Raw genomic sequence first — 55,761 nt, forward strand, 5'->3', positions numbered from 1 at the left:
AGCCCCGGGGTACGCCACGGCGCGCCGACCGCGGTCAACGCGACCAGTCCGAACCCGAGCAGGGCGGCGGTGACCGCCAGCCCGGCCCGCCGGGTCGCGTCGTCGCTCCAGGATCGACCGGTGCGCCGCGCGCCGCTGGCGATCACCTCGACCACGTCGTCGTACGCCAGCTCGGGCCACTCGTCGCGGCCGGGCGTGAGGTGCAGCAGCTCGCCGTCGCGGACGCCCTGCACGGCGAGGTTGCGGGTGGCCTCCAACAGGGTGCCGGTGGCCCGGCGCAACACCCACCCGCCCTGCTGTTCGCCGGCGTCGCCGAGGCCCTCCCCGGCGTGCCGGAGCAGGTGCGGCAGGAGTTCCCCGACGAGCATGCCGTTGGGCAACGCCACGTCCATCCGCCGCTGGGGAGCGGCGATGGTCACCCTGGCCAGACTGAGACCGCCCGGGGCCGTCACGCTGGTCACCTCCCCGTGTGCCACGCGTTCGCGCGGCGTCTGCTGGGCCCGCCGCGGCGGTCAAGGTAGCACGGTCGCACCGCCCGCCGGGTGGCCGTCCGAGCGCGGACGGCGGTCCCTGCCAGGGGCGACCGGTCGATAGAGTGGGCCGCCGGAGACCTAGGTGGTGGGAGGTACGGGGGAGATGTCGTCGTTGGTGGTCGTCAAGCGTCCACCCCGCCGGCCGGCGCCCCCGCTGCCGACCGGTGAGGTGCTCCTCGACCCGCCGCCCGAGGTGCCGGCTGCCGGTGGCCGGGGCTGGACCCGGATGTTGATGATCCTGCCGATGGCGGCGGGTGCCGCGGCGATGGGCCTGATGATGGGCATGCAGCGCGGCGGCGTGATGACCTATGTGGTCGGTGGCATGTACGGGATCTCCATCCTCGGCATGATCGCCGTAATGGCGGTCAACCAGACCGGGCCCGGCAAACGCGAGATGATCGAGGCCCGCCGGCAGTACATGCGCCGTCTCGCCCAGCTACGCGCCCAGGTCCGCGCGACCGTACGCCAGCAGCGGGAGGCCATCCACTACCGGCACCCCGACCCGGACTCGCTCTGGTCCACGGTGACCAGTGGCCGGCTGTGGGAACGTCGCCGGGGTGACGCCGACTTCAGCGTGGTCCGCATCGGGCTCGGCCCGCAGGAGGTCGCCACCCCGCTGATCCCACCGCAGACCCGCCCGGTGGACGAGTTGGAGCCGCTGTGCGCGGTGGCGCTGCGCCGGTTCGTCGCCACCTACTCGGTGGTGCCCGACCTGCCGGTGGCGATCGCCCTGCGCGACTTCTCCCACGTCTACCTGCGCGGTGCCGACGACGCCGTACGGGGGCTGGTCCGCGCGGTGGTGGCCCAGCTGACCACCTTCCACGCCCCCGACGACCTGCTGGTCGCGCTCTGCGTCGACCCGGACCGGCGGGCCGGCTGGGAGTGGGCGAAGTGGCTGCCGCACGCCCAGCATCCGACCAAGCTGGACGCGGTGGGCCCGATCCGGCTGTTCGCCCCGACCGTGGTGGCGCTGGAGGCGATGCTCGTCGACGTGCTGGCCAACCGGCCCCGCTTCGACCCGACGGCGACGGCGGCGGTCACGCCGTACGTGCTGGTGGTGGTCGACGGTGGGCAGGTCGCCGGCTCCGACCACCTGCTGACCGAGGGCGGCGTCGCCGGGGTGACCCTGCTCGACCTCACCGGCCGGCCGCCGCGCCTGCTCGACGAGACCTCGGTGGTGCTCGACGTCGCCGACGACGGCACCATCTCGGGCACCACGATGGACGGTGCCACCCGGGTCGGTCGGGCCGACACGCTCGACCCGGCGCGGGCCGAGGTGCTGGCCCGGGAGCTGTCGCCGCTGCGGCTCTCCGCCGCCTCGTACGCCGACCAGCCGGCCGTCGCCACCGACCTGGGCCTGGCCGACCTGCTCGGCCTCGGCGACCCGTACGAACTGGACCTGGCCGACGCCTGGGGCAGCCGGCCCAACCGCAGCCGGCTGCGGGTGCCGATCGGGGTCAACGAGAACGGCCGGCCGATCGAGCTGGATCTCAAGGAGTCAGCGCAGGAGGGGATGGGCCCGCACGGGCTGCTCGTCGGCGCGACCGGCTCCGGCAAGAGCGAGCTGCTGCGGACGCTGGTGCTGGCGCTGACCGTCACGCACAGCCCGGAGATCCTCAACCTGGTGCTCGTCGACTTCAAGGGCGGCGCGACGTTCGCCGCGCTGGACCGGCTGCCGCACACCAGCGCGGTGATCACCAACCTGGCCGACGAGCTGTTCCTGGTCGACCGGATGCTCGGCGCGATCCAGGGTGAGATCACCCGCCGGCAGGAGTTGCTGCGCCGGGCCGGCAACTACGCCTCGCAGCGCGACTACGAGCGGGCCCGCGCGGCCGGGGTGCCGCTCGCCCCGCTGCCCAGCCTGCTGATCGTGGTGGACGAGTTCAGCGAGCTGCTCAGCGCCCGACCGGACTTCATCGACATGTTCGTGCAGATCGGCCGGGTGGGCCGGTCGCTGGGCATGCACCTGCTGCTGGCCTCGCAGCGGCTGGAGGAGGGGCGGCTGCGCGGCCTGGAGACGCACCTGTCGTACCGGCTCGGGTTGCGCACGTTCTCCTCGATGGAGTCCCGGGCGGTGCTCGGGGTGGCCGACGCCTACGAGCTGCCCCGCTCACCGGGGCACGGCTACCTCAAGGCCGGCACCGAGGGGCTGGTCCGGTTCAAGGCCGCGTACGTCTCGGGGGCGGTCCGGCAGCACGGCGGGGTGCCCACCGTCGGCGGCCGGCTGATCGACCCGGTCCGCGACTACACCACCGACTACGTCCCGCTGGCCACCGACGACGCGCCCGACGAGCCGACGCAGGCCCCGGTCGACGAGCACGTCGGGGAGAGCCTGCTCGACGTGCTGGTGGCCCGGATGCAGGGGCGCGGGCCGGCCGCCCACCAGGTCTGGTTGCCGCCGCTGGAGGAGCCGCCGACCCTCGACGCGCTGCTGCCACCGGTGCAGGTGTCCCCGGTGCGCGGCCTGACCATCGCCGCCGAGGACCGGCACGGCGCGCTGCACGGCGTGGCCGGCATCGTCGACAAGCCGTTGGAGCAGCGCCGCGACCCGCTCTGGTTGGACCTGGCCGGGGCGGCCGGCAACGTGATGGTGGTGGGTGCGCCGCAGACCGGCAAGAGCAACCTGCTGCGTACCCTGGTCACCAGCCTGGCCCTGGGCAACACCCCGCGCGAGGCGCAGTTCTACTGCCTCGACTTCGGCGGCGGCACCCTGGCCGCGCTGGCCGGCCTGCCGCACGTCGGCGGGGTGGCCAGCCGGCGCGAGGTGGACAAGGTCCGCCGCACCATCGCCGAGCTGCACGGGCTGATGCAGGCCCGGGACGCGTTGTTCACCGCGCACGCGGTGGAGGGTGCGGCGGCCTACCGGCGGGCCCGCCGCGAGGGCCGGTTCCCCGAGGACCCGTTCGGTGACGTGTTCCTGGTGGTGGACGGCTGGGCGGCGCTGCGGGCCGAGTTCGAGGACCTGGAGCCCCTGGTCACCGAGCTGGCGAACCGGGGTCTCGGCTACGGCATCCACCTCCTGGCCGCCACCAACAGGTGGATGGACGTCCGGCCCGCGGTGCGGGACATGTTCGGTGCGAAGGTGGAGCTGCGCCTCGGCGAGCCGGCCGACTCGGTGATCAACCGGCGGGCCGCGGTGAACGTGCCGGAACAGCACGGCCACGGGTTGACCCCTGACGGCCTGCACTTCCTCGCCGGCCTGCCCCGCCTCGACGGCCGGCCGGTGGTCGACGACCTGCCGGACGCGCTGGCCGACCTGGTCAAGCGGGTGCAGCAGCACTGGACGTCGGCGGGTGCCCCGGCCGTCCGGCTGCTCCCCGCCGAGCTGCCCTACGCGGCGCTGCCCGCCGCGCAGGGCGGCCTGATCCCGATCGGCATCGCCGAGACCGACCTCCAGCCGGTACGCCTCGACTTCACCGCCGAACCGCACCTGCTGCTCTTCGGGGACGTGGAGTGCGGCAAGAGCACGTTCCTGCGCGGGCTGGCCCGCGGCATCGTCGAGGGCAACGACCCGGCGGCGGCCCGGATCATCCTGGTCGACTTCCGGCGCAGCCTGCTCGGCGCGGTGGAGTCCGAGCACCTGATCGGTTACGGCACCTCCCCGCAGGTCACCGCCGACCTGGTCAAGCAGGTGGCCACGGTGATGGGGGAGCGGTTGCCGGGGCGGGACGTCACCGCCGAGCAGCTACGCGACCGGAGCTGGTGGAAGGGTCCGGAAGTCTACCTGCTGGTCGACGACTACGACCTGGTGGCCGGGGCGGCGGTCAACCCGCTCGCGCCGCTGCTGGAGTACCTGCCGCAGGCCCGCGACATCGGCCTGCACCTGGTGCTGACCCGACGGATCGGCGGTGCCGGGCGGGCCATGTTCGACCCGGTGATCGGGCGGATCAGGGAACTCGCCTCCCCGGGCATCATGATGTCCGGTCCGCGTGAGGAGGGCGCGCTGTTCGGCACCGTCAAGCCGCAGCGGCTGCCGCCCGGCCGGGGCTGGCTGTTCACCCGCCGGCACGGTGCCCAACTGGTCCAGCTCCCGCTGGTGCCCCCGACGTAGCGGGCCGTCGGTCCGACGGTCGGTTCTGCTCCCGAGGACCGGAACTGCCTGCTAGCCTGGATGGTGCAGGACGCCCGCCGGGCTCCCGCGCCCGCCTTGAGGCCCGCTGATGCGGGCCTCTCGTGCATTCGTCTCAGCTTTGCCTTCGCATCGGATCCCAGCACCACGAGTGGTTTGGGTGACGGGCGGGACCTGCCCACCCGAGGGTCCGCGTGTCGGGGCGACTCCGCGTGGGAATCAGGCGGGTTACGCTGCGCTGGTGAGCCGCCGTGACCAGTACCGGGCCGAGTTGCGGGCGGCCGGCCCGGCGCGCTGGCCGGCGTACCTGCGGGAGCGTTCGGGGTTGCCGGGGCCGCGCGCCAACCTCGAACTCGCCCAGGCCGTCGCCGACGAGGGCGGGCCCGACACGTTCGACAGCCTGCTCGCCACCGACGACGAGTACCTGGTCTTCTGCGGTGTGCTGGGCCTCGGTCGGCTGCTGGCCGCCGGCCCGCCGGCCCGCACTCGGACCCGGATCGAGGCGCGCCTGCACGAGCACGCGACCGACCCCCGCTGGCGGGTACGCGAGGCGGTGGCCCTGGCGTTGCAGCGGCTCGGCGACGCCGACCTGCCGCGCCTGCTCGACCTCGGCACGACCTGGGTCGGGGACCCGCACCCGCTGGTCCGGCGGGCGGCCGTCGCGGCCGTGTGTGAACCGCGCCTGCTCGCCACCCGGGAGGCCGCCGCCCGCGCCGTCGCCCTGTGCGAACGGGCGACGGCGGGCCTGGCCGCGCTGCCGGCCGACAAGCGTCGCGACGACGACGTCCGGGCCCTGCGTCAGGCGTTGGGCTACTGCTGGAGTGTCGCCGTGGCCGCCGATCCGGCCGGTGGCCTGCCGGCGTTCCGGGCGCTGGCCGCCGTCGACGACGGCGACGTGGCCTGGATCGTCCGCGAGAACGGCCGGAAGAAGCGCCTCGCGCGGCTGCTCGTCAGCGCCGCGGCACGCCCAGCAGGTGCTGCTCGACCGGGGTCTGACTGATCCACAGGTGCCGGTCCGCGCCGCCGCCGACCAGGGTGAGCATGTCGTCGGCCATCACCCGCAGGAACCGGCCGCTGTCCGGGGGCAGCCGCAGCGCCTGCTGCGCGGTCACGGACTCGTCGGCGGAGAGCCGTTGCAGCACGCAGAGGTCGCTGTCGCGCAGGGCGGGGGCGGTGCCGGCATCGAGCCGCCGCAGCACGGTCAGCTCGGCCTGCCACGGGCCCGGGATGGTCGATCCGGGCGCGTGCGGCGGTAGGTCGCGCACGATCAGGGTGGGCTGCCCGGCGGTGCCGGCGGCGGGCACCGGGCGGCCGTCGACGCGTACCTCGACCCGGTCGGCGGCCCGGCCGAGCGCCGCCGGGCCGAACCCGGTCCAGGTGGTCGGGTCGGCGGTGACCACGACGACCCGGGCACCGAGGGCCAGCGCCCGGAAGGCGACGAGCTGACCCGCCCACACCCCGCCGACCAGGACGACCCGGGTCGGTTCCGGGCGGAACAACCGGATCGTGACCGCCGCCCGACGGCGGTCCGCGCCGAGCACCAGACCGGCCGGGAGCGGGCTCGGGCTGAGCCGGGCGAGCGCCGCCGGGGAGACCGCGTGGGTGCCGATCCGCAGCCGGGGCAGCCGACCGGACGGCCCGCCCCGACCGGAGGCGTCGCCGACCCCGGGGAGGTGGGCCGGCGGTGGGCCGGGGGGAGCGGACGGATGGCTCTCCGGGGCGGCCAGCGGACTGGCCAGGGCCCGGGTCAGCGGGTCGGCGGTGGCCAGCGCGGTCACGGCGGCGACGCCTGTCGCGTCGGCGTCCGCGTCGACCCGGGTGCGGGACGTGCCCAGCACCGGCGCGTCCGTGCCGACAGGCGGCGCGGTGACCGGTGGTGCGGCCACCGGCGGCGGTACGGCGGCCGAGGCGACCGCCCCGCCCGGGTGCCCCCCGGCCACCGCCGGCCCCTGCGGGTACGGCCCACCCACCGGGTCGCGGTACGGTCCGGCCGGCTGGTCGGGGGAGGTGCCGAAGGTGGCCGGCACCGCCGTACGCCGTTCGTCACCAGGGCCGGTCATCCCGCGCCACCTCCCGTCGGTGCCGACGCGTACACCGCCGGGCCGTGTTCGCCGTCGAGCGGGAAGAGTTCCCCGCCGGCCTGTCGTACCCCGTCGACCGCCGGCCCGCACAGCTGCGGCAGCAGCTCCGCCGGCCCGGTCACCCGGACCAGGCCGCGCAGGTCGAGATCCTCACCCGGCCCGTTCGTGGCCACCGTCAACGACACCGTCACCAGCGACGCCGGCAGGGTCTCCAGCCAGCCGAGCATGGCCGCCGCCCGGTCGACGGGCGGCCAGCGGCGGATCCAGAACGAGCGGTGCGCGATCGGGCCGCAGTGCCACGCCGACCACTCCTCACGCACTCCGGCGGCACCGGCCGGGAGGCCGGGGGTGAAGCCGCAGGACCGGCCGACGGCGGCGAGCAGGCCGTGCGCGTCCAACAGCCGGTGTTCGACCCCGCTGCGGCGCAGCGACCTGCCGGTCTGGCGGGCCAGCGCGGCCACCACCGAGGGGGCGACGCCCAGGTCGACCGCGTAGTCGCCGACCGCCTCGGCGAGCGCGCGGGCGTCCAGCCGGACCGCCACCCAGGTCGCCCGCCCGGCCGGGACGGGGGTGCCGCCGAGGTCGGCCAGCAACTGCCGGTAGGACTCCCGGGCGGGGGCCGTCGGGTCGCCGGTCGGACCGCCGGCCGGCACGGTGCTGGTCACCACCTGGAGCACGGTGCCCGGCTGGCCGGACTCGGCCAGCGCGGTGGCCAGCACGTCCAGCGGCAGGCCGGCCGGCGCGTCGCCGGTCGGCCCGGAGCCGTCGACGGCGGCCACCGCGAACCAGCCGGCGTCGTCGCGGGCCACCCCGATCCGGGTGCCGTCGGCCATCGCCACGGTGCCCACCGACAGGCCGGGCGCGAGTCGTTGCAGGGCGTCCAATCCCGGGTCGGCGGCGACCGGGACCGGCGCGGCGGCCCGTCGCCGCTGCTGCCGGACCAGGGCCCGCCGCTCCAGCCACCAGCGGCCCCGCGAGCGCAGGAACACCACGGTCAGCAGGAGTACGCCGCACAGCGCGGCGACGACCAGCACCGGCATCCCGAACAGTCCACTGGCGAGGACGCCGAGCAGCACCGCCTCCAGCAGGAGCAGTTGCAGCACGTGCAGTTCGCCGATCCGGCCGGGCCGGCGGCGGGGTGCCAGGTGCACGCGGGCGGCGGGGTCGTCCGGCCGGAGTGTGGCGCGTGCCGGCCGTGGTGCTCCGGTCATCTCCGGCTGCCCCCCAGACGCATCGACCCGTGTTGGCCCGCCCACGGCAGGCCGCCCTCATCATAGGAACCCGCCGCAGCGCCCCGGGGCCCGTGGGTCGGCGGCCCGGGGTCAGCCGACCCGGAAGCCGGTCCGGGGGTCGGCCGCCGCGCCGGACCGGTACGCGGCGAGCGCCGGCCGGTCCGAGTCGATCACCCAGTCGCCGGAGCCCTTCTGGTTGAAGTAGACGAACCCGAGCAGGTCGGGGCGTTTGCGGATGGCGGTGAAGAGTTCGTCGACCGCCCGGCGACGCATCGCGCCCGGTTCGGACCCGGTCTCCACGATCAGCAGTGGCCGGGCGGTGAACTTCCGGACCTGGGTGATGGTGGGGCCGAACAGGTCGTCGAAGGTCTGCTCGCCGCGCCTGGTGAAGTAGCCGTCGATGCCGACCCAGTCCACGTACGCGTCACCGGGGTAGAGCGGGGCGAGCTTCACCGACGGGACCGGGTTGACCACGTTCGGGGTCCACGTCCAGATCACGTTCGTGGCGTCGGCGCGGGCGAAGACGGCGTGGATGTGCCGCCAGGCGGCGACGAACTCCTTGGCGGTGTTGTCGTGCGCGCCCCAGGAGTACCAGTGGCCGTTCATCTCGTGCGCGATGGTGAGCGCCACCGGCAGGTTGAGCCGGCGTACCGCGACGGCGAACTCCACCAGGTACGGGTCGTGCCGCCCGGCGGCGATGTCCTTCAGTTTCGCCTTGAACGGTTCCCAACGGACGATCGGCAGTGCGCCGTACCGGTGGACCCGGCGGACCTCGGCGGCGGCGAACTCGTCGTCGAAGCTCTCGTAGATGGTGATGATGTTGGGTTTGCTGCCGACCAGGTCGGCGAACCGGTCGACCCGGCTCATGTCCTGCGGTGCGCCGCTGAGCGCCACCCCCAGGTAGCGGCCCTGCGGCTGGACCAGCGGGCGGACGTCGTACGCCGGGGGCGGGCCGGTGGGGGAGGGCGACGCGCTGGGTTCGGTGGCGAACCGGGCCGGACGGCTGGCCGGGCTGGGTGCGAGCGCGGCGTAGCCGAACACCCCGATCACGAACATCGTGACGATGGTGAACAGTTGGCGGGAGGTCACCGGGAACGCTCCGGACGGATGTCCCGCGCCGGCTTCACCAGCAGCGCCTGCAACGCGACGGCCAGGTAGAACGCGCCACCGAGGAAGGCGGGCGCGAAGGTCCACAGGTCGTCGGTGATCATCCGGTGGGCGGCCAGGCCGGTCCACAGTGCTCCGCTGCCCGCCGTGCAGACGGCCATTCCCCACCACAGTCGACCCGTCCTGTTCTTGCGTCCCGTGCCGCCGGTGGGCTGCCAGCCCATGCTCTGCCCGCGCAGCAGGTCCCAGATGGCGAAGGCGTGCGACCAGCCGTAGATCATCTTCACGGTCCACGCCTCCACCCGGTAGGCGCACCGGTGCCACAGCGGGAAGACCACCAGGTTGTAGACCAGGCTGGGCACGATCCACAGGTAGTTGGCCGGGGCCACCGACTGCGGGAACCAGGCCAGCAGCACGATCGGCACCAGCGGCCCGACGAAGGTGAACAGCGCCGTGTGCAGGTAGTAGCAGAACCCGGAGAGGTACGACAGCCGGGTGCGCAGCCGCATCCGGGTGTTCCAGAACTTCGTCGACCCGAGCAGGCTCATCGAGCCGGCACACCAGCGGTACTGCTGGGTGAAGAACGAGCTGACGTCGGCCGGGCACAGCCCGGTGGCCAACGGTACCGGCAGGTAGCGCAGCCGCCAGCCGCGCCGCCGCATGTCGAACCCGGTGTGTACGTCCTCCGAGTGCTCGATCAGGGTGGAACCGCCGATCGCGTCGAGCGCCTCCCGGCGGTAGAGCGCACAACTGCCGACGCAGATCGCCGCCTCGTGGTGTTGCCGGGACACCTGCACCATCCGGTAGAACAGCTCCTGCACCGCCCCGGCCCCGCGCTCCAGCCAGCCCTGGCCGGCGTGCACCCGGAAGTACTGCGGGGACTGCACGATCCCGAGATCCGGCTCGGCGGCCAGGTAGGGCACCATCTCGTCGAGCATGTCGTGCCGGGGGGTGAAGTCGGCGTCCAGCACCAGGATGTGCTCGCCCAGCGTGCGCTGGTACGCGTACCGCATGTTGCCGGCCTTCTTGTACCAGCCCCGGTTGGGGCGGCGCTGGTAAACGAAGCCGAAGGCGAGCGCCATCGCCTCCCGCTCGTCGGTCGCCGAGTCGTCGAGCACGTAGACGTGCACCCGGCCCCGGTAGTGGTCGACCATCCGGCTGACGTGCTCCCAGGTGTTGCGCAGCACCTCGGTCGCCTCGCCGCAGACCGGTAGGAACACGTCCACCGACGGGTGCACGGGCGGGCGGAAGTCGCGGACCAGCCGGCGGTGCCGGTCCAGGTCGAACCCGGGCGTGCCGATGTTCACCGTCGCCGAGATCAGGTAGTAGAGGACGGTGAAGCCGAACAACGGCAGCAGCGCCAACAGCCAGGGCGCCATCCGGACGAAGAGCAACTGGCTGGTGAGCAGCCCGGTGAAACTGACGAACGAGGCGACCATCAGCACCGGCAGCCGACGGTGCCGGTAGGCGGCCTTCTCGTCGTCGTCAGGCGGCAGCGGCAGGGACGGGTCCACCGTCGCCGGTCGACCCAGCGCCGCCGGAGCCACCACCTCCCGCGCCGCCGGCCCCACCGGATTCGGTGCCGCGGCCGGCCCGCGCGGGGTCGGCACCGTCGCCGGGCCCCGGCGCGTCGGCACCGTCGCCGGGCCGCGGGAGGGCGGGGGCGCCGTCGGGGCGGGGCGGGGCGGCGGCACCTGACGGTGGAACTCCGTCGTCTCGTCGGTGCGGCCCGCGCCGGCCCGGGGGCTCACTTCCCCGCCTCCGACTTGCGCACCAGCAGCCCGATGCTGAAGCCCCGGACCCGCCAGGTGCGCTCGACGGCGTACGGCTTGAGCGCGGCCTCCTTCGCCGCGCCGATCCGCTGCACCGGGTCGTCGAACGCCCCCTTGCGGACGACCCACACCCGCTCCGGACGCCCCAGACACACCGGTACGTCGCGGTCGGCGCACTCCCGCGCGCCCAGGGTGCCCTGCCTACGGGCCGGTACGGTCATCAGCACGTCCCGGGGTCGCCAGCTCTCGTCGACGTACCGGTTCACCGCGTCCCGGCTGGTGCGCTGGTCACCGGCGTCGAACGGGCCGTACACCAGGGTGTCGCCGGGGCGCGCGTGCGCCCGCAGCACGGCGGCGATGTCCTTGGTGCCCTGGCTGTGGCCGGTGACGCCCCGGATCTCGACCTGCACCGGGATGCCGAGCAGCCCGACCGCCAGCATCGCGGCGGTGCCCCGCAGCAGTGAACTGCGCCGCAACGCCAGCGAGGCGACCAGCGCCCAGGCCGGCACCGTGAACAGCAGGTAGCGCGGCAACCAGAGCGGGGTGAGCTGGGCGGCGGCCAGCAGACCGGCGGTGGGCAACACCAGCCAGGCGGTGGCCACCGCCGACCGCTGGCGCATCGACATGCCGAGGAAGGCCAGGGCGAGCACCGCGCCGGCGAGCAGCGGTCCGCCGAACAGCGCCTCCGGCGTGTCGACCAGCCGGTCCAGGGTGACCGGCGGAATCCAGTTGATCTGCGTGGCGGTCTGCTGCCTACCGAACCAGAGCACAGGCAGGACCGGCAGCACACCGACCGCCGCCGCACCGAGCCAACCGAAGAAGCCGCGCCGGCGCTGCGCCCCCCGCCAGGCGACCAGCGCGTGCGCGGCGAGCAGCAGCAGGCCCACCAGGTGCATCAGCCCCAGCAACGCCACCACGGCCGAGTATCCCGCGTAGCGCAGGAACCGGGGCCGGTCCAGCAGCCGGACCAGCAGCAGGGTGGCCAGCGCCGCGGCGCACACCGCGAACGCGTACGGCCGGGCCTCCTGCGCGTACCGGGAGGTGGTCGGCAGCACCGCGAACAGCAGGCCGGCCACCAGCCCGACCCGCAGCCCGCCGATCCGCAGGCCGATCGCGGCGACCAGGCCGGCCGCCGCCGTCATGGCCAGCAGCGACGGCACCCGCAGCGCGACGTCGGAGCTGCCGGCCAGCGCCACCCAGCCGCGCATCAGCAGGTAGTACGGGCCGATGGAGGCGTCGACGTTGCGCAGCACCGCCACGAAGTCGTCGAACCCGACGGTGACCATGCCCCAGGTGGCCAGCTCGTCCTCCCACAGGCCGGGCCGGTTCACCCCGATCCCGCCGAGGACGGCGACGAGCACCATCGGCAGCAGCCGGGCCAGGTGACGCAGCCAGGGCGCGTCCAGGGGCTCCGGCGGGGCCGGCTGGTCGGCCTCGGTGGGCCGCCACGGGGCGGCCGGCTCGGGTGGCGCGTCCCGGACCCGGACGATCAGGGCGGTCGGCGCGTCGCTGCGGGCTCCGGTGCCCCCGGTGGGCGACATCCCGGTCACCGGGTGGCGGCGAGCAGGTCGTCCAGGACGAGGGTGCGCAGGTCGTCCCGGCTCGGCATCCGGCCCAGCGCGCGCAGCCGCCCGGACTGCGCCTTGCGCATCCCCTCCAGCAGCTTGCGCGCCTCCCGGGCGTTGCCGAAGTTCTGGTCCCGCTCGATCTGGCCGAACCACTCCAGCAGCCCGTCGGTCAGCCCGTCGGCGAGCAGGTACTCGTCGGTGCGGGCGATCCGGCCGACGATGTCGACCAACTGGACCGGGCTGTAGTTCTCGAACTCCAGCGTCTTGGCGAACCGGGACGCCAGCCCGGAGTTGGCGTCGAGGAAGGCGGCCATCTCGGTGGTGTACCCGGCGACGATCACCGCCACCTGGTCCCGGTGGTCCTCCATCAGCTTGACCAGGGTGTCGATCGCCTCCTGGCCGAAGTCGCCGCCGGCACCCCCGGCCCGGGAGAGGGTGTACGCCTCGTCGATGAACAGCACCCCGCCCAGCGCCTCGGTGAACACCGACGAGGTCTTCTCGGCGGTGTGCCCGATGTACTGGCCGACCAGGTCCCGCCGGGAGACCTCCCGGAACTGGCCGTTGGGCAGCACCCCGAGGGCCTTGAGCAACTGCCCGTAGACCCGGGCCACCGTCGTCTTGCCGGTGCCCGGCGCGCCCGTGAAGATCAGGTGGTGGCTGACCGCGCCCACCGGCAGGCCGGCGTCGCGTCGCCACTCGTTGACCTGGATCTCGTCGATCAGCGAGCGCACCTCGGCCTTCACCCCGGCCAGGCCGATCATCGAGTCGAGCTCGGCGAGGAGTTCCTCGACCCTCCGCTCGTCCTGGCCGACCGTCCCGCCGCCCGCGCTCACCCCGGCCATCGGCCGCCCGCCCGCCTCCGCCGCCCGGAACACGGTGCCGGCCCCTTCGGCGATCCGGACGCCGGGGGTGGCGGTCTGCTCGGTGCGGCTGCCCTCGATCGTGCCGCCACAGCCCCGGCCGACGTCGATGCCGACGCCCCGGGTGTCGTGCACCCAGCAGTCCACGATGGTGGGGCTGCTCTGCAGCGCGACCACGATGCCGGCGTCGCCGGTGCCGGAGATGTCGCAGCGTTCGATGGTGGGCCGGGCCGCCTGGTAGACGTACACGCCCCGGAAGCCGGCGGCACCGACGGTGCAGTTGCGGATGGTCGGGTCGGCACCGAGCCGCACGATGATCCCGTCGTCGGTGACGTCGCGGATCTCGCACTGCTCGACCGTGCCGCCCGCGTCGGAGACGACCAGCCCGTGCTGGCCGCCGGTGACGGTGACCTCGACGGCCTCGATCCGGGCCCCGTCGCGTACCGACACGGCTGCCGCGTACCCGGCGCTGGCCTGGCACTTCTCCATGCGCAGCCGACCGCCGACCGCCTCCACCGCCGGGTAGTCGCCGCCCTGCACGACCAGCCCCTGCAACAGCACCTCGCCGCCGGTGCAGGCCACCGTCGGCCGTCCGGCGGCCCGACCGTCCACGATGACCGAGCCCGGCTCGCCGGCGGCCACCAGCCGGACCCGCCGGCCGTCGAGCCGGAGCGATTCGGGGTAGACGCCGGGGGCGATCGAGACGACCGCGTCATCCGGCGCGATCTCCAACGCGTCCGTGATGGTCGGACAGGCCCCGGCTCGGTCAGGGGAGACAGTCAGCATGCGCACATGGCCCCGCTCGGTCGTGGAAGGACGGACCGGTTCGTCGTCGACGTCCGGTCGAAGGGTACCGGGCGGGCGGGGGTGGTCTCGCCCCCGCGTCAGATGGTGAAGGTGGCCTCGCGCACCGAGGCGGCCACCTTGCGCACCTCGTCCGCGCGGTCCGGGGGCGCGGTCATCCGCAACACCAGTTGCCTGTCGATCGCGTCCTCCGGGACGCTGCGCCAGTAGGAGAGGTAGACCAGTCCGTAGCGTGGCGCACCGTCCACCCGGGCGGTCTCCGCCCAGGTGGTGAACTCGCCGCTGCGGATCCACTGCAACCCCCATGCCTCCTCCTGCCGGCGCAGCGCGGTGCGGCGCTCGTCGGTGCAGAGCCGGGGGCACTGCCTGACGACCAGGTCGCCACCGATGATCGACCCGTCGGCGGCCGGTACGCCGCACCGGTAGTGCGCCGAACCGCTGGTGCGGCCGGCCTCGGTGCAGCTCCAGCCGGTGGGCACCCGGAAGCTGAAGTCGACCCCGGCCAGGCCGGTGATCTCCCGGGTCGGCTCGGTGCCGGCGAAGGTGGGCGCTCCGGCCGGCCAGCCGCCGCCGACCGGCGGTTCCACCCCCGGCCGGCGCGGCGGCGTGCCCGGCAGCCCCAGGTCGACGCTCGGGGTCGCGGAGGCCGGCGCGGCGACGCTGGCCGGCCCGTCGGCCGTCCGGGCGGCGACGAGGTAGCCGCCGGTCGCCCCGAGCGTCGCCGCGAGCAGGGCCACCAGGACCGACCACAGCACGGCCCGACCCCGTCCGCGCGCCGGGCCCGCAACCGGCGGGAACGGTGCCGGCGGGAACGGTGCCGCCAGGGGCGTCGGCGGGTACGGCGGTCCCACCCGCTGCGGCACCGCCTGCTGTGGGCCTGCCTGCTGCCGGGCCATCTGGTGCGGGCCGACCTGCGGCGGGGTCACCTGGCGCGGGGGTGCCGGGTGCGGACCGGCCTGCTGCGGGGCCGCCCGGTGGGGGCCGGCCTGCTGCGGTGCGTGCTGCGGCGGGCTGACCTGCGGCGGGGCGGTCTGGTGCGGGGGCGTCGGGTGGGTCGGGGCGGTCGGGCGGGGTGCGGCAGCCGGCGGCACCGTACCGCCGGTGACCGCCGCAGGCCCGGCGGGCGAAGCAGGCCCGGCGGGTAATGCAGACCCGGCGGGTGAAGCAGACCCGGCCGAGGAAGCAGGCCCGGCGGGTGAAGCAGGCCCGGCCGAGGCGACAGCCCCGGCTGACGGGGCGGAGCCGGTCGACGAGGTGGGCACCCCCGGCCGGGTCGGGCCCGCCGGTCCGTCGGTGCGGTGCCCGTCCGGTGCCGGTGTCCCGGCCGTCCCGGCTGCGGCGATCGTCGTCCCGGCGGCGGGTGCCCCGGCGAGCGGAGTCCCGGCGGCAGGTGCCCCGGCGAGCGGCGTGCCGGTGGCAGGTGCTCCGGCGGTCGGCCGGTGCGCCGGGGCGGGCGCACCCGACGGTCCGGCCGGAGGGCCACCGGCCGGGGGCTCCCCGGCCGGGACGAGGCGCTGCCCCAGCGCGAGGAAGACGTGTGCGGCCCCGGCGCCCTGCTCGGCGGCGCAGGCCACCCAGGGCACCGGGCCGGTGTGGTTGGCCCCGGTGATCGGCAGGCCGTCGGAACGGGCCAGCGTGTTGGCCGCCGCCGCGAACGCCTCCCGCCAGCCGCCCTCGGCGGCGGCCGGCGCGAGCACGGCCACGGTGAACGGCCGCTCGGCGGCGTCCCGTGCGGCCCAGACCTCGCCCAACTCGCACGAGCTGAGCCTGCGGTGCAGCGCATATGGACCGACTGTCTGCATGTGGCATCCCCCCGACTGATCGTATCGGTCGGTACGACGGGGACCGACCGACCGGCGGGCCGCCGACCGGAGTCAGTCGACCCAGTCGAGCGTGCGGGCGACCGCCTTGCGCCACCGGCCCAGTTCCCGCTCCCGGTGCGCCGGGTCCATCCGGGACTCCCACTGCGCGTCGGAGCGCCACTGGGCGCGCAGGGTGGCCAGGTCGGGCCAGAAGCCGACCGCCAGGCCGGCCGCGTACGCCGCGCCGAGGCAGGTGGTCTCGGTGATCCGGGAGCGCACCACCGGCACCGCCAGCACGTCGGCGAGGAACTGCATCAGCAGGCCGTTGGCGGTCATCCCACCGTCCACCCGCAACCGGCGCAGCGCCACGTCGGAGTCGGCGTTCATCGCGTCGACCACCTCGCGGGTCTGCCAGGCCGACGCCTCCAACGCCGCCCGCGCCAGGTGCCCCTTGGTGATGTAGCCGGTCAGCCCGGCGATCACCCCCCGGGCGTCGCTGCGCCAGTGCGGCGCGAACAGTCCGGAGAAGGCGGGCACCACGTAACAGCCCCCGTTGTCGTCCACGGTGGCGGCCAGCTCCTCGACCTCGGCGGCCGAGGAGATCAACCCGAGGTTGTCGCGCAGCCACTGCACCAGCGACCCGGTCACCGCGATCGCCCCCTCCAGGGCGTACGCGGCCGGCTGGCCGTCGATCCGGTAGGCCACCGTGGTCAGCAGGCCGTGACTGGACGGCACCGGGCTGGCCCCGGTGTTGAGCAGCAGGAAGCTCCCGGTCCCGTAGGTGCATTTCGCCTCGCCGGGCTGGAAGCAGGTCTGCCCGAACAGGGCCGCCTGCTGGTCGCCCAGCGCGCTGGCCACCGGCACCCCGTCGAGCACCCCGTGGGCCGTCCCGTAGACCTCCGCCGAGCTGCGGATCTGCGGCAGCATCGCGGCCGGGATGCGCAGCGCGTCGAGCAGCTCCGGGTCCCAGTCGAGGGTCTCCAGGCCCATCAGCATGGTCCGGCTGGCGTTGGTGACGTCGGTGACGTGCCGGCCGGTCAGCTTCCAGATCAGCCAGCTGTCCATGGTGCCGAACAGCACCTCGCCCCGTTCGGCGCGTTCCCGCAGCCCGTCGACGTTGTCCAGCAGCCAGCGCAGCTTCGGGCCGGCGAAGTAGGTGGCCAGGGTGAGCCCGGTACGGGCGCGCAGCCGTTCCTCGCCGTACGACTCGGCCAGCTCGCGCAGCAGCGGACCGGTACGGGTGTCCTGCCAGACGACGGCGTTGGCCACCGGCCGGCCGGTGGCCCGGTCCCAGACCACGGTGGTCTCCCGCTGGTTGGTGATGCCGACGGCGGCCAACCCGTCCGGGCCGGTGCCGGCGTCGGCCAGCGCGTCGCGGACCACCCGTTCGACGTTGGCCCAGATCTCCTCGGTGTCGTGTTCGACCCAGCCGGGGCGGGGGAAGATCTGCCGGTGCTCGCGTTGGGCGACGGCGACGATCCCACCGGCCCGGTCGAAGACGATGCACCGCGACGAGGTGGTGCCCTGGTCGATGGCGGCGACGTACTCTCCGGTCATTTCGGCACCGTACCGGGCCCGGGTCGACGGGAGAACCGGCACGGGTCCGTACGATCTCCAGACGTGCGCGACATCGCCGTGTTCAGTGGAACCGCCCATCCCGACCTCGCCGCCGAGATCTGCGCCCACCTGGGGGTGCCGCTGCACCCGGTGCGGGTGTCCCGGTTCGCCAACGACTGTCTCGAGGTGCAGTTGCAGGCGAACTGCCGGGAGCGGGACGTCTTCCTGATCCAGCCGCTGGTGCCGCCGGTGCAGGAGAACCTGGTCGAGCTGCTGCTCATGATCGACGCCGCCCGGGGCGCGTCGGCGGGCCGGATCACCGTGGTCCTGCCGCACTACGCGTACGCCCGGTCGGACAAGAAGGACGCGCCGCGCATCTCGATCGGTGCCCGGCTGGTGGCGGACCTGCTCACCTCGGCCGGCGCGCACCGGGTGCTGGCGATGACCCTGCACTCACCGCAGGTGCACGGCTTCTTCAGCGTCCCGGTCGACCACCTGCACGCGCTGCGGGAACTGGCCGCCCACTTCCGGGGGCGCGACCTGGGCAACACGGTGGTGGTCTCGCCGGACCTGGGCAACGCGAAGGAGGCGGCGGCGTTCGCCCGGATGCTCGGCACCCCGGTCGCGGCCGGGGCGAAGCAGCGGTTCAGCGACGACCGGGTCACCATCAGCACGGTGATCGGTGAGGTGGCCGACCGGGACGTGATCGTGCTGGACGACGAGATCGCCAAGGGCAGCACGGTGGTGGAGCTGATCGGCCACCTGCACGAACGCAAGGTCCGGTCGATCCGGTTGGCCTGCACGCACGGCCTGTTCTCCAGCGGCGCGCTGACCCGGCTCGCCGCCGTCGACGGGGTACGCGAGATCGTCTGCACCAACACCGTGCCGATCCCGCAGGACAAGCGGGTGCCGGAGCTGACGGTGCTCTCGGTGGCCCCGGCGCTGGCCGAGGCGATGCGCCGGATCCACAACGGCGAGTCGGTGAGCGCCCTGTTCGGCTGACCCGATCCGGCGGGTCAGCCGGCGGCGGCGCTGATCCGCACGGTGGTGCCGGCCGCGCCGCTCTCGACCTCCATCGCGTCGCTGAGTTCCCGGGCCAGCCAGAGCCCCCAGCCGCCGGCGGCGTCCGGCGCGGGCCGGCTGTGGTCGTCGAGCCGCTGCTCGCTGATGCCGGTGCCGTGGTCGGAGACCTCGCAGACCAGCTCGCCGGGGCGTCGCCAGAGCCGCAGCCAGCCCCGGCCGCCGCCGTGCCGGACCGCGTTGGTGATCAGCTCGTTGACCGCCAGCACGAAGTCGTCGAGCCGCTGCCCGGCCAGGCCGGCGGCGTGCGCGCAGGAGCTGACCGAGTGTCTCAGCTCGGTCACCTGTGCCTGGTCGAACGCCTCGGCGATGAGAAGGGAAGGTTCGATGGGCACCACCGTACGCGGTGTGGGAAGCTCTGCGTTCGTCATGGGCCCTGTCCCGACAGCGATCTCGGAGTTTTTCACGCTATTTCTACCGTACGTCAGGGTTCTCCGGCCCGCACCGACCGGCCCGGCCGGCTGACCTGGGACTGTGGCATCGTGGCGGCCATGCCGTCGTCCCCGCCGGGAGGTTTCGCCGACCCGCTGTGGCGGTCCGTCGCGGTCTTTCGATTCGCCTCGCTGGCGTACGTCGGCCTGCTGGTCCTGCGCGACGCCGGCCGGTACGCCCACCCGGTCGCCGCGGGCGGCGTACTGCTGGTGATGCTGGCCTGGTCCGGGGTGACGGCGGTCGGGTACGCCCGGCCGGCCAACCGGCGCTGGCCGCTGCTCCTGGCCGACCTCGGCGTGGTCCTGGCGATCCTGGCGGTCACGCCGTGGGTGGTGGGACGCCCGGCGCTGGCCGCCGGGGTGCCCGCCCTGGCCGTGGCGTGGCTGGCCGGGCCGGTGCTGGCCTGGGCGGTCTCCGGCGGCCGGCGGCGCGGCACGGTGGCGGCGCTGCTGGTCGGCGGTACGGACCTCGCCACCCGGGGCCGGATCGGCCCGTCCTCGCTGACCGGGGCGATCCTGCTGCTGCTCGCCGGGGCGGTGGTGGGGCACGTGGCCCGGCTGGCGGTGAGCACCGAGGAACGGTTGCAGCGGGCGGTGGAGCTGGAGGCGGCGACCCGGGAACGGGAACGGCTGGCCCGGGACATCCACGACTCGGTGCTCCAGGTGCTGTCCCTGGTCCAGCGGCGCGGCGCGCACCTCGACGGGGAGGCCGGGGAACTGGCCCGGCTCGCCGGCCAGCAGGAGCTGGCGTTACGCGCCTTGATCTCCGGAACCCCGCCGGCGTCCCCCGCCGACCCGGTCGGCGAGATCGACCTGCGGTCCCTGTTGTCCGGGTACGCCTCGGCGACGGTGCAGGTCTCCGCCCCGGCGACCCCGGTGCCGCTGCCCGCGTCGGTGGCCCGGGAGGTGGCCGCCGCGACGGCGGCAGCCCTGGACAACGTGCGGCGGCACGCCGACGGGCGGGCCTGGGTGCTGGTCGAGGACGAGGGCGACACGGTGACCGTGTCGGTGCGTGACGCCGGGCCGGGCATCCCGGAGGGGCGGCTGGTGGAGGCGGCCCGGCAGGGTCGGCTGGGGGTGGCGCAGGCCATCCGGGGACGGATGACCGACCTCGGCGGCGAGGTGCGGATCATCTCGACGCCGGGGGAGGGCACCGAGATCGAACTGATGGTGCCGAGGAGGAGCCGATGACCGGGGTACGGGTGATGGTGGTCGACGACCACCCGATGTGGCGGGAGGGGGTGGCCCGGGACCTCACCGAGGCCGGGCACCTGGTGGTGGCGACCAGCGGGGAGGGACGCCAGGCGGTCCGGGTGGCCGCCGCCGCCCGCCCCGACGTGGTGGTGCTCGACCTGCAACTGCCGGACATCTCCGGGGTGGAGGTGATCCAGGGCCTGCGGGCCGCGTTGCCCCGGGTCCGGGTGCTGATGTTGTCGGCCAGCGGCGAGCAGCAGGGGGTGTTGGACGCGGTGAAGGCCGGGGCCACCGGCTACCTGCTGAAGTCGGCGGCCCCGGCGGAGTTCCTGGACGCGGTGCGCCGGACGGCGGCCGGTGAGCCGGTGTTCACCCCGGGCCTGGCCGGGCTGGTGCTGGGCGAGTACCGGCGGCTCGCCGCGGACCCGCCGGCCGGTGGGACGGGCGACGACGGGCCCGGCGCGGCACCCCGGCTCACCGAACGGGAGACCGAGGTGCTGCGGCTGGTGGCTAAGGGGCTGTCCTACAAGCAGATCGCCGGCCGGCTCGGGCTGTCGCACCGCACCGTGCAGAACCACGTGCAGAACACGCTCGGCAAGCTCCAACTGCACAACCGGGTGGAGCTGACCCGCTACGCGATCGAGCGGGGCCTGGACGACTGAGCGGTGCGGGCCCGGACGACCGGGGGTCAGTGCGCGTCCGGCGGCCGGGTCTCGTGGACGGCCAGTTCCTCGGCGCTCGCGCCGCCGCCGGCCGCGCCCGCGTCGTAGGCGATGCTGTCGGTCTCCTGGTCGGTGCGGGCCCCCTCGTCCGGTTCGACCAGCCGGCCCACCTGCGCGTCGGCGACCGTGCCGAGCTGACCGTGGTCGTAGAGCGAGACCGGGGAGTTCGGGTCCGAGGTGGGGCCCGGGTCGAGCACGTCGGCGTCGAGCTGGGCCTGCGCGGCGGCCTCCTCGTTCTCCGCCTCGGCGGCGATGTCCGGGTCGACCGGCCCGGCCAGCGGGTCGTCGGCCCGCCGTTCGTACTGCTCGCGGTCGAGCTTGTAGTCCAGCGACTCGCCGTCGAGCTGCTCGTCGGCGGTGGTGCCGAAGTGGTCGACGGCCACCGGGGTACGGTCGCCGGGCAGCTGGGCCGGGTCGGGGCCGTCGGCCTCCCGGCCGGTCAGCACGTCGTCGTCGGCGGTCGAGTCGTCGTCGGCGGTGTCGGGCAGGCCGAGCGCCTCGGGGTCGGACACGGGGGTCGGGAACTCGTCGTCGCGCATGGCTGAGCACTACCCACTGGCACGGCCCGGGTAACCGGGTCCCGCTCCCCGGATCAGGACGAAAGGGTACCAATCAGTCGTGGTGCCAGTGTGACTCGTCCTCGGTGTGCAGCACACACCAGATCACCTTGCCGTCCGGGAGCAGGGTGCTGCCCCAGCGCCGGGCCACCGTGTCGATCAGCAGCAGCCCCCGGCCGCCGGCCGAGGTGAGCGGGGCCAGCCCCCCGTAGCGGGGCTGCCGCCGGGAGTGGTCGCGCACCGCCAGGTGCACCGTGTCGCCCTGCGCGGCCAACCGCAGCGTCATCGGGGTCGACGCGTGCGCCACCACGTTGTTGACCAGCTCGGTGGCCGCTATGCAGGCGGGTTCGGCCAGCTCCGGCACGCCCCACCGGGCACACCCGTCGGTCACCAGTTCCCGCACCCACCGGGCCGCCCCGACCGCCGGCGTCAGCTCCTCGGTCAGCACCGCCGCCATCGGCGTACGGGCCAGGGCCGCCGTCGCCTCGGCCTCGGTCGGGTAGACCGCCAGCTCCGTCGCGTCCCCCTCGGCGACCGCCCCGGTCGGGTCGACCACCAGCAGGTCGGCGGCGGGCCAGTCGCGTACCGCCCGGCGTACCCCGGTCAGCAGTTGCCCGACGGCGGGCCCTGCGCCGCGCAGCCCGGCCACGTCGACCAGGATCGGACCGGGCCGGTCGACGAGCCGGGTGAGCAGCGCGTCGCGGACCCGGTCGACGTCGGCCGGCCCCAGCGTCCCGGCCAGTCGGACCAGCGCGGAGGACTCGTCGGCCACCACCTGGCATCCGGTCCCGGGGTGCCGGACCGTTCCGGGGGTCGGCAGGTCGGCGCGGCTCATCGCGGTCGCGCCCGACCGGCCCGGGTGGGCCGGGTCGTCGTCGCGGCGACGCCGGGCCGGGCGCGGCACGGCGTGGGGGTGGTGTCGAAGCCGCCGGTGACGCCGGCATTCACCACGGCGGCGACGGCGGGGGTACGGGTCATCGGCATCTCCGCCCGGTACCCCGGGTCGGGCCGGGTCATGCCGCCGCGCAGCCACTGATCATCCGGACCACTCAGGTGAGCCACGGTTCACCCCGGGTCAGGCCCGCCCCGGCCCGGGTCGGTGTGGGCCGCCCCACAACCGGTCCACCGACCCGCTGACCGCTTCCGATCTGCGAGGTTTCGGCTCGTGGGGCCCCGGTTAATGGGACGCTCTGACCGGAGACCATCCCTTGCAGATCGCATGGAGGTGCACCATGCGCGTCGGCCTCGTCTGCGCGCACGCCGGGTCGTCCCGGCACGCGGAAGGACCGCCCGTCGGCACCCACGAGCACATCGCTCGGGTCGCCGGCGAGCTGGCCGGGCGCGGCCACGACGTCCGGGTGTACGAGCGCCGCGACGACCCGGCCCTGCCGGCGAGCGTCGAGATCGACGGGTACCTGGTGGAACGGGTGCCCGTCGGTCCGGCACAGCCCACCGCCACCGGCGACCTGGTCCCGTACGTGCCCGAGTTCGGCCGCTGGCTGGCCGACCGGTGGACGGGGGAGTGGACCCCGCAGGTGGTGCACGGGCACTACTGGATCGGGGGCCTGGCCGCCGCGCACGCGGTCCGGGAAACGGACATCCCGGTGGTGCAGACCTTCCATTCGCTCGGCGTCGAGCAGCGCCGCCACCTCGGCCGCCAGTACGACGGCCCCGGCGAACGCATCCCGCTGGAGCGCGCGCTCACCCGGGCGGTGGACATCGCCGTCGCCCAGTGCAACGACGAGGTCGACGAGCTGACCCGGATGGGGCTGCAACGCTCTTCGGTGGCGATGGTGCCGACCGGGGTGGACGTCGAACGGTTCCACCCCGACGGCGAGGCCGCCCCCCGCGACCAGCGGGCCCGCATCCTCTCCGTCGGCGGGCTGTCCCCCGGACACGGCCAGGACGACCTGATCCGGGCGATGCGGCTGGTCGGCGACGCGGAACTGGTGATCGCCGGCGGGCCGCCGGCGGACCAGCTGGCCACCCACGCGGAGGCCCGGCGGCTGCGCGAGCTGGCCGAGCGCACCGGGGTCGCCGACCAGGTCACCCTGGTCGGGGCGGTGCCGCACGACCAACTCGCCACCTGGTACCGCTCGGCCGACGTGGTCGCCTGCACCCCGCACTACTCCTCGGCCGGGCGGGTGTCGTTGGAGGCGATGGCCTGCGGGGTGCCGGTGGTCGGCTACGCCGTGGGCGGCATCGCCGACGCGGTGGTCGACGAGGTCACCGGCCGGCTGGTGCCCCCCGGTGACGTCCGCACGCTGGGCATGACGCTGCGCCGGCTGCTCGCCGACAATGCGGGCCGGTTCGCCTACGGGCACGCCGCGGTGGACCGGGTGCGGTGCAGCTACACCTGGGAGCGGACGGCCGGCGCGCTGGAACGGCTCTACGAGCGGGTGGTGGGTCGGCGTACCCCGGTCGAGGTGCCCGAGACGGTGCCGGTGGACGTCGAGGTCGATCCGTCGGCCGGCCCGGACGCCACCGTGGGGGTGGAGGTCGAGACGCCGGTCACGGGGACGACCACCACGACCACCGGCCCGGTCGGCGTCTGACCGCGCCCCGACCGCCGACCGGTCAGGCCCGGGGGGCCGCGCCGACCATGGCGCGTTCCCGGGTGCGGGCCACCGCGTGGTGGTGCTGGGGTGCGGCGTACCGGGTGAGCCCGATCACCGAGGCGAGGGTGATCAGGAAGCCGACCGCAGCCAGCCACTCCCGGCCCGGCCAGATCTTGTCGTTGAGCAGCAGCAGGCCGACGATCGCGGCGGGCACCGCCCCGGCGGCGTCCATCGCGGCGACGGCGGCCGTCGTGGAGCCCCGCTGCATCGCCAGGCCGAGCAGCAGCTGACCCACCAGCGAATGGGCGATCAGCAGGTAGAGCAGCGGGTCACGGACGAACTCCTCGGCCGACGGGGCGGAGGCCAGCGGCCGGGCGGCCACCGCGGCGGCGGAGAACGCCAGCCCGGCCAGGGAGCCGAGCGCCACCGAACCGGGCGCCCCGTGCAGGCGTACCGCGAAGAAGCCGAGCAGCCCGATCCCGCCGAGCGCCATCGCCAGGGCGACCAGACCGGCGGTGCCGAGCCCCTTGGAGGGAGCCGGCTGGGCGGAGAGCACCAGCGCGGTGATCCCGGCGAAGAGCAGAACCAGCAGCGCCACCTCGGCGGCCGGTAGCCGCCACTTGAGCACCACCACCCCCAGCAGGGCGGTCACCCCCAGGCCCGCCGCCACGCTCGCCTGCACCAGGAACAGCGGCAGGTCGCGCCGGGCCAGGAAGGCCAGCACGAAGCCGGTCACCTGGCAGAGCAGCCCGATCAGGTACGTCCGGTGCCCGGCCAGCCGCAGCAGCAGCCCCGGGTCGAAGGTGTGGTGCACGGTGGTCCGGGCGGCGGCGACCGACTGGAGCATGTTGGCGAAGCCGTACGCGACGATCATCGCCGCGAGGAAGCACCAGCCGGAGGACACCACCAGGCGAGAATAGAGTGCCGGTGCGTTCAGCGCGCGGTTGGCCGACTCAGCCGGGACAGCACCTCGGTGTGCAGCGGCCCGTTGGTGGCGATCGCGCTGATCTCGCTGGATGCCGTCCCACCAGGGGCGGGAGCACCCTCCAACGTGGTCATGGTGCCACCGGCGGCGGTCACGATCGGCACCAGGGCGGCCACGTCCCACAGTGACAGTTCCGGCTCCACCATCACGTCCAGTGCCCCCTCGGCCAGCAGCATGTAGCCGTAGAAGTCGCCGTAGGCGCGGCTGCGCCAGGTGTCGCGCATCAACTGGAGCACCGCGTCCAGCCGGCCGGCCGCCTCCCACCCGGTCAGCGACGAATAGCAGAAGCTGGCGTCGGCGAGGTCGCGGACCCCGGAGACCCCGATCGGTTCACCGGAGGCGGCGTCGCGCCCGGCGTACGCCCCCACGCCGTCGGCACCCCACCAGCGCCTGCCGAGCGCCGGGGCGGAGACCAGCCCGACCACCGGCCGGTCCCCCTCCAGCAGGGCGATCAGGGTGGCCCACACCGGCACACCCCGGACGAAGTTCTTGGTGCCGTCGATCGGGTCGATCACCCACCGCCGGTCGTGCGGGCCGGTGGCCGGCTGCTCGCCGTACTCCTCGCCGAGCAGCCCGTCGTCCGGCCGGTGGGCGGCCAGCAGCGCCCGGATCTCCCGCTCGACTGAGGTGTCTGCGTCGGAGACGGGGGTCAGGTCCGGTTTCGCCGCCACCCGCAGATCCAGCGCCCGGAACCGGTCCATCGAGATGGCATCGGCCGCATCCGCAAGCCGATGAGCAAGATCAATATCCCCCACATACCCCGTCACCCCGAAACCCTACCCTCCTCCCCACCCCACCCCACCCCTCCTCCCCGTCCCCACCACCCGCTTGCCGCGCGTGATCAAGAGGTTTGCGTCATGGCAGAGCTCCAGATTGACGTAAACCTCTTGATCACCTGACGTAAACCTCTTGATCACGGGGGCGGGAGAGGAGGCCGGGGCGGCGAGGCGGGCCGGCGAGGCCCGGCGGGAGGCCCGAGGCGGGGGCCCGGGTGGCGGGGTGGAGCCCCGGGGCCGGGGTGGGGCGGCGAGGCAGGCGGTGAGGCCGGACGGGGTGGTGAGGGGAAGGGGTGATGGAGGGGCGGGGGTGGTGGAGGGGTCAGACGGGGGTGATCGCGAGGTTGGTGACCTGGTCGTCCTGGATGCCGAACACGAACGCGAAGGACAGGGGCCCGCCGGGGAACTCCCCGTCCCCGGAGGCCACCAGCCGGTCGCCGGCGAACGAGGTCGGCGTGATCACGATCTTCGGGTTGATCAGGTGCACCTGGATCCACTCGCGGATGGCGGACTCGCCGGTGTAGGCCGTCCCGTCGTCGTGCACGGTGGCCCCGTCGGCGAAGACCGCGGCCAGGGCGTTCGGGTCGTGGGCGTTGGTGGCCGCGACGAAGTTCTCGACGGCCTGGGGAAGGTGGACAGTGTCCATTGTGCTCTCCAGATCTTCTCGGGTGCCGGGGCGCGGGTGCGTCCCGTGTTCCGGTGGCGGCTCGGCGGCACGGTGATGCTGCGGGTGCCGTCCCGCCATGGGCCGTGCAGCATGGTGATCAGTTCAGGTTCGGGATGACGGTCGGCGAAGGCCCGCCAGGTCGGGAGACCTGCCAGGTCGGAAGGCTCGCCGGGTCGGAAGGCTCGCCGGGTCGGAAGGCTCGCCGGGTCGGGAGGTCCGGTCGGCAGGCTCAGAAGTCCGCCGAGCGCGAGAGCTTCTCGTTCGCGCGCAGCTCCGTGAGGGCGTTCTCGTGCATCGCGACGACGGCGTCGTAGCCGGAGTTGCCGAGCACGATCCGGTGCGGCGGGACGGGTGCGGCCAGCGCGCCGATCACGGCTTGGACGCCGCGTTCGGGATCGCCCTCCTGCCTGCCGTTGTGGTCCACGAACGCCGCCTTGACGCCCTCGACCAGCGGCACGTAGGCGTCGACGGTCTCGTTGACGGGTTCGTCCTGGAAGCCGGCGAAGGCGTTGGTGCGGAATGCTCCCGGTTCCACGAGGAGCACGCGTACCCCGAACTGTTCGACTTCGTGGCGCAGCGTCTCGGACAGCCCTTCGAGGGCGAACTTCGCCGCCGAGTAGTAGCCGAATCCCGGTGCGCCGACGAGGCCCGCCACCGACGACATGTTCACGATCCAGCCGCCGCCGCGGGCCCGCATGCCGGGCAGGACCGCGCGGATCACCTCGACCACGGCGAACAGGTTGAGGTCGAACGTGCGGCGGATCGTCTCGTCGGGGGCACCCTCGACGGAGCCGAACCAGCCCCGGCCCGCGTTGTTGACCAGTACGTCGATCCCGCCGAACCGTTCCACCGTCGTGCGGACCGCCGCCCGCACCTGCTCGGCATCGGTGACGTCGAGCGGGAGTACGAGCACCCGGGCACCGTACGGTTCGGCCCATTCTCGCAGTTCGGAGGGGCGACGGGAGGTCACCGCCACCTGGTCGCCCTGGTTCAGTGCGGCTTCGGCATAGAACAGGCCGAACCCTCCTGGCGTCCCCCCGGTGATGAACCACGTTCGCATGGACTTCTCCTTTCGCTATAGCGGCCAATGTAGCGCTACATGCGCTACTGTAGCAACCATGCAGAACGCACGGGATCGCCTCCTGCTCGCCACGGCGGAGTTGCTGGAGAGCGGCGGCACGGTGTCCACGAGGGCGGTGTGCGAACGCGCCGGGGTGCAGGCCCCGACGCTCTACCACCACTTCGGCAGCAAGCAGGGCCTGATCGACGCCGTGGCCAACCACGGCTTCACCCAGTACACGGCGGTCGAGAGTTCCGGCGACCCGCTGGGCGACCTGCGGGAGGGCTGGGACCGCCACGTACGGTTCGGGCTGGAGCACCCGTCGTTCTACGGGCTGCTCTACGGCCGGGCCGAACCGGGAAGGCCGTGCGCCGTGACCGCTCCCGCGCACGCCGCGCTGCGCGAGCGGCTCACCGGCGCCGCCGTCCAGGGCATGCTCAAGGTGCCGGCGGCCGACGCCGCCGAGCAGGTGCTCGCCGCCAACGTCGGCATCACGCTCACCTTGATCAGCCAGCCGGAGCCGGACTTCGGGCTGTCCGAACGCGTCCGCGAGGCCGCGCTGGCCGGGGTCCTGCACACCCCCTCCGCCGATGCACCCGCCACCCGGGCGAGCGCCGCACTGACGTTGCGCGCACTGGTCGGCGACGACCCGGGCGACCTCACCCCTGGCGAACGGGCGCTGCTCGACGAGCTGCTGGACCGTCTGGCCCGCTAGGTCAGGAGCCGGCCAGCGGATCGCCGGGGTTGCGCTCCACCTCGCGGGGGTCGCCCTCGCCGGCCCGGGAGGCCAGCAGCCGACGGTACGAGGCCAGCCGGCGCTGGTCGGCCTTGCCGGCGGCCACCCAGGCGTCCAGCGCGCAGTCCGCCTCGTCCGGGGTGTGCGGGCAGTTGGGTGGGCAGTCCACCGTCCCCTCGACCAGGTCGGGGAAGCCGTGCAGCAGGCTCTCGGCCGAGACGTGGGCCAGCCCGAAGCTGCGGATGCCCGGGGTGTCCACGATCCAGCCCGGGTCACCGTCGCCGTCGGGGGTACGCGGCAGTCGCAGCGCCACCGCGCTGGTGGAGGTGTGCCGGCCCCGGCCGATGGCGCTGACCACGCCGACCGCCCGCAGCGCGTCCGGCACCAGCCGGTTGACCAGCGTCGACTTGCCCACCCCTGAGTGCCCCACCAACACCGACACCCGGCCGGCGAGCAGGGCGCGCAGCGCGTCGAGGTCGGAGTCGGGCCGGACCAGCACGTACGGCAGTTCCAGCTCGGTGTAGTAGCCGACCACCTGTTCCGGGCCGGCCAGGTCGGCCTTGGTCAGGCAGAGCAACGGCTCGATGTCGGCGTCGTACGCGGCGACCAGGCACCTGTCGATGAAGCCGGTCCGGGGCGGCGGGTCGGCCAGCGCGCTGACGATCACCAGTTGGTCGGCGTTGGCGACCACCACCCGTTCCAGCCGTCCCTCGGCGGTGTTCTCGTCGTCGTCGGCGGTGCGCCGCAGCACCGAGCGCCGCTCGGCGATCCGGACGATCCGGGCCAGCGCCCCGTCCGCGCCGGAGACGTCACCGACCAGGCTCACCCGGTCGCCGACCACCACCGACTTGCGGCCGAGTTCACGGGCCCGCATCGCGGTGACGGCCGCGCCGTCCGGGGCGTCGGGGAGGACGCAGGTGTAGCGGCCCCGGTCGACGGCGATGACGAACCCGTCGACCGCGTCGTCGTGCCGGGGGCGGGTCCGGGTACGCGGACGTGAGGACCGGCCGGGCCGGACCCGTACGTCGTCCTCGTCGTACTCCCGTCGCTTGGTCGCCAGGACCTGCCCCCTCCGCCGTCAGCTCTTGCCGGTCACCAACGCCGACCATAGTGCCGGGAACTCCGGCATGGTCTTCGAGGTGCACGCGACGTCGTCCACCTCGATGCCTCCGACGGCGAGCCCGGCCACCGCGGCGGCGTGCGCCATCCGGTGGTCGGCGTAGGTGCGGAAGGGGCCTCCGCGCAGCGGTCGGGGCCGGATCTCCAGCCCGTCGGCGGTCTCGGTCAGGTCGGCGCCGAGCCCGGTGAACTCGCGGGCCAGCGCGGCGATCCGGTCGGTCTCGTGCCCCCGGATGTGCCCGATGCCGGTGAACGTCGACGGCGAGTCGGCGAGCATGGCGAGCGCGGTCAGCGCCGGGGTCAACTCGCTGACGTCGGACAGGTCGGCGGTCAGGCCGTGCACGGTGCCGGTGCCCCGCACGGTCAGCCCGGCGGTGGTCAGGGTGACCTCGCCGCCCATCCGGTCCAGCAGCGAGCGGAGCTGCTCGACCGGTTGGACGCTGTTGTGCGGCCAGCCCTGCAACGTCACCTCGCCGCCGGTGACCATGGCGGCGGCGAAGAAGGGGACCGCGCCGGAGAGGTCGGGTTCGATCTCCCAGCCCCGGCCGGCGAGCGGCCCCGGCTCGACCACCCAGACGTCGTCGACGGTGTCGTCGACGGCCGCCCCGGCGGCGCGCAGCATCTGCACCGTCATCCGCAGGTGCGGCGCGGAGGGCACCGGCGGGCCCTGGTGCCGGACCACCACGCCCCGGTCGAAGCGTGCCCCGGCGAGCAGCAGACCGGAGACGAGCTGGCTGGACGCGGAGGCTTCGATCACCACCTCGCCACCGGTGACCCGGCCGACGCCCTGCACCACCAGGGGCAGGCTGCCGGTCTCCGGGGCGTCGATCCGGACGCCGAGCGAGCGCAGCGCGCCGATCAGCGGGCCGAGCGGCCGGACCCGGGCCTGCGGGTCGCCGTCGAAGGTGACCCGCCCTTCGGTGAGCCCGGCGACCGGCGGGACGAACCGCATCACCGTGCCGGCGAGCCCGACGTCGACGTGGGCCGGGCCGACCAGCCGGTGCGGCCGGACCAGCCAGCGGTCGTCGTCGGAGACCGAGACGTGGGCGCCCATCGCCCGCAGCCCGCCCGCCATGAGTTCGGTGTCGCGGGCGCGCAGCGGCCCGTGCAGCGTCGACGGGCCACCGGCCAGCGCGCTGAGCACCAGGGCCCGTGCGGTCATCGACTTGGAGCCGGGTAGGTGCAGGGCGGCGGTGACCGGGGCGGTGGCGGTCGGTGCGGCCCAGGGCTGTTGCGGACGGGTGGCGGTCAGGTTTCCCACGGTCACATTCTGCCAACCCGGCGGCGTCGTGCGGGACCGCCGACGGGTCGACTCCCGGTGGGCGGGACAGCCGGCGGCGGCGTGGGGGGGTTAGCGTAGGCGTCATGTGCGGCAGGTACGCGACGACCCGGAGTGCCGGCGACCTGAGCGCGGTCTTCGAGTCGTACGACGACACCGACGGCGGGGTCCGGCCGGACCACAACGTCGCGCCGACCGACCGGGTGCCCGTGGTGCGGGTCGATCCGGAGCAGGGGCGGGCGCTCTCGGTGGGCCGCTGGGGGTTGGTGCCGCACTGGGCGAAGTCGCCCGCCGGGGCGGCCCGCATGATCAACGCGCGGGCCGAGACCGTCGCCACCAGCCGGGCGTACGCCCTGCCGTTCGCCCGCCGGCGCTGCCTGGTCCCGGCCGACGGCTGGTACGAGTGGGTGCGCCGGGCCGGCGGTGGCAAGCAGCCCTACTTCATGACCCCGCGGGACGGCTCGGTGCTGGCGTTGGCCGGGATCTGGTCCCGGTGGGAGACGACGCTCACGTTCAGCGTGCTGACCACGGCGGCGGTGGGTGAGCTGGCCGAGGTGCACGACCGGATGCCGCTGCTGCTGCCGCCCGACAGGTGGGCGCAGTGGCTCGCCCCGGCCGACGATCCGGCGGCGCTGCTGGTCCCGCCGCCGGTGGAGTGGCTCGCCGGGCTGGAGATCCGTCCGGTCGGTACGGCGGTGGGCGACGTGCGCAACGACGGTCCGGAGTTGACCGCCCGGGTGTCGCCGGACGGGGAACGCTCCCACGGGGAGAGCGCACTGTTCTGATCGCGATAGGTGACATTGGCGCGTACGAATTGCCAGAGTTCCGGGTGAAACGTCGCTCGGATCTTTTGCCATCTTTCCGGCAGACCCCTTGTCTCCGTAGCCGACAGTGCGATACAACACAGCGCTGGCACTGGGAGCGTCCTCGCGCGGTGCGAACGACGCCCGTCGATCTTGCCGGTCCCACGGGGGAGGTGGGTGTGATGACCCGGGCACGTATGCCCCGACCGCACGAGGTGGCCGCCGCACGACGAGATCCGCGACTGCTCCGGGCGTTGCGGGATCGCCGTTCCGACGATGCCTGGCGGACCAGGGGCACCTGTCAGAGTGTGGATCCGGAGACGTTCTTTCCGGCACCCAACGAACCGGCCGACGCGGCAATCGCGCTCTGCCGCAGTTGCGACGTGCAGGGTTCCTGCCTGGCCTGGGCGTTGGAGGTGGGCGACACCCACGGCGTGTGGGGCGGCACCACGCCCCGCGAGCGCCGGGCCATGCTGGTCGCCTGGCGGGGCGAGGTCGGGACCGATTCCGGCACGGCCGCCGACGCCGGTCCGCCGGTCCGCGACCGGTTGCTCACCCTGGTGCCGTTGAGCTGAGCACGCCGCCGGCCACGGCGCAGAATGGCCTGATGCCCCGCTCCACGCAGCTCGACACCCCGCGCGGCCCGGCCCGGGTCGACACCGACCGGCCGACCGGCCCGCCGACGTCCCTGCTGGTGCTCGGCCACGGGGCTGGCGGCTCGGTGGACGCGCCGGACCTGCTGGCGGTGCGCGACGCCGCCCGCGACGCCGGGGTGCTGGTGGCCCGGGTGACCCAGCCCTACCGGGTGGCCGGCCGGCGGGCCCCGGCCCCGGCCGGGCACCTGGACGAGGCGTGGACGGCGGTGCTGGCCGTGCTGCGCCGTCGGCACCCCGACCTGCCGTTGCTGGTCGGTGGGCGGTCCAGCGGCGCCCGGGTGGCCTGCCGGACGGCCGGCCCGGTGGGGGCGGCCGGGGTGGTCGCCCTGGCCTTTCCGCTGCACCCGCCCGGCCGCCCGGAGCGGTCCCGGGCCGACGAACTGGTGACCGGCCTGCCGACGCTGGTGGTCAACGGCGACCGGGACCCGTTCGGGCTGCCCGTCGCCGCCGGGACGGTGCAGGTGGAGGTGCGCCGTGGCGAACGTCACGACCTGCGTCAGGACCCGGCCGGGGTGGCCGCCGCGGTGCTCGCCTGGCTGCGTACCCACAGGTGGGCCCGCGGACCGCGTCCACCGGTCGCGTCCCGGGCCGGTTCGCCGCGCTGACCACCCGTTTCCGCCCCGGCGGACCCCTCGTTGCATCCGGTGGTGTCGACCTTCCGGTTCGGGTGGTCGGGACCGTCCCTCCCAGGCCCTTCCTGGTCCCAGTCCTCCGGTAGCCGACCGGTGGGCCGGGACCAGGAGCGGGGGCCGGCGGAATGTGCGGCAGTCGGTCGGGTGTTACGACTCCCGGACGAGGAATCTGGCGAGGGGGGTGACCGGTGCCGACCGAGACACGGAACCGGGAACGGGACGATCGGGACGCACGGCAGCTCAGGCGGCTGCTCGACGGTCCGGACTGGCCGGCGGTGGAAACCGGCCCCCGGGTGGTGAGCGCGGGCACACCCGGCAGAACCGAAGCTGCGGACCGGTCCGTCCGCGTATCCTCGGCGGGACAGCATCCGACGCGAGGGGATGTGCGGTTGACCACCGAGAAGACGGACGAGCGCAGGGCCCGCTTCGAGCGGGACGCGATGCCCTTCGTCGATCAGCTCTACGCCGCCGGGCTGCGGATGACCCGCAACCCGGCCGACGCCGAGGATCTGGTCCAGGAGACGTACCTGAAGGCGTACGCCGCCTTCCACCAGTTCGAGCAGGGCACCAACCTGAAGGCCTGGCTCTACCGGATCCTGACCAACACCTACATCAACTCCTACCGCAAGCGGCAGCGCCAGCCCATCCAGGCGCCCACCGAGGAGATCACCGACTGGCAGCTCGCCGAGGCCGAGTCGCACACCTCCAGCGGGTTGCGGTCGGCGGAGACCGAGGCGTTGGACCGGCTGCCGGACACCGACGTCAAGGAGGCCCTCCAGCAGCTGCCTGAGGAGTTCCGCCTGGCGGTCTACCTGACCGATGTCGAGGGCTTCTCGTACAAGGAGGTCGCCGACATCATGGGCACGCCGATCGGCACCGTGATGTCCCGGTTGCACCGTGGGCGTCGTAACCTGCGCAAGCTGCTGGAGCGGTACGCCGCGGAGCGCGGTTTCAGCGCCGCGCAGCCCGCGAAGGGTTCGACCACCGCCACTGCCGGCCGGGAGGTGTGACGTGAGCTGTGGAGAACCGCACGAGACGGACTGCCGGGAAGTGCTCGCGGAGGTCTACCTCTACCTCGACCTGGAGTGCGCCGACGAGCGCCGCTCGCTGATCCGCCACCACCTGGACGAGTGCGGACCGTGCCTGCGCGAGTACGGCATCGAGCAGGAGGTGCGGGCGCTGGTGGCCCGGTGCTGTGGCAACGAGACCGCCCCCGACAAGCTGCGCGAGCGGCTGCGGGTACGCCTCACCGAGCTGGTGGTCTTCGAGCCCAGCGAGTCCCGCGAACTCGCCGAGTGACACCACACGGCGGACCCGCCGTGGACGAGACGGACAGTGGACGAGACGGACACACGACGGTGGCCCGGGTCGACTCGACCCGGGCCACCGGTGCGTCCGGCACGCGGCCGGACCTGACGTCGTGGCGGTCACCCGCCGCAACGGCTCAGGAGTTGGGGCGCTTGCCGTGGTTCGCGCCGCTCTTCTTACGGGCCTTCTTCTTACGGGCCTTCTTCGCCATGCTGACCTCCTCGTGATGGGTCCGACCCTGCTGCGGTTGACCCGCGACGCCGGTGCACGCCACCGGCCTCCCGGCGTCGGGTCCGACCTGATGATGCTAGTGCGGCCGGCGTGCGCCGTCGTGCGCCGGGGCGGCAGCGGTACGCCGGGGCGCGCGTGGCGCTCTCCGCCCACGCGGGGTCGGTCCGTGATTGGATACCGACGCAGACACACCCGGTGGAGAAGGAGGGCCGTGATGGCCGAGGAGATCCGCGCCGAGATGGTGGCCAACGTGTGGAAGGTCGTCGCGTCGACCGGGGACACCGTCTCTGAGGGGGACACCCTGGTGATCCTGGAGTCGATGAAGATGGAGATCCCGGTCGTCGCCGAGTCCGACGGGGTGGTCGAGCAGCTCGCCGTCAACGAGGGCGACGTGGTGCAGGACGGTGACCTGATCGCGGTGATCGGTTGATCCCCGGCGACCGGTCGACCGGGTTGCTGGTCCGGCGGGCCGTGCCGGCCGAGTTCCCGGCGGTGGCCCGGTTGACCGTCGCCGCCTACGAGGCCGACGGTCAGCTCAAGGGCGAGAACGGCTACGGCGAGGTGCTGGCCGACGTGGCCGGCCGGGCCGAGCACGGTGAGATCCTGGTCGCCGTCGACGGAGCCACCGGCGCGGTCCTCGGTTCGGTCACCTACGTGCTGCCCGGCAGCCCGTACGCGGAGCTGTCCCGGCCGGGCGAGGCGGAGTTCCGGATGCTGGCGGTGGACCCGGCCGCCCAGGGGCGGGGGGTGGGCGTGACACTGGTCCGGGCCTGCCTGTCCCGGGCGGTGGAGCAGGGTTGCTCGGCGATGGTCATCTGCGTCCGCAACGGGCTCGCCGACGCCGCCCACCGGCTGTACGCGGGGCTGGGCTTCGTGCGTACCCCGGAGCGGGACTGGTCGCCGCTGCCCGGCGTCGACCTGCTCGCCCTGCGGATGGCCCTGCCCGCCGGCCCGTCCTGACCGGGTCGTACCGACCCGCCCGGCCCGGTCCGGCCGGGGGCCCAACGCGTTGTCTAGCGGGATGCCTTCGCGAAGGTCACGAATCCGCGCCACGCGCTGGGAGTGAAGGTCAGCGTTGCGCCGTCGCGGTCCTTGGTGTCCCGTACGAATACGACGCCGGGCAGGTTGTCGGCAACCTCGACACATGCCCCGCCGTTGCTGCCGCTCTTGGTGCTCTTGCGCCACTGCGCGCCGGTCATGTCCATGTCGCTGCCACTTTCCTCACGGGGTCGAGAGACTGTGCCCGGGGGAGGGCCTCGCCGACAACGCGCGCCTTACGTTCGAGGCTTGCAATTTCGGTGGCATCGTCGGTGATCTGCGCCCTGGCTGGACTGTCTTGGTGCGCTAACCGTGTGCCGTCCGGCCGGGGGCCACCGCCCTGTTTAGCGAGATGCCTTCGCGAAGCTGACGAACCCACGCCACGCGCCAGGAGTGAACGTCAGCGTCCCGCCGTCGCGGTTCTTGGTGTCCCGCACCAGCACGACGCCGGGCAGGTTGTCGGCCACCTCGACGCAGTCACCACCGTTGTTCCCGCTCTTCGTGCTCTTGCGCCACTGCGCGCTGGTCATGTTCATGCCTCTGCCAATCTCCGGATGAGGTCTACGGACTGCGCTGTGGGTAGGGCTTTGCCTACGATGCGTGCCTACCGCCGTTCCAGCGTAGCAACGTCCGCAGGCTGATCGATGATCTGCGCGCGAGCCTCGCTGTCGACGCGGCCGACGCGTCTTCCGTCGTTCAATTCGGCCACAGTGAACGGTCCACCCAGGCCCGCGTACACGCCGGCCGATGCGGGCAGGTCCGGCCTGAGCGGTCAGCTCTCCTCGATGCCGGCCAGCAGTTCGTCGGCCACCTCAAGGGCGATCTTCTTACGTTCGTCGTCGGTGATGTCCGGCGTCCGGACGGCGAACCAGCTGCTGTGTACGGCGAACAGGACGAGCGTCGCCCGCAGTTGGGCCCGGGGTGAGTCGTCGCCCTGGCAGATCGCGTCGGCCAGGCGGAACATCCGCTCACGCATCTGCTGGCCGGCGACGAGGCTCTTGAGCACTGTCTGGTTCTGTTCGAAGAACCGCATCACCACGGACTGTCCGGGGGCGAACATCGTGTCGGCGTACTGGCTGACCAGTTCCCGCCGGGTGGCCCGGCTGGCGGGTTGGTCGCGGGCCCAGCCGATCAGCTCGTCCATCCGGTGCAACCGGTCCTCGACGTAGCTGTTGACGATCTCTTCCTTGCTCTTGAAGTGATAGTAGAGGGCGGCCTTGGTCACCCCGAGCCGCTCGGCGATCTCGCGCAGCGACGTCTTCTCGTAACCCTGCTCGGTGAAGAGCTCCAGGGCGACGGCCTGGATGCGCTCACGCGTGCCGCCTGTGCTCTGGCTCACCTGTACCTACCACCCAACTCGCTTGACGGGGTCCCGCTCACCAACTTACCGTGCGGCTAGTAAGGTGACTAGCCGGGCGGCAAGTAAGTGCGACAGATCTCCGGGGGAGCTTACCCATGACTCAGGAAACCCAGGCGAGGGCGAAACCCAACATCCGGGTGGTGCTGTTCGGCCTCATGATCGCGATGATGCTCGCGATGCTCGACAACATGATCGTCAGCACCGCGTTGCCCCGGATCGTCAGCGAGTTCGGCGGCGTCAACCACTTCACCTGGGTGGTCACCGCGTACGTGCTGGGCACCACCGTCTCCACCCCGATCTGGGGCAAGCTCGGTGACCTCTACGGGCGCAAGGCGATCTTCCTGACCTCGGTGGTCGTCTTCCTGATCGGATCGGCGCTGTGCGGGATGTCCGGTTCGGCGCTGCTCGGCGGCACCGGCAACGGGATGGTCGAGCTGATCGCCTTCCGGGCCGTGCAGGGGCTCGGCGCCGGCGGCCTGATGGTCGGCGTGATGGCGATCATCGGCGACCTGGTCCCGCCGCGTGAGCGGGGCCGCTACCAGGGCATGATCGCCGGCATCATGGCGATCGCCATGGTCGCCGGCCCGCTGGTCGGCGGCTTCATCACCGACAACCTCTCCTGGCGCTGGGCGTTCTACGTCAACCTGCCGCTCGGTGGGCTCGCGCTGCTGATCCTGGCCACCAGCATGCACCTGCCGAAGTACCGTACCGAGCACCGGATCGACTGGCTGGGTGCGGCGCTGCTGTCCGTCGGCATCACCGCGATCGTCCTGGTCACCACCTGGGGCGGCAACGAGTACGACTGGGTCTCCGCGCAGATCCTCGGCCTCGCCGCGCTGGCCCTGGTCAGCCTGGTGGCCTTCGGCCTCGTCGAACGGCGGGTCGTCGAGCCGATCCTGCCGCTCGGCCTCTTCGCCAACCGCAACTTCGCGCTGATCTCGGTGATCGGCTTCCTGCTCGGCTTCGCCATGTTCGGCGCGATGAACTTCCTGCCGCTCTACCAGCAGACCGTGCAGGGCGCCTCGGCCACCAACAGCGGCCTGCTCCTGCTCCCGCTGATGTTCGGCATGCTGGTGGTGTCGCTGGTGGTCGGGCGGGCCATCACCAAGACCGGGCGCTACCGGATGTTCCCGATCGTCGGCGGCGTGGTGATGGCCGCCGGCATGGCGCTGCTGTCCCGGCTGGAGGTCGACACCGGCAAGCTGGAGTCCTCGCTCTACATGCTGGTCCTCGGCGCCGGCATGGGCTTCCTGATGCAGACCTCGATGCTGATCGCGCAGAACAGCGTGGAGCAGAAGGACCTCGGCGCGGCCAGCGGCGCGGCCACCTTCTTCCGCTCCATCGGTGGTTCGTTCGGCATCTCGCTGTTCGGGGCGATCTTCGCCAACCGGCTCGCCGACTCGCCGGCCGGCAGCGCGTTCGCCGGTGGCACCGGTGAGGGGCGGGGGATGGACCTGACGAAGCTCAAGGAACTGCCGGCGCAGGCGCGCGAGGTGGTCCTCGGCGGGCTCTCCGACGCCATCTCGCACGTCTTCTTCTGGGCGATGATCATTACGATCGCGGTGCCGGTGCTCGCCTGGTTCATCCGGGAGATCCCGCTGCGCACGGCGAACGCCGTCCCGCCGCCGGAGGCCACCGGCGAGGAGCAGGCCGAGGTCGCCCTCGGCAAGGCCCCGGTCTCCTGACCCGTCCCGTTCGTCGCGGCCGGTCCGCCTCCCGCCGGGGGCCGGGCCGGCCGCGTGGCGTCAGGGGTGGCGGCGGACCAGGGCGGCGAGGCGACGCCAGGCGCGGGCCAGCCGACCGGTCCGGCGGAGGCGGGCCGGGGTGGCGAGCAGCCGGTGGGCCAGCGCGGTGGTGTCCGGGTCGACGGCCGGGGCGACCAACGCCAGATGGGCCAGGGAGACGGCGATCGGCACCGGCCGGCCCTGCGCGACCGTCGCCACGTCGGCGAGCCGCTCGGCCACCAGGCCGGCCACGTCGGGGCGTACCTCCGGGTCCACCCAGGCGGCGGTGACCAGGGCGAACAGTGCCGCCTCGGTGATCCAGTCCTCCACGCCCCAGATCAGCTCCACCAGCACCCGGCGACGGGTCGAGGTCGCCCACGGCTCGTCGGTGCGGTGGTGCAGCAGGCCCAGGCAGGCCCAGACCTGCACACAACGCACCCACAGCGACGGGTCCTGACCGGTGAGCACCCGGCCCAGCGCGGTCGGCGGCGCGTCGGGCGGGTGCACCAGCAGACCCAGCAGGTCGGCCAGCTCCAGGGTGGCCAGCCCGACCGCCGCGTCGTACGCGGCAGGTGGGTGCGGCCAGGCGGGGTGGGCCAGGTGGCGTACCCGCTCGGCGGCGACCGGGGACGGCGCCGGCAGGGCCGGTGCGGCAGTGGTGCCCTCGTAACGCCAGAGCCGGTAGCCGGTGTCCCGACGTGGCTCGCGGGGGTCCGGCTCGGCCACCCCGGTCACCTCGACGTGCAGGCCGGGCACGGCGGCGGCGACCGTACGCATCGCGCTCGGCGGTTCCGGGGTGGTCAGGTGGACCGCCGCGTCGGGGAAACCGTCGGCGGCGAGCGCGCGGCGCAGCGCGTCGACCATCGCGCCGGTCGCCGGGGTGACCTGCCCCAGCCAGGGGCGTCCCCGGCAGGACTCGGCGAGGTCGGTGTGCTCGTGGCTGTCGTCCGGGTGGTCCCGGGTGAAGTCGGCGAGGTCGACCAGGTGCGCCACGTCACCGTCGCGCAGGAACCGCAGCCGGTGCGCGGTGTGCACCGCACAGTCGAAGGCCGGGTCGCGGGCCAGCGCCCGGTCGGTCCAGCCGAGGGCCTCGTCGAGCCGGCCGTGGTCGGCCAGCGTGCCGGCGATGTCGGCATAGACGGCCAGGTCGTCGGGGTCGTGTCCGACGGCCCGTTCCAGCGCGGCCAGGGCGTCGCGGGTCCGTCCGGCGCTGCGGTAGGCGTACCCGAGCCAGACCTCGCCGAGTTTGGACGGCGTCTCGCGTACCCCTCGGCTGGCCCAGGTGACCGCGAGGGTGACCTCGCCGAGCCGCCGGGCCAGCGCGGACGCCGCGCCGAGCAGCAGCGCGTGCCGGGGGTGCGCGGCGACCGCGTGCCGGGCCAGGGTGAGGTACGGCAGCAGGGGCGTCCGCCCGGCGCGGGGGACCGGGTCGGGCACCGCGGCGCAGACCTGCATCAGGATCCGGGCGCAGCGGTCCGGGTCGAGCCGTTGGGCCAGTTCGGGGGCGGTGACCCAGGGCACCCCGGCCCAGTCGACGCCGGGGGCGTGGCCGGTGGCGGCGACCAGCAGGTCGAGCCCTTCGGCCGGGCGGCCGGCGGCGGCGAGCAGGTGGGCGCGGGCGACCACCGCCCCGACGTGTGCCCGCTGGCCGAGCGGGAAGAGGTCGAGGTCGCCGCCCGAGGCGGCGGCGATCCGGGTGAGCGTCTCGTGCGTGTCGGGCAGGGTCGGTGCCAGCACCAGGGCGGCGGCGAGGTGGTCGGCGGCGTGGGCCAGGTCGCCCTCGTCGAGCGCGAGCCGGGCGAGGGCGAGTTCCTCGGCCGCGGTCAGCGCGGGTGGCTCCTCCGACACGTCGGCCTCTCACTAGCAGGGGGGTTGCCAGGGCTGGGCAAGCGTAGGGGATACCGGCAACCGGTGCCGATCTTCTGCTCATTAGTGCGCGCTGGATTGTCCTCAGCGACAGAATCGTGCAAGACTGAACATGAAACGCGCGGCGATCGCGCAGCGAGGGGAGTTTCCGTGACGCAGCCAGGGGCCGGGATGGCCGCCGACATCGCCGAGCAGCCGGCCGGTTACGCGCGGCTGCTCTCCACCGGGCACGCCGGGGCGATCGCCCGGGTCGCGGCGGCCGTCGCGGAACGCCGCCCCCGGCACGTGGTCTTCACCGCCCGGGGCACCTCCGACCACGCCGCCCTCTACGGGGCGTACCTGACCGAGATCCGGCTCGGGCTGCCCGCTGGGCTCGCCTCGCCCAGCGCGGTCACCGTCTACGGGGCCCGCCCCGACCTCTCCGATGCGCTCGTCGTCGGGGTCAGCCAGAGCGGCGGCTCACCCGACCTGACCGAGGTGCTGCGCACCGCCCGCGAGGCCGGCGCGCTCACCCTGGCGGTCACCAACGCCCCCAACTCGCCGCTGGCCCGGACCGCCGAGCTGGGCATCGACATCGCCGCCGGGCACGAGCGGGCGGTCGCCGCCACCAAGACGTACACCGCCGAACTGCTCGCCCTGCTGCTGCTGGTGGAGGGCGTCCGGGCCGGTGACGGCGTACTGCCGGCCGACCAGCGGGCCGCCCTGGAACGCCTCCCCGAGCTGGCCGAACGCACCCTCGCCGACGACACCCCGACCCGGCTCGCCCCGCGCTACCGGTTCGCCGGCCAACTCGTCACCACCGGCCGGGGGTACGCCTACCCGACCGCCCGGGAGGCGGCACTGAAGCTGATGGAGACCTCCTACCTGCCGGCGCTGGCCTTCTCCGGGGCCGACCTGCTGCACGGCCCGCTCGCGATGACCGACCCGGACGTGCCGGTGCTGGCCGTGGTCGGCTCCGGCCCCGGCGGCCGGTCCATGGGCGAGGTGCTGCCCCGCCTCGGCGAGCGCCGCGCCGACGTGGTGGTGGTGGGCTCGGCCGAGGTCGAGGGGGTCACCCGGCTGGCCGTGCCCGAGGTCGACGAGCGGTACGCCCCGCTGCTGGACATCCTGCCGTTGCAGCGCCTCGCCCTCGCCCTGGCGCTGGCCCGGGGTGAGGACCCGGACGCCCCGCGCGGGCTGAAGAAGGTCACCGCGACGATGTGACCCGGGCCGGCCAGCGCGACGGCGTCCGGGTGGGCGTGGCACGCTGTGTCTCGTGTCCACGCTGCGCGACCTCGCCGAGGAGCACACCCAGCTCCGCCCGGCCGACATCGACCACCTGCACCGGATCGCCGGGGACTGGCAGCTGCTGTCCGACCTGTCCTTCGCTGACCTGCTGCTGTGGGTGCCGGTGGACGCCGACGGCACGTTCCTCTGCGTCGCCCAGGTCCGCCCGACGACCGCCCCGACCGCCTACCTGGACGATCAGGTGGGCCGGATCGTGGGCGGCCCGGAGGTGGCCCACCTGGAGGTCGCCTACCGGCAGGGCCGGATCTGGCGGGAGGGCGACCCGGTCTGGTATGGCGACGTGCCGGCCCGGCACGAGGCGATCCCGGTCCGGCTGCGCACCGCCGACGGGGAGGCCGGCGAGGTGATCGCGGTGGTCGGTCGGGACACCAACCTGTCCACCGCCCGCACCCCCAGCCAGCTGGAGCTGAACTACCTCACCACCGCCGACGACCTGGCCCAGATGATCGCCGACGGCACCTTCCCGCCGCCCCGGCACCCGGGCGAGACCACCTCCGCGCCCCGGGTCGGCGACGGGCTGGTCCGGCTCGACGCCGGTGGCAAGGTCACCTACGCCAGCCCGAACGCGCAGTCGGCGTACCGCCGGTTGGGGTACGCCTCCCACCTGGTGGGCGAGGACCTGGCGAAGCTGCACCGCCGGCTGGCCAGCGACCCGCTCGACGGCACCGAGGCGGCCAACGGCATCCTCGCCGCGCTGCGCGGCGAGGGCCCGCCCCGGCGGGAGATCGACGCCCGGGGGGCGACGATGCTCACCCGGGCCCTGCCGCTGATGCCCGCCGGGGTGCCGATCGGCGCGCTGGTCCTGGTCCGCGACATCACCGAGGTACGCCGCCGCGACCGGGCCCTGATCACCAAGGACGCCACCATCCGGGAGATCCACCACCGGGTGAAGAACAACCTGCAGACCGTCGCCGCGCTGCTGCGCCTGCAGGCCCGCCGGGTGTCGATGCCGGAGGCCCGGGTCGCCCTGGAGGAGTCGGTACGCCGGGTCGCCTCCATCGCCCTGGTGCACGAGACGCTCTCCATGTCCAGCGACGAGGCGGTCGAGTTCGACGGGATCGTCGACCGGGTGGCGAGCGCGGCGACCGAGGTGGCCGCGACCGAGGTGAGCGTCGGGATGCGGCGGACCGGCAGCTTCGGGGTGCTACCCGCCGAGATCGCCACCTCGCTGGTGATGGTGCTCAACGAGTTGCTGCTCAACGCCGTCGAGCACGGCTTCCCGCCGGCCGAGGAGGGCGACGAGGTGGTGGAGCCGGAGACCCGGCCCGAGGTGGTCGTCTCGGCGCACCGGCAGCGCAAGCAGTTGCACGTCTCGGTGACCGACAACGGGCGCGGGCTGCCTGCCGAGTTCGACGCCGACCGGGGCGGGCGGCTCGGGTTGCAGATCGTCCGGGCCCTGGTGACCGGGGAGTTGCGGGGCAGCATCGAGCTGCGTCCCGGCCCGACCGGTGGGACCGAGGCGGTGCTGGTGCTGCCGCTGGCCAAGGTCTGAACCGGGCCGCCCCGGCGACCCGGTTGCCCGCCGGTGACGTCGGGATGAATGTGAGTGGACTGACGTGCGATCTGCGGTCCGATACGCCTTTCAGCCGATTCGCGGGCATTGACACCTTGCGGCCGACTGAATAGTTTTCTAGCTTCACCACCAAGCAGACACGGCCAGTTCACCGTGCCCGGCTTCCCTGGACGCGTCCGGCGACATCCCGATCGCCCTGTCGGGGAGTGCGTGCGGCCCGGCGAGCGGGGGAGACGAAAGCGATGACCTCACCGCCTGCGGTCGATCCGGCCGCGGTGCTGTCGCCCACCGCCGAGTTCCGGGTGCCGCGGCAGGTGTCGAAGTGGACCCCGCGCAGGGACGCCGACGCGCCGCACCGGCCCGCGTACGCCCCGGTGCCGTTGCCGCCGACGGACGCCGAGATGCTCTCCTACCGCAAGCGGCGACTGGCCGCCCTGATGGTGCCGTCGCTGGTCAGCTTCGGCTGCCTGATCACCAGCCAACTGCTCTTCGTCCGGCTCGCCCCGTGGCTGTGGCTGCTCGCCCCGCTGCTGTTCTTCACCGTCGTCTACTACCTCGTCTCGCTCGCGGTCAACCTGTTCACCCCGGGCTTCGACCTGGCCCGCCACCAGGAACTGGTACGCACCTGGCGGCCGGCCCGCCACCCCAGCGTCGACGTGTTCCTGCCGGTCTGCGGCGAACCCGCGCACGTGCTGCGCAACACCTGGGAGCACGTGCGGGCGATGGGCCGCCACTACCGGGGCGAGGTCACCGTCTACGTGCTCGACGACTCGCCCAACGAGGCGATGGAACGGATGGCGCTCGCCTTCGGCTTCGTCTACCAGCGACGACCCAACCGGGGCTGGTTCAAGAAGGCCGGCAACATGCGGTACGCCTTCGAACGCACGATGAGCGACTTCATCCTGGTCCTGGACGCCGACTTCGTCCCGCGTAAGGACATGCTCGACCAGATGCTGCCCTGGTTCGACGCCGAGCCGAACGCGGGCATCGTGCAGTCGCCGCAGTACTTCCGGGTGCACCTGGGGCAGACCTGGGTGGAGCGCGGGGCCGGGGCGGTGCAGGAGCTGTTCTACCGGTCGGTGCAGGTGTCCCGGCAGGCCCACGACTCGGCGATCTGCGTGGGCAGCTGCGCCGTCTACCGCCGCGACGCGCTGTTCTCCATCGGTGGGTCCACCCTCATCGAGCACTCCGAGGACGTGCACACCGGCTTCGACCTGCGGATGAAAGGGTGGAACCTGCGCTACATCCCGGTCGTGCTGGCCGCCGGGCTCTGCCCGTCGGACGTGGACTCGTTCTTCACCCAGCAGTACCGCTGGTGCGCCGGCTCGATGAGCCTGCTCGGGTCGCGGAAGTTCTGGTCGACGAAACTGCGGTTGCGGGCCCGGCTCAGCTACCTCTCCGGCTTCTGCTACTACCTGCACACCGGGCTGTTCACCTTCGTCGCGCCGGTCATCCCGGTGCTGATGCTCACCGTGTTCGCGCACCAGATCGCGATCGCCAACTACCTGCTGATCCTGCCCAGCGTGGTCTACAACCTGATCATCTTCCCGCTCTGGCACCGCAACCGGTACGGCCTGGAGAGCTGGACGGTCAAGATGATCTACGGCTGGGCGCACGCCTTCGCCGTCATCGACATCGTCCGGGGCCGGCGGATGGGCTGGCAGCCTACCGGCGGCACCGCCAAGAAGAGCAAGACCCGGCGGCTGTGGACCGGCATGAAGGTGTGGACCGCCGGCACCGGCCTGGTCTGGGCCGGCGTCGCCGGCTGGCGGATGCTCGTCGAACCCGAACCGTGGATCTTCGTACCGGCCCTGCTCAGCGCGGTCTTCTACCTCGCCGTCGTCGGGCAGGCGCTGCTGGTCGACCCGGAACGCGACGTCGAGGTCGTCAGGTGAGGACGAAGTACCTGGTCACCTTCCTGCTGGTGGTCGCGCTGGCGTTCACCGAGTTCGCCGTGCTGCGCCGGGTCGACATCAAGGTCGCCGGGTCCGCCGCCGGGCCGGGCGGCGTCGCCGCCACCGAGGAACAGGTCCCGGCGTACGACGTCACCGCGCTGAAGTCACCGAAGGGCAGGTACCTCGGTGTCACCGTGACCGGTGGTGCCGAGATGGCGCGGGTCCGCGCCTTTGCCGAGGAGACCGGCAAGACCCCCAACCTGGTGGCGATCTTCGAGAGCTTCGACGACAGGTTCGCCGCCAGCGAGGTCCGTGAGCTGCACAACTACGGCGCGCTGGCGGTGATCCGCTGGGAACCGTACGACGTGCCGCTGCGGGACATCGCCGTCGGCAAGCACGACGCGTACGTCAAGGAGTTCGCCACCGCCGTACGCACCCTGAACCTGCCGATCGCCCTCACCTTCGCCCACGAGATGAACGGGCACTGGTACTCCTGGGGCACCAAGCAGACCAGGGCCGCCGAGTACGTCGCCGCCTGGCGGCACCTGCACGACATCTTCACCCAGCAGGGCGCCACCAACGTGATCTGGACGTGGACCCCGAACGTCGTCAACTACCTGCGCAAGGTCAGCATCCGGGCGCTCTACCCCGGGGACGCCTACGTCGACTGGGTCGGCATGGACGGCTACTACACCAACCGGGGCCCCAAGACGTTCCGGGACCTCTTCGTGCCCACCATCACCGAGATCCGCACGTTCACCAGGCGTCCCCTGCTGATCGTGGAGACCGGGGCCGAACCGGGCAGCCGGCGACCGGCCCAGATCACCGACCTGCTCACCAACGTGGCCAAGCGTGGGGACCTCCTCGGGGTGGCCTACTTCAACATCAACGGCTCCGGGAAGTGGAACATCGACCGGGACGACGCCGCCCTGCGCGCGTTCCGCCGGGCCGCCGCCAAGGACACCTTCGGCTTCGACATCAGGACCGTGAAGTGACCGCGCCGGCGATCCAGTGGACCGGGCAGGCCGACCCGGCGGAGGTCACCGGCCACGCCGCACCCCGGCGGGCGGCGGGCCGGGGCGGCGGCTGGTGGGCGCTGCTGCCGACCGTCGTCGCGCTCGGCCTCGGCTGGTGGCGGCTGGACGCCCGGGACCTGTGGAACGACGAACTGGTCACCTGGCACGTCACGTCGCTGTCGGTCGAGCAGTTCCGGATGCTGGTCGGCAACATCGACCTGGTGCACGCCGGCTACTACGTGATCATGTCGGTGCTGACCACGCTGACCGGGGACTCGACGACCGCCCTGCGGCTGCCCTCGGTGCTCGCGGTCGGGCTCACCGCCGGGCTGGTCGCCCTGATCGGGCGGCGACTCTTCGACACCCCGGTCGGGGTGCTGGCCGGCCTGGTCTTCGCCCTGCTGCCCACCGTCTCCCGGTACGCCCAGGAGGCCCGGTCGTACGCCCTGGTCACCCTGGCGGCGGTCGCGGCCACCTGGCTCTTCCTCCGCGCGGTGGACCGGCCGACCCGGAGCCGCTGGTGGGCGTACGGCGTGCTGCTGGTGCTGGTCGGCTGGCTGCACTTCGTCGCGCTGCTGGTGGTGCTCGCGCACCTGTTCCACCTGTGGCGGTCGGTGCCCGGCGAGGAACCCCGGTGGCGGTGGGCGGCGTCCACCGGCATCGCCGGGCTGTTCGTCCTCCCGGTGCTGATCCTCGGTAGCCGGCAGTCCGGCCAGATCTCCTGGGTCGAGAACGACGGCGACGCGGTGCTCCGTTTCCTGGCGAACCTGACCGGCACCACGGCCGCGTTGGCGCTGGTCGCGGCGCTCGCCGTCCTCGCGGTGGCGGTCGCCGGCCGGCAGTGGCGGAACACCGTGCTGATGCTGCTGATCTGGGCCGTGCTGCCCCCGGTCGCCGGTTACCTGACGTTCAGCGTGGTGCACCTGTTCCTGGCCCGGTACTTCCTGTTCACCGTCCCCGCGTGGGCGCTGCTCGCCGCGTTCGCAGTCTGCCGCACCGCGCGGCTGGCCACCCGGGAACGGTTGCCGGCGGCCTGGCTGGCCGGGGCGTTGGTGCTGCTGCCGGTGCTGGCCTGGCAGACCTGGCCGGCCCAGGAGCGGGTCCGCTCCAACGAGGCCGACGGGCAGCCCCGCTACCTCGACGCGGTCCGCTACCTGGGCAGCCAGGTCAAACCGGGCGACGGGGTCGCCTACAACGACGGGTTCGGTGGCTCCAGCGACGTGGCCCGCAAGGCCACCGACTACGGCCTGCGCGACCAGACGCACCCCCGGGACGTCTTCGTGGCCGTACCGGCCCGGCAGACCGGTTGGCTGACCGCCCGCGAGTGCCGGGAACCGCTGCCCTGCCTCGGGGACACCAGGCGGATCTGGCTGGTGGAGACCGGTCACCTCAACGACCCGCTGGCCGGGCTGCCGCCGGCCCGGGAGGCGCTGCTGCGGCAGCGCTTCCTGATCCGTCACGTCGAGCGGTTCGACCGGGTCCGGGTGGTCCTGCTGGAACGCAAACCGGCCTGACCGGGGTGGGTGTGGTCAACGCCGACGGACGAGCAGCGCCACCGTCACCCCCGGCCGGGGGTGGGCCTGCTCGACGGTGAACCCGGCCCGCAGGGCATCGCCCTTGTCGCCGGGCACCGCGGCGAGCGGATCGTCGTGCCGCCCGGCGACCACCAGCCAGACCCGGTCCACGCCGGCCAGGCAGCCGGCGGGCCGGTCGCACTCGCGGACCCACAGGTCAGCCCGCGCCCGCCGCCCCTGGGCGACCAGCACGTCCCGGGGCCGGGGCCCGTCGGCGGCCCGGTCACCGGTGATCCGGGGCAGGTGGTAGTCGATGCCGAGGTCGAGGAAGAGCCACCCGTCGCGGGGGGAGTAGGCCACCGCGTCGCCGGGTCGCTGACCTGCGGCGATCACCGCCGCCGCCCCCCGGTAGTCGACCGTCGCGCTGCGCGGCCAGCCGTGGCTGTGCCGTACCGCCGCCTGGTCGGGCAGCCCGAGCAGCGCGGCGAGCGCCACCACCGCCAGCCCCGCCCGGACCGGTCGGGCTCCCGCCGGTCGGGTCCGTGTCGGGCCCGTCGGCGGTGCGGGGCCGGCCAGGGCGGTGCCGGCGAGCAGGCAGGCGAAGGGCACCGTGAAGAACAGGTACCGGGGCACCCAGAGGGGCACGGCCAGCGCGGCGACGAAGATCAGCAGCACCGGCAGCAGCACGCAGAGGCCCGGCAGCAGGCCCCGCCGCCCCGAGCGGGTCGCCCCGAGCGCGGCGAGCCCGACCAGCACACCCCCCACCACACCGCTGTGCGCCAGTGCACCCGGCAGGGCCGCCAGATCCGCCAGCCGGGCCGCGGTGACCCAGTCGAGCTGGTGGGACCGCTGCCGCTGCGCCGTGACCAGCAGCGGGGTCAGCACCACCAGGGCGGCCGACACGGCCAGCAGCCACCCCCGCAGCCGCCGTCCCCACGACTCGCGGGTGACGCCGTTGCTGGGCGGGCCCCAGGCCGCGAAGGTCAGCACCGCCACGGCGTGCGCGGCGAGCAGGCCCAGGGCGAGCAGGTGGGCCAGGCCGAGCCCGGCGACGGCCGCCGCGTAGCCGGCCCAGCGCAGCCGGCCGGGACCGTCCAGCGCGCGGACCAGCAGCACGGTGGCCAGCACGGCGAGCAGGGTCACCAGCGCGTAGGGCCGGGCCTCCTGCGCGTAACGGGAGGTGCCCGGCAGGACCGCGAAGAGCAGGCCGGCGAGCAGGCCGGCAGACACCCCGAACAACCGCCGCCCGAGTACGCCGGTGAGGCCGGCCGCGCCCGCCATCGCCAGCACCGAGGGCAGTCGCAGCGCCGCCACGGAGTCGCCGAACACCCCGGTCCAGCCGTGCACCACCAGGTAGTACGCCCCCGTCGCCGCGTCGACGGTCCGGGTGAGCCGGAACAGGTCCCCGACCGGACGGGTGGCCGCGCTCCAGGTGGCCAGTTCGTCCCGCCAGGGTTGGGCCCGGTTGATTCCCGAGCAGCCGGCGACCAGGGTGACCAGTAGCGGAACCGCCCAGACCACCCACCCCGCCGGCCACCGGTCGGGGCGCAGGAAGACCGCCCGGACACCTGCCACCGGCCCCGGCCGTGACCTTCCCACGGGTCCCGGGTGCGGACGCGGGTGCGCACCAGCCGGCCCACCCGAATGCCTCTTTCCGGACATCGCGCCCACGGGTCGAGGGTCCCACACCGGACCCGACGATGCCGCCGGAGCTGGCGGCGACCAGGCCTCCGGCCGGGTGGGAGGAGTGGTTTCGCGTCCTTTCGAGCTGATCTCGTAAACGATTCACTCGCTCGACGACCTGGCGACGATCGGCCATGCCTGCCCACCGGCATCGACCTGTCCGTCAGCGGCTGTCCGTGCTCGGCACACCCACCCGGGTACCTCGCCGGCTCGGTGCCGTCCGCGCGGCCGGCGTCGGCTCGTGGTGCCTGATCCGGTGGCAACTCGTGGTGCCTGATCCGGTGGCAAGGAGTCGAACGCGTCGCACCCTTCGGCCCCGTCCTGCGGTTCCGCTGGACGGGGCCGCGATTCGTTGTCGTCATCAGCTCGAAAGGGCGCGAGGAAGGAATGGGCGAGGTGGTCGGGCCGGGCCGAGGGGCCGATACTGCGGCGTCGCACCGGGCCGGACACCGCTGTTCGCGCCCACTGCCCGGCCGTGCCGCGGGGTGGGACCGGGCAGGGTGACGGTGGGGATGCGGCCCGTGATGTGGGATGCGGCACGCGGTTCTTGGCCGGTTTCCGCAGGGTGTGGGAGCATGGCTGCATGACCGCCGCTGTCGTCCGCCGCTTCGTGGCACGTCGCCACGTCGACTACGGCCGCGTGCGCAGCGCGATCTGTCCGGCCCACTGACGACGCCCGACCCATCCGTCTCGGGCGCGTATTCTGCGCCGGCCGTTCCGACACCGTTGTCCTCGGCCCTTCCAGGGCCGGCCGTCGCCGCGTTCGCGCTCCCCCCGAGGCACCGCAGAGACAACGGAGGACGCCGCGATGGCGGTCAGCAGCACCCCGGCCCGTCCCGGGACCCCGACGGCCACCGCCGTTCCCGCCACCCGTGCCCCCCGCCGCCCCCGTGGAGAGGGACAGTGGGCGCTCGGCCACCGCGAGCCGCTCAACCCCAACGAGCGGATCAAGAAGGACGACGACCCGCTGAACGTCCGGGCCCGGATCGAGAACATCTACGCCCACGGCGGGTTCGCCTCGATCGACCCACAGGACCTGCGGGGCCGATTCCGCTGGTGGGGCCTCTACACCCAGCGTAAGGCCGGCATCGACGGCGGGCGCACCGCCGTGCTGGAGCCGCACGAGCTGGAGGACGAGTTCTTCATGCTCCGGGTCCGGGTCGACGGCGGTCAGCTCTCGCTGGCCCAGCTCCGGGTGATCGCCGACATCTCCCGCGAGTTCGCCCGGGACACCGCCGACATCACCGACCGGCAGAACATCCAGTACCACTGGATCCGGGTCGAGGACATGCCGGAGATCTGGCGTCGGCTGGAGTCGGTGGGCCTGCAGACCACCGAGGCGTGCGGCGACTGCCCCCGGATCGTGCTGGGCAGCCCGGTCGCCGGGGTGGCCGAGGACGAGGTGCTCGACCCGACGCCCGCGCTCGACGAGATCGTCAGCCGGTACGTCGGCGACAAGGCGTACTCGAACCTGCCCCGGAAGTTCAAGACCACGATCTCGTGGCTGGTCGACACCCCGTACGAGGCGAACGACATCGCCTTCCTCGGGGTCGAGCACCCGGAGCACGGCCCCGGTTTCGACGTCTGGGTCGGTGGCGGCCTGTCCACCAACCCGATGTTGGCCAAGCGGCTCGGCGTCTGGGTGCCGCTGGCCGAGGTGCCTGACGTCTGGGCGGGGGTGGTCGGCATCTTCCGCGACTACGGCTACCGCCGGCTGCGTAACCGGGCCCGGTTGAAGTTCCTGGTCGCCGACTGGGGCGTGGAGAAGTTCCGCGAGGTGCTGGAGAAGGAGTACCTGGGGCGTACCCTGCTCGACGGCCCCGCCCCGCAGCTGCCCGACAAGCCGGTCGACCACATCGGCGTGCACCGCCAGCGTGACGGGCTCAACTACGTCGGGGCCGCCCCGGTGGTCGGGCGGGTCTCCGGCGGTCAGCTGGCCAAGCTCGCCGACGTGGTCGAGGCGCACGGCAGCGGCCGGGTGCGGCTCACGCCGTACCAGAAGCTGCTGGTGCTGGACGTGCCGCCGGCGCGGACGGAGTCCCTGGTCGACGAGCTGCGCGGGATCGGCCTGGAGGCCCGGCCGTCGGCCTGGCGGCGCGGCACCATGGCCTGCACCGGCATCGAGTTCTGCAAGCTGGCCATCGTCGAGACCAAGGCGCGCGGCGAGGAACTGGTGGCCCGGCTGGAGGAGCGGCTGCGCGACTTCGACGCGGACATCTCCATCCACATCAACGGCTGCCCGAACGCCTGCGCCCGCACCCAGGTCGCCGACATCGGCCTCAAGGGGCAGCTGGTGGTCGGCCCGGACGGCCGGCAGGTGGAGGGCTTCCAGGTGCACCTCGGCGGCGGGTTGGGGATGGCCCAGGGCCAGACCGCCGGGTTCGGCCGCAAGCTGCGCGGCCTGAAGACCACCGCCGACGAGCTTCCCGAGTACGTGGAACGACTGGCCCGCCGCTACCTGGCCGGCCGGACCGAGGGCGAGACGTTCGCCAACTGGGTGATCAGGGTCGACGAGGAGGAACTCCGATGAGTGAAACCCGATCCGTGCCGCTGCACTGCCCGTACTGCGGCGAGGAGGACCTGCGGCCGAACGAGGCCGGCCACGGCGTCTGGGAGTGCCACGCCTGCGCCCGGGTCTTCACCGTCAAGTTCAACGGCCTGCTGAGTCGGGCGGTGACCCGGTGACCGGGCTGCTCTCCGCCACCGGTCTGGGCCTGGTCGGTCCCGGTGGCCCGAGGACGACCGACCCGGCCCGGCGTGAGCCGGCCGAGCTGCGGGCACTTGCCGAGCGGGCCGGCCGCGAGCTGGAGGGTGCCCCGGCGTTGGAGATCGCCAGGTGGGCGGCCGACACCTTCGGCGACCGGTTCTGCGTGACCAGCTCGATGGCCGACGCGGTGCTGGCCCACCTGGTGTCCCGGGTCGCCCCCGGGGTGGACGTGATCTTCCTGGACACCGGCCTGCACTTCCCGGAGACGCTGCGGGTCCGCGACGAGGTGGCCCGCCGGCTGCCGGTGAACGTGCGCTCGATCCGGCCCCGGCAGACCGTCGGCCAGCAGGATGGCGAGTACGGCCCCCGGCTGTTCAACCGCTCCCCGGACGACTGCTGCCAGCTGCGCAAGGTCGAGCCGCTGGAGCGCGCCCTGTCCGGGTACGACGCGTGGGCCGCCGGGCTGCGTCGGGACGAGTCGCCGACCCGGGCGAACACGCCTGTGGTGACGTTCGACCCGCGACGCGGCAAGGTGAAGGTGAACCCGATCGCCGCCTGGTCCCAGGCCGACGTGGACTCCTACATCTCCCGCTACGACATCCCGGTCAACGAGCTGCTCAGCCGGGGCTACGGCTCGGTCGGCTGCTGGCCGTGCACCCGTCGGACCAAGGCGGGGGAGGACCCCCGGGCCGGCCGCTGGGCCATGTTCGAGAAGACCGAGTGCGGCCTGCACGTCTGACCGGGCCGGAGCACGCCCCGACGCCCGGCGCGGCGTCACCCGGACCCGCCGCCGCTGCGCTGCGCCCGGCCGGTGCGGCCCCGGCGCGGTCGGGGCGGGCCGACGCGGGCGTGCCGGTGGTGCTGGTGGCGCACGGCAGCCGCGACCCCCGGGCGGCGGCGGCGACCCGGGCGCTGGCCCGTGCCGTCGGTGCCGCCCGTCCCGGTACGCCGGTGCTGCCCAGTTGGCTCGACCACACCGATCCGGGGCCGACGGAGGTGCTGCGGGGGCTGGCCGCCGACGGTCACCGGACGGCGGTCGTGGTGCCCCTGCTGCTCACCGCCGCGTACCACCGGCGGGTGGACGTTCCGGCGGCGGTGGCGGCGGCCCGGCAGGCCGCTCCCGGGCTGACGGTACGGGTCACCGACGTGCTCGGGCCGGCCGACGGGACGGTGGACGCGGGTCTGCTGGCCGGGCTGGGTAGCCGGCTGGCGCAGGCGCGGCCGGGGCCGGTGGACGCGTTGGTGCTGGCGGCGGCGGGCACCCGGGACGCGCGGGCGCGGGGGTCGGTGGGGCGGGTCGCCGCCGCTCTCTCCGCCGGATTCGGGGTGCCCTGCACGGTGGCGTACGCGTCGGCGGCCCCGCCGACGACCGACGTGGCGGTGACCCGGCTGCGGGCGGCCGGTGCGCCACAGGTGGCGGTGGTGGCGTACTTCCTCGCGCCGGGGTTGTTCCACGACGCGGTGGTGGCGGCGGCGCAGCGGGCCGGGGCGGTGGCGGTCAGCGCCCCGTTGAACGACTCCCCGGATCTGGTGGATCTGGTGCTGCGTCGGGTCGACACGTCGGGTGACGGGTGACCGGGGTCACTCACAGCTTAATTACCCTCAGTAATTGTCTCGCCACAATACATTGACGAATTCTGATCACGCGGAGTGCGGACAGCAGAACGCCCCGGCGGGCGGACCCGGCCGGGGCGAACAGCGTGTGTGATCGATTTTTTTCAGGCGGAGTGAGCGCGCAGCACCCGGAGACCGCCACGGCGCTTGACCGCGCGGCGCTCCTCTTCGCTCATCCCGCCCCAGACGCCGGCGTCCTGACCGGACTCCAGTGCCCACTGGAGGCACTGGTCGGTCACGGAGCAGCGCCGGCAGACGGCCTTGGCCTGCTCGACCTGCAGGACAGCAGGGCCGGACGTCCCGATCGGGAAGAACAGCTCCGGGTCCTCGTCGCGGCAGACGGCATTGTGACGCCAGTCCATGGCGGCAACACTCCTCATTCTGGATGGATGGCAGTTAACGCTGGTGCTTTTCTTATATCCGTCCGCGTTGCCGGTCGTCACGGTTCGCGTTCGACTATTCGGCAATGCGTGAGCAGACTCGTTTTTGGCGCCTGGTCCTGCTGGAACTGCTCAACCGGCCGAGCATATCCAGGCAATGTCCCGGTAACTCAAGTTCGCTTGTGAATACTTTCACGAACGAACGCGATGTCAAGGGGTGACGCTCGGAAAAACTCCGCTCGGTGAGCAAGCTCACGACCCTTTTGTCCGGTTTCCAGGCTTCCCTGCTACCCGGCGTACCACAGTCGAGGATCAATATAGTACAGTCCGCGTGACATTGCTGACATTTCCGGCACTCCTCCTCGGTGTGGCGGCCACCGCGCCGCGCGGTGTACCCGACCGCTCGACCTAGGGCGTTACCCGAGACCTAGCAGATTACTCTCAGTGCGCCGGAAACGGAGGACAATCTGACTTTGTGTCGCTCGCCAAGGTAGTCCCCGTCCAGCTGGAAGGCCTGCGGGCGGGCCGAGACCAGCGTGAACTCCTCCAGATCGTGCAATCGGAGCACCTGCTTGCCACGCGGATCAGGGTCCCGGGACAGGAACTGGGTCACCGTCCGTGTCGTGCTGGCAACGCGGAGCTGACGCATCGCCAGCACGTCCAGCCCGAGATCGAACGACGCCTCCGGGTTCGGGTTGACCTCCCGGTCGCCGAGGTACGTCCACGGCGCGGTGTTCTGGATGATCACCGTGGCCAGCTCGCCCTCGGCCGGCTCGCCCGGCCGCTCCAGGCTGATCGCCGGATGCCGCCTGTCGGAGCCGAGGAAGTAGTGACTCAGGGTGGAACGGAAGTAGAGCGCGGGTGAGGAGACCCGCCCCCGCCGCCGGGCCTGCTCCACCCGGTGGATCACCGCCGCGTCCAACCCGAAGCCGGCGCAGAAGGTGAAGTAGCGGTCGTCGGCCCGGCCCAGCCCGATCGTGCGGGACCGGCCCAGCCGCAGCGCCTCCAGGATCATGCTGGTGCCGTCGGCCCACTCCCGGGGCAATCCGAGCGCGCGGGCGAAGACGTTCGTCGAGCCGCCCGGCACCGTGGCCAGCGCCGGCAGCCGCTCGGCCGGGGAGCCACCGGTGCGGATCGTCGGGGGATCGGCGGTCATCAGGCCGTTGACCACCTCGTTGACCGTGCCGTCGCCACCCAGGGTGACCACCAGGTCGACGCCCTCCTGGGCGGCCTCCCGGGCCAGGTCGGTGGCGTGACCCCGGCGTCGGGTGTACCGCACCGACAGGTCTACTTGGCTGCGCAACGCCCGGACCAGCACGTCCCGGCTGCGTTCGCTGGTGGTGGTGGCCTTCGGATTGACCACCAGGACGGCCCGCATGGCCGGCACTTTACGTGATGGGACGGGGGTATCGTGGCCCGCGTGACGATCGACTCCGCGCCGGTTCCCGACACCCTGCGCTGGGCGGTACGCCTGCTGCGGGGCGAGGCCGTCGCCCTGGCGCTGCTCGCCGGCTGGCTGGTCTGGGCCGACCTCACCGCCACCACGACCGACCTGGTCTCGGCACTCTTCGTGACCGGGTTCGCCATCGCGGGCGCGGTCGCGCTCTGGGCGTTGGGCGGGGCACTGGCCCGCCGCCGGGCCGGTGCCCGCGCCCCGGCGATGGTGCTGGAGCTGATGCTGCTGCCGGTCGGCTGGTTCATGATCTCCGGCGGGCTGGGCTGGCTCGGCGTGCCCCTGATGGCGCTCGGGGTGGGCGTCTGCGCGTTGCTGGTCAGCCCGCCGACCACCCGCGCGCTGGGCTTCGGCTGACCCACGCCCCGGCCGGGACGCGGTGACGCGCCCCGGTCAGTAGCCGGCGGAACGGCGGGTCAGCAGCGAGATGGTGGCCCGGCCCTGGGTCGACTCCGCCGCCGCCGCCGTGGTCAGCGCGGTGAGCACCTTCCAGGCGAACGAGGACTCCCCGGGCAGTGCCGCGCCGCGCACG

General features: G+C 73.5%; 54 protein-coding genes (2 of these 54 only partly in view). 25 read left to right on the forward strand and 29 right to left on the reverse strand.

Annotated elements, in window-relative coordinates:
* Positions 1-419, reverse strand: the beginning of a protein-coding gene (gene eccD, locus ACN267_RS29910) for a type VII secretion integral membrane protein EccD (protein ID WP_421490153.1). 958 nt of this gene lie to the left of the window's left edge; the window shows 419 of its 1,377 coding nt (coding positions 1-419); it begins with the start codon at positions 417-419; its stop codon lies off the left edge, out of view.
* A 217-nt stretch (positions 420-636) separates the two neighbouring features.
* On the opposite strand from eccD, the gene eccCa reads away from it, so the two are divergent.
* Positions 637-4,584, forward strand: coding sequence for a type VII secretion protein EccCa (eccCa, locus tag ACN267_RS29915; RefSeq protein WP_421490154.1), 3,948 nt, complete (start codon positions 637-639; stop codon positions 4,582-4,584).
* Positions 4,585-4,843: 259 nt separating this feature from the next.
* Positions 4,844-5,602 (forward strand): hypothetical protein, encoded by a 759-nt coding sequence (locus ACN267_RS29920; RefSeq protein ID WP_421490155.1) that lies wholly within the window; start codon positions 4,844-4,846, stop codon positions 5,600-5,602.
* On the opposite strand, the gene ACN267_RS29925 is transcribed toward ACN267_RS29920, so the two are convergent.
* From ACN267_RS29925 to glpK, 8 genes are all read right to left on the reverse strand, one after another.
* Entirely contained in the window at positions 5,553-6,662 is a 1,110-nt protein-coding gene (locus ACN267_RS29925) for a hypothetical protein (protein WP_421490156.1), read from the reverse strand. The two genes, ACN267_RS29920 and ACN267_RS29925, sit on opposite strands and share 50 nt — an antisense overlap.
* On the reverse strand, positions 6,659-7,894 hold the full coding sequence (locus ACN267_RS29930) for a type VII secretion protein EccE (protein WP_421490157.1): 1,236 nt from the start codon (positions 7,892-7,894) through the stop codon (positions 6,659-6,661). Before ACN267_RS29930 ends, ACN267_RS29925 begins: the two co-directional genes overlap by 4 nt.
* Positions 7,895-8,005: 111 nt before the next feature.
* Positions 8,006-9,004: a glycoside hydrolase family 26 protein gene (locus ACN267_RS29935; protein WP_204957887.1), complete on the reverse strand. Its 999-nt coding sequence runs from the start codon at positions 9,002-9,004 to the stop codon at positions 8,006-8,008.
* Positions 9,001-10,773, reverse strand: a complete 1,773-nt coding sequence (locus tag ACN267_RS29940) for a glycosyltransferase family 2 protein (RefSeq protein WP_421490158.1) — start codon at positions 10,771-10,773, stop codon at positions 9,001-9,003. The genes ACN267_RS29935 and ACN267_RS29940 overlap by 4 nt, the downstream gene beginning before the upstream one ends.
* Complete coding sequence (locus ACN267_RS29945) at positions 10,770-12,335, reverse strand: glycosyltransferase family 39 protein (RefSeq protein ID WP_204957889.1); 1,566 nt, start codon at positions 12,333-12,335, stop codon at positions 10,770-10,772. The genes ACN267_RS29940 and ACN267_RS29945 overlap by 4 nt, the downstream gene beginning before the upstream one ends.
* Before the next feature lie 5 nt (positions 12,336-12,340).
* Positions 12,341-14,008 carry a right-handed parallel beta-helix repeat-containing protein gene (locus ACN267_RS29950; protein ID WP_204957890.1) on the reverse strand — a complete coding sequence of 556 codons (1,668 nt, stop codon included), beginning with the start codon at positions 14,006-14,008 and terminating at the stop codon, positions 12,341-12,343.
* A 98-nt stretch (positions 14,009-14,106) separates the two neighbouring features.
* Complete coding sequence (locus ACN267_RS29955) at positions 14,107-15,828, reverse strand: hypothetical protein (protein ID WP_421490159.1); 1,722 nt, start codon at positions 15,826-15,828, stop codon at positions 14,107-14,109.
* A 72-nt stretch (positions 15,829-15,900) separates the two neighbouring features.
* Positions 15,901-17,385, reverse strand: a complete 1,485-nt coding sequence (gene glpK, locus ACN267_RS29960) for a glycerol kinase GlpK (protein WP_421490160.1) — start codon at positions 17,383-17,385, stop codon at positions 15,901-15,903.
* A gap of 63 nt (positions 17,386-17,448) precedes the next feature.
* Between glpK and ACN267_RS29965 the strand changes: the two genes are divergently transcribed.
* On the forward strand, positions 17,449-18,387 hold the full coding sequence (locus tag ACN267_RS29965) for a ribose-phosphate diphosphokinase (RefSeq protein ID WP_204957893.1): 939 nt from the start codon (positions 17,449-17,451) through the stop codon (positions 18,385-18,387).
* 14 nt (positions 18,388-18,401) lie between these two features.
* Here the strand turns inward: ACN267_RS29965 and ACN267_RS29970 are convergent, their stop codons facing one another.
* Entirely contained in the window at positions 18,402-18,836 is a 435-nt protein-coding gene (locus ACN267_RS29970; RefSeq protein WP_421490161.1) for an ATP-binding protein, read from the reverse strand.
* Between the two features lie 120 nt (positions 18,837-18,956).
* On the opposite strand from ACN267_RS29970, the gene macS reads away from it, so the two are divergent.
* Positions 18,957-20,087, forward strand: coding sequence for a MacS family sensor histidine kinase (gene macS, locus ACN267_RS29975; RefSeq protein ID WP_204957895.1), 1,131 nt, complete (start codon positions 18,957-18,959; stop codon positions 20,085-20,087).
* Entirely contained in the window at positions 20,084-20,752 is a 669-nt protein-coding gene (locus ACN267_RS29980) for a response regulator (protein WP_204957896.1), read from the forward strand. Before macS ends, ACN267_RS29980 begins: the two co-directional genes overlap by 4 nt.
* A 26-nt stretch (positions 20,753-20,778) precedes the next feature.
* Here ACN267_RS29980 and ACN267_RS29985 read toward each other — a convergent pair whose 3' ends face one another.
* From ACN267_RS29985 to ACN267_RS29995, 3 genes are all read right to left on the reverse strand, one after another.
* Positions 20,779-21,351: a DUF5709 domain-containing protein gene (locus tag ACN267_RS29985; RefSeq protein ID WP_204957897.1), complete on the reverse strand. Its 573-nt coding sequence runs from the start codon at positions 21,349-21,351 to the stop codon at positions 20,779-20,781.
* 73 nt (positions 21,352-21,424) lie between these two features.
* Positions 21,425-22,204, reverse strand: coding sequence for an ATP-binding protein (locus ACN267_RS29990; protein WP_421490162.1), 780 nt, complete (start codon positions 22,202-22,204; stop codon positions 21,425-21,427).
* On the reverse strand, positions 22,201-22,431 hold the full coding sequence (locus ACN267_RS29995) for a hypothetical protein (RefSeq protein WP_281894181.1): 231 nt from the start codon (positions 22,429-22,431) through the stop codon (positions 22,201-22,203). The genes ACN267_RS29990 and ACN267_RS29995 overlap by 4 nt, the downstream gene beginning before the upstream one ends.
* 170 nt (positions 22,432-22,601) lie before the next feature.
* Between ACN267_RS29995 and ACN267_RS30000 the strand changes: the two genes are divergently transcribed.
* Positions 22,602-23,924 carry a glycosyltransferase gene (locus tag ACN267_RS30000; RefSeq protein WP_421490163.1) on the forward strand — a complete coding sequence of 441 codons (1,323 nt, stop codon included), beginning with the start codon at positions 22,602-22,604 and terminating at the stop codon, positions 23,922-23,924.
* Between the two features lie 22 nt (positions 23,925-23,946).
* Here the strand turns inward: ACN267_RS30000 and ACN267_RS30005 are convergent, their stop codons facing one another.
* The 4 genes from ACN267_RS30005 to ACN267_RS30020 all read right to left on the reverse strand — a co-directional run bounded on the left by ACN267_RS30005 (position 23,947) and on the right by ACN267_RS30020 (position 27,415).
* Positions 23,947-24,801 (reverse strand): hypothetical protein, encoded by an 855-nt coding sequence (locus tag ACN267_RS30005; protein WP_239485170.1) that lies wholly within the window; start codon positions 24,799-24,801, stop codon positions 23,947-23,949.
* A gap of 59 nt (positions 24,802-24,860) precedes the next feature.
* Positions 24,861-25,679, reverse strand: a complete 819-nt coding sequence (hisN, locus tag ACN267_RS30010) for a histidinol-phosphatase (protein WP_421490164.1) — start codon at positions 25,677-25,679, stop codon at positions 24,861-24,863.
* Between the two features lie 331 nt (positions 25,680-26,010).
* Complete coding sequence (locus tag ACN267_RS30015; protein ID WP_204957903.1) at positions 26,011-26,334, reverse strand: nuclear transport factor 2 family protein; 324 nt, start codon at positions 26,332-26,334, stop codon at positions 26,011-26,013.
* Between the two features lie 250 nt (positions 26,335-26,584).
* Complete coding sequence (locus ACN267_RS30020; protein WP_421490165.1) at positions 26,585-27,415, reverse strand: SDR family NAD(P)-dependent oxidoreductase; 831 nt, start codon at positions 27,413-27,415, stop codon at positions 26,585-26,587.
* A 58-nt stretch (positions 27,416-27,473) separates the two neighbouring features.
* Between ACN267_RS30020 and ACN267_RS30025 the strand changes: the two genes are divergently transcribed.
* Positions 27,474-28,130: a TetR/AcrR family transcriptional regulator gene (locus tag ACN267_RS30025; protein WP_281894188.1), complete on the forward strand. Its 657-nt coding sequence runs from the start codon at positions 27,474-27,476 to the stop codon at positions 28,128-28,130.
* Position 28,131: 1 nt separating this feature from the next.
* Here ACN267_RS30025 and rsgA read toward each other — a convergent pair whose 3' ends face one another.
* Both rsgA and aroA read right to left on the reverse strand, forming a co-directional pair.
* Complete coding sequence (gene rsgA / locus ACN267_RS30030) at positions 28,132-29,025, reverse strand: ribosome small subunit-dependent GTPase A (RefSeq protein WP_239484980.1); 894 nt, start codon at positions 29,023-29,025, stop codon at positions 28,132-28,134.
* 204 nt (positions 29,026-29,229) lie between these two features.
* The gene (gene aroA, locus ACN267_RS30035) at positions 29,230-30,531 is read right to left on the reverse strand and encodes a 3-phosphoshikimate 1-carboxyvinyltransferase (protein ID WP_421490166.1); all 1,302 of its coding nucleotides are present in this window, start codon (positions 30,529-30,531) and stop codon (positions 29,230-29,232) included.
* A gap of 104 nt (positions 30,532-30,635) precedes the next feature.
* Between aroA and ACN267_RS30040 the strand changes: the two genes are divergently transcribed.
* The 5 genes from ACN267_RS30040 (at position 30,636) to rsrA (ending at position 33,939) form a co-directional block, all read left to right on the forward strand.
* Complete coding sequence (locus ACN267_RS30040) at positions 30,636-31,334, forward strand: SOS response-associated peptidase (protein WP_421490167.1); 699 nt, start codon at positions 30,636-30,638, stop codon at positions 31,332-31,334.
* 200 nt (positions 31,335-31,534) lie between these two features.
* Positions 31,535-31,927 carry a WhiB family transcriptional regulator gene (locus tag ACN267_RS30045; RefSeq protein ID WP_204957908.1) on the forward strand — a complete coding sequence of 131 codons (393 nt, stop codon included), beginning with the start codon at positions 31,535-31,537 and terminating at the stop codon, positions 31,925-31,927.
* A 32-nt stretch (positions 31,928-31,959) separates the two neighbouring features.
* Positions 31,960-32,613: an alpha/beta family hydrolase gene (locus ACN267_RS30050; protein WP_204957909.1), complete on the forward strand. Its 654-nt coding sequence runs from the start codon at positions 31,960-31,962 to the stop codon at positions 32,611-32,613.
* A gap of 215 nt (positions 32,614-32,828) precedes the next feature.
* Positions 32,829-33,650, forward strand: coding sequence for a sigma-70 family RNA polymerase sigma factor (locus tag ACN267_RS30055; protein ID WP_204957910.1), 822 nt, complete (start codon positions 32,829-32,831; stop codon positions 33,648-33,650).
* A 1-nt stretch (position 33,651) separates the two neighbouring features.
* Positions 33,652-33,939: a mycothiol system anti-sigma-R factor gene (gene rsrA, locus ACN267_RS30060; protein ID WP_204957911.1), complete on the forward strand. Its 288-nt coding sequence runs from the start codon at positions 33,652-33,654 to the stop codon at positions 33,937-33,939.
* Between the two features lie 145 nt (positions 33,940-34,084).
* Here the strand turns inward: rsrA and ACN267_RS30065 are convergent, their stop codons facing one another.
* Positions 34,085-34,159, reverse strand: coding sequence for a 50S ribosomal protein bL37 (locus ACN267_RS30065; protein WP_369700219.1), 75 nt, complete (start codon positions 34,157-34,159; stop codon positions 34,085-34,087).
* Between the two features lie 234 nt (positions 34,160-34,393).
* On the opposite strand from ACN267_RS30065, the gene ACN267_RS30070 reads away from it, so the two are divergent.
* Positions 34,394-34,609, forward strand: coding sequence for a biotin/lipoyl-binding carrier protein (locus ACN267_RS30070; RefSeq protein WP_145921537.1), 216 nt, complete (start codon positions 34,394-34,396; stop codon positions 34,607-34,609).
* Positions 34,609-35,139, forward strand: a complete 531-nt coding sequence (locus tag ACN267_RS30075) for a GNAT family N-acetyltransferase (protein WP_421490523.1) — start codon at positions 34,609-34,611, stop codon at positions 35,137-35,139. Before ACN267_RS30070 ends, ACN267_RS30075 begins: the two co-directional genes overlap by 1 nt.
* Before the next feature lie 53 nt (positions 35,140-35,192).
* On the opposite strand, the gene ACN267_RS30080 is transcribed toward ACN267_RS30075, so the two are convergent.
* The 4 genes from ACN267_RS30080 to ACN267_RS30095 form a co-directional block, all read right to left on the reverse strand.
* Positions 35,193-35,384, reverse strand: coding sequence for a DUF397 domain-containing protein (locus tag ACN267_RS30080; RefSeq protein WP_421490168.1), 192 nt, complete (start codon positions 35,382-35,384; stop codon positions 35,193-35,195).
* A 177-nt stretch (positions 35,385-35,561) separates the two neighbouring features.
* Positions 35,562-35,747: a DUF397 domain-containing protein gene (locus ACN267_RS30085; protein ID WP_204957914.1), complete on the reverse strand. Its 186-nt coding sequence runs from the start codon at positions 35,745-35,747 to the stop codon at positions 35,562-35,564.
* A 74-nt stretch (positions 35,748-35,821) separates the two neighbouring features.
* Positions 35,822-35,974, reverse strand: a complete 153-nt coding sequence (locus ACN267_RS30090; protein ID WP_421490524.1) for a Scr1 family TA system antitoxin-like transcriptional regulator — start codon at positions 35,972-35,974, stop codon at positions 35,822-35,824.
* Positions 35,975-35,989: 15 nt separating this feature from the next.
* Positions 35,990-36,556 (reverse strand): TetR/AcrR family transcriptional regulator, encoded by a 567-nt coding sequence (locus ACN267_RS30095; protein ID WP_204957916.1) that lies wholly within the window; start codon positions 36,554-36,556, stop codon positions 35,990-35,992.
* A 116-nt stretch (positions 36,557-36,672) separates the two neighbouring features.
* Between ACN267_RS30095 and ACN267_RS30100 the strand changes: the two genes are divergently transcribed.
* Entirely contained in the window at positions 36,673-38,262 is a 1,590-nt protein-coding gene (locus ACN267_RS30100) for an MDR family MFS transporter (protein ID WP_204957917.1), read from the forward strand.
* A gap of 60 nt (positions 38,263-38,322) precedes the next feature.
* Here the strand turns inward: ACN267_RS30100 and ACN267_RS30105 are convergent, their stop codons facing one another.
* Complete coding sequence (locus tag ACN267_RS30105; RefSeq protein ID WP_421490169.1) at positions 38,323-40,149, reverse strand: tetratricopeptide repeat protein; 1,827 nt, start codon at positions 40,147-40,149, stop codon at positions 38,323-38,325.
* 189 nt (positions 40,150-40,338) lie between these two features.
* Here ACN267_RS30105 and ACN267_RS30110 point away from each other — a divergent pair, with 189 nt between their 5' ends.
* The 5 genes from ACN267_RS30110 to ACN267_RS30130 all read left to right on the forward strand — a co-directional run bounded on the left by ACN267_RS30110 (position 40,339) and on the right by ACN267_RS30130 (position 47,392).
* Complete coding sequence (locus tag ACN267_RS30110) at positions 40,339-41,370, forward strand: SIS domain-containing protein (RefSeq protein ID WP_421490525.1); 1,032 nt, start codon at positions 40,339-40,341, stop codon at positions 41,368-41,370.
* 52 nt (positions 41,371-41,422) lie between these two features.
* Positions 41,423-42,946, forward strand: coding sequence for a sensor histidine kinase (locus ACN267_RS30115; RefSeq protein WP_421490170.1), 1,524 nt, complete (start codon positions 41,423-41,425; stop codon positions 42,944-42,946).
* A gap of 263 nt (positions 42,947-43,209) precedes the next feature.
* On the forward strand, positions 43,210-44,862 hold the full coding sequence (locus tag ACN267_RS30120) for a glycosyltransferase family 2 protein (protein WP_204957920.1): 1,653 nt from the start codon (positions 43,210-43,212) through the stop codon (positions 44,860-44,862).
* Complete coding sequence (locus ACN267_RS30125) at positions 44,859-45,857, forward strand: glycoside hydrolase family 26 protein (protein WP_421490171.1); 999 nt, start codon at positions 44,859-44,861, stop codon at positions 45,855-45,857. Before ACN267_RS30120 ends, ACN267_RS30125 begins: the two co-directional genes overlap by 4 nt.
* Positions 45,854-47,392 carry a glycosyltransferase family 39 protein gene (locus tag ACN267_RS30130; RefSeq protein WP_204957922.1) on the forward strand — a complete coding sequence of 513 codons (1,539 nt, stop codon included), beginning with the start codon at positions 45,854-45,856 and terminating at the stop codon, positions 47,390-47,392. The genes ACN267_RS30125 and ACN267_RS30130 overlap by 4 nt, the downstream gene beginning before the upstream one ends.
* A gap of 15 nt (positions 47,393-47,407) precedes the next feature.
* Here the strand turns inward: ACN267_RS30130 and ACN267_RS30135 are convergent, their stop codons facing one another.
* Positions 47,408-48,967, reverse strand: a complete 1,560-nt coding sequence (locus ACN267_RS30135) for a glycosyltransferase family 39 protein (protein ID WP_421490172.1) — start codon at positions 48,965-48,967, stop codon at positions 47,408-47,410.
* 916 nt (positions 48,968-49,883) lie between these two features.
* On the opposite strand from ACN267_RS30135, the gene ACN267_RS30140 reads away from it, so the two are divergent.
* Genes ACN267_RS30140 through ACN267_RS30155 form a run of 4 tightly spaced genes read left to right on the forward strand, consistent with a single transcriptional unit; the run spans position 49,884 to position 53,357 of the window.
* Positions 49,884-51,605 carry a nitrite/sulfite reductase gene (locus tag ACN267_RS30140; RefSeq protein ID WP_204957924.1) on the forward strand — a complete coding sequence of 574 codons (1,722 nt, stop codon included), beginning with the start codon at positions 49,884-49,886 and terminating at the stop codon, positions 51,603-51,605.
* Positions 51,602-51,760 carry an IS1 family transposase gene (locus ACN267_RS30145; protein ID WP_204957925.1) on the forward strand — a complete coding sequence of 53 codons (159 nt, stop codon included), beginning with the start codon at positions 51,602-51,604 and terminating at the stop codon, positions 51,758-51,760. The genes ACN267_RS30140 and ACN267_RS30145 overlap by 4 nt, the downstream gene beginning before the upstream one ends.
* A complete protein-coding gene (locus ACN267_RS30150) occupies positions 51,757-52,521 on the forward strand; it encodes a phosphoadenylyl-sulfate reductase (protein WP_204957926.1) in 765 nt (254 codons plus the stop codon). The genes ACN267_RS30145 and ACN267_RS30150 overlap by 4 nt, the downstream gene beginning before the upstream one ends.
* Positions 52,522-52,580: 59 nt before the next feature.
* Entirely contained in the window at positions 52,581-53,357 is a 777-nt protein-coding gene (locus ACN267_RS30155) for a sirohydrochlorin chelatase (RefSeq protein WP_239485182.1), read from the forward strand.
* 143 nt (positions 53,358-53,500) lie between these two features.
* Here ACN267_RS30155 and ACN267_RS30160 read toward each other — a convergent pair whose 3' ends face one another.
* Both ACN267_RS30160 and ACN267_RS30165 read right to left on the reverse strand, forming a co-directional pair.
* Positions 53,501-53,758 carry a WhiB family transcriptional regulator gene (locus tag ACN267_RS30160; protein ID WP_067311984.1) on the reverse strand — a complete coding sequence of 86 codons (258 nt, stop codon included), beginning with the start codon at positions 53,756-53,758 and terminating at the stop codon, positions 53,501-53,503.
* 445 nt (positions 53,759-54,203) lie between these two features.
* A complete protein-coding gene (locus tag ACN267_RS30165) occupies positions 54,204-55,154 on the reverse strand; it encodes a diacylglycerol/lipid kinase family protein (RefSeq protein ID WP_421490173.1) in 951 nt (316 codons plus the stop codon).
* A 42-nt stretch (positions 55,155-55,196) separates the two neighbouring features.
* On the opposite strand from ACN267_RS30165, the gene ACN267_RS30170 reads away from it, so the two are divergent.
* Positions 55,197-55,586 (forward strand): hypothetical protein, encoded by a 390-nt coding sequence (locus tag ACN267_RS30170; protein ID WP_204957928.1) that lies wholly within the window; start codon positions 55,197-55,199, stop codon positions 55,584-55,586.
* A gap of 36 nt (positions 55,587-55,622) precedes the next feature.
* On the opposite strand, the gene ACN267_RS30175 is transcribed toward ACN267_RS30170, so the two are convergent.
* Positions 55,623-55,761, reverse strand: partial view of an ATP-binding protein gene (locus ACN267_RS30175; RefSeq protein WP_145921526.1) — the 3' portion only. The gene runs 269 nt beyond the window's last position; 139 of the gene's 408 nt are visible here — the last part of the coding sequence; the start codon falls outside the window, past its right edge; it ends in the stop codon at positions 55,623-55,625.

Origin of the sequence: Micromonospora sp. WMMD734, assembly GCF_049178975.1 — a bacterium.
GTDB classification, from domain to species: Bacteria; Actinomycetota; Actinomycetes; order Mycobacteriales; family Micromonosporaceae; genus Micromonospora; species Micromonospora wenchangensis.

What these genes read in the sequence shown, in the direction of transcription:
- ACN267_RS30160 (WP_067311984.1), bottom strand. Translation starts at nt 53,758, where the DNA reads ATGGACTGGCGTCACAATGCCGTCTGCCGCGACGAGGACCCGGAGCTG.
- ACN267_RS29985 (WP_204957897.1), bottom strand. Translation starts at nt 21,351, where the DNA reads ATGCGCGACGACGAGTTCCCGACCCCCGTGTCCGACCCCGAGGCGCTC.
- rsgA (WP_239484980.1), bottom strand. Translation starts at nt 29,025, where the DNA reads ATGCGGGCCCGTGAACTCGGCCGCAAGTCGGTGGTGGTCGGCGACCGG.
- ACN267_RS29930 (WP_421490157.1), bottom strand. Translation starts at nt 7,894, where the DNA reads ATGACCGGAGCACCACGGCCGGCACGCGCCACACTCCGGCCGGACGAC.
- ACN267_RS30045 (WP_204957908.1), top strand. Translation starts at nt 31,535, where the DNA reads ATGACCCGGGCACGTATGCCCCGACCGCACGAGGTGGCCGCCGCACGA.
- ACN267_RS30000 (WP_421490163.1), top strand. Translation starts at nt 22,602, where the DNA reads ATGCGCGTCGGCCTCGTCTGCGCGCACGCCGGGTCGTCCCGGCACGCG.
- ACN267_RS29955 (WP_421490159.1), bottom strand. Translation starts at nt 15,828, where the DNA reads ATGCAGACAGTCGGTCCATATGCGCTGCACCGCAGGCTCAGCTCGTGC.
- ACN267_RS30165 (WP_421490173.1), bottom strand. Translation starts at nt 55,154, where the DNA reads ATGCGGGCCGTCCTGGTGGTCAATCCGAAGGCCACCACCACCAGCGAA.
- ACN267_RS29950 (WP_204957890.1), bottom strand. Translation starts at nt 14,008, where the DNA reads ATGCTGACTGTCTCCCCTGACCGAGCCGGGGCCTGTCCGACCATCACG.
- ACN267_RS30085 (WP_204957914.1), bottom strand. Translation starts at nt 35,747, where the DNA reads ATGACCAGCGCGCAGTGGCGCAAGAGCACGAAGAGCGGGAACAACGGT.
- ACN267_RS29925 (WP_421490156.1), bottom strand. Translation starts at nt 6,662, where the DNA reads ATGACCGGCCCTGGTGACGAACGGCGTACGGCGGTGCCGGCCACCTTC.
- ACN267_RS30110 (WP_421490525.1), top strand. Translation starts at nt 40,339, where the DNA reads ATGGCCGCCGACATCGCCGAGCAGCCGGCCGGTTACGCGCGGCTGCTC.
- ACN267_RS29980 (WP_204957896.1), top strand. Translation starts at nt 20,084, where the DNA reads ATGACCGGGGTACGGGTGATGGTGGTCGACGACCACCCGATGTGGCGG.
- ACN267_RS30080 (WP_421490168.1), bottom strand. Translation starts at nt 35,384, where the DNA reads ATGGACATGACCGGCGCGCAGTGGCGCAAGAGCACCAAGAGCGGCAGC.
- ACN267_RS29990 (WP_421490162.1), bottom strand. Translation starts at nt 22,204, where the DNA reads ATGAGCCGCGCCGACCTGCCGACCCCCGGAACGGTCCGGCACCCCGGG.
- macS (WP_204957895.1), top strand. Translation starts at nt 18,957, where the DNA reads ATGCCGTCGTCCCCGCCGGGAGGTTTCGCCGACCCGCTGTGGCGGTCC.
- ACN267_RS29970 (WP_421490161.1), bottom strand. Translation starts at nt 18,836, where the DNA reads ATGACGAACGCAGAGCTTCCCACACCGCGTACGGTGGTGCCCATCGAA.
- ACN267_RS30145 (WP_204957925.1), top strand. Translation starts at nt 51,602, where the DNA reads ATGAGTGAAACCCGATCCGTGCCGCTGCACTGCCCGTACTGCGGCGAG.
- ACN267_RS30025 (WP_281894188.1), top strand. Translation starts at nt 27,474, where the DNA reads ATGCAGAACGCACGGGATCGCCTCCTGCTCGCCACGGCGGAGTTGCTG.
- ACN267_RS30120 (WP_204957920.1), top strand. Translation starts at nt 43,210, where the DNA reads ATGACCTCACCGCCTGCGGTCGATCCGGCCGCGGTGCTGTCGCCCACC.
- ACN267_RS29945 (WP_204957889.1), bottom strand. Translation starts at nt 12,335, where the DNA reads ATGTCGCCCACCGGGGGCACCGGAGCCCGCAGCGACGCGCCGACCGCC.
- ACN267_RS30070 (WP_145921537.1), top strand. Translation starts at nt 34,394, where the DNA reads ATGGCCGAGGAGATCCGCGCCGAGATGGTGGCCAACGTGTGGAAGGTC.
- ACN267_RS30015 (WP_204957903.1), bottom strand. Translation starts at nt 26,334, where the DNA reads ATGGACACTGTCCACCTTCCCCAGGCCGTCGAGAACTTCGTCGCGGCC.
- ACN267_RS30140 (WP_204957924.1), top strand. Translation starts at nt 49,884, where the DNA reads ATGGCGGTCAGCAGCACCCCGGCCCGTCCCGGGACCCCGACGGCCACC.
- ACN267_RS30050 (WP_204957909.1), top strand. Translation starts at nt 31,960, where the DNA reads ATGCCCCGCTCCACGCAGCTCGACACCCCGCGCGGCCCGGCCCGGGTC.
- ACN267_RS30100 (WP_204957917.1), top strand. Translation starts at nt 36,673, where the DNA reads ATGACTCAGGAAACCCAGGCGAGGGCGAAACCCAACATCCGGGTGGTG.
- glpK (WP_421490160.1), bottom strand. Translation starts at nt 17,385, where the DNA reads ATGACCGGAGAGTACGTCGCCGCCATCGACCAGGGCACCACCTCGTCG.
- eccCa (WP_421490154.1), top strand. Translation starts at nt 637, where the DNA reads ATGTCGTCGTTGGTGGTCGTCAAGCGTCCACCCCGCCGGCCGGCGCCC.
- ACN267_RS30040 (WP_421490167.1), top strand. Translation starts at nt 30,636, where the DNA reads ATGTGCGGCAGGTACGCGACGACCCGGAGTGCCGGCGACCTGAGCGCG.
- ACN267_RS30020 (WP_421490165.1), bottom strand. Translation starts at nt 27,415, where the DNA reads ATGCGAACGTGGTTCATCACCGGGGGGACGCCAGGAGGGTTCGGCCTG.
- ACN267_RS30005 (WP_239485170.1), bottom strand. Translation starts at nt 24,801, where the DNA reads ATGATCGTCGCGTACGGCTTCGCCAACATGCTCCAGTCGGTCGCCGCC.